The organism is Nocardia stercoris, from assembly GCF_003696265.1.
GTDB lineage: Bacteria > Actinomycetota > Actinomycetes > Mycobacteriales > Mycobacteriaceae > Nocardia > Nocardia stercoris.
In genome coordinates this window covers 517797-575162 of sequence record NZ_RFFH01000001.1, presented here as the reverse complement: position 1 = coordinate 575162, position 57366 = coordinate 517797, and the positions used below count along the sequence as shown (strand labels likewise).

Annotated in this window: 57 protein-coding genes (2 of these 57 running past the window's edge); 29 read left to right on the top strand and 28 right to left on the bottom strand. The window is 68.5% G+C overall.

Annotated features, from left to right (window positions below; translation table 11 throughout):
* The 7 genes from EBN03_RS02425 to narI form a co-directional block, all read left to right on the top strand.
* Positions 1-209: the end of a DUF72 domain-containing protein gene (locus EBN03_RS02425; RefSeq protein ID WP_122186152.1), read on the top strand. Its footprint begins 628 nt before the window's first position; 209 of the gene's 837 nt are visible here — the last part of the coding sequence; its start codon lies off the left edge, out of view; the stop codon is at positions 207-209.
* Between the two features lie 39 nt (positions 210-248).
* Entirely contained in the window at positions 249-1112 is an 864-nt protein-coding gene (locus tag EBN03_RS02420) for an alpha/beta fold hydrolase (RefSeq protein ID WP_122186151.1), read from the top strand.
* Between the two features lie 403 nt (positions 1113-1515).
* Entirely contained in the window at positions 1516-5190 is a 3675-nt protein-coding gene (locus tag EBN03_RS02415; RefSeq protein ID WP_233608062.1) for a nitrate reductase subunit alpha, read from the top strand.
* Positions 5191-5201: 11 nt separating this feature from the next.
* Positions 5202-6848, top strand: coding sequence for a nitrate reductase subunit beta (narH, locus tag EBN03_RS02410; RefSeq protein WP_122186150.1), 1647 nt, complete (start codon positions 5202-5204; stop codon positions 6846-6848).
* Positions 6845-7018, top strand: a complete 174-nt coding sequence (locus tag EBN03_RS33975; protein WP_158675510.1) for a hypothetical protein — start codon at positions 6845-6847, stop codon at positions 7016-7018. Before narH ends, EBN03_RS33975 begins: the two co-directional genes overlap by 4 nt.
* Positions 7015-7695 (top strand): nitrate reductase molybdenum cofactor assembly chaperone, encoded by a 681-nt coding sequence (gene narJ, locus EBN03_RS02405; protein WP_122186149.1) that lies wholly within the window; start codon positions 7015-7017, stop codon positions 7693-7695. The genes EBN03_RS33975 and narJ overlap by 4 nt, the downstream gene beginning before the upstream one ends.
* Positions 7692-8429 carry a respiratory nitrate reductase subunit gamma gene (narI, locus tag EBN03_RS02400; protein WP_122186148.1) on the top strand — a complete coding sequence of 246 codons (738 nt, stop codon included), beginning with the start codon at positions 7692-7694 and terminating at the stop codon, positions 8427-8429. Before narJ ends, narI begins: the two co-directional genes overlap by 4 nt.
* 58 nt (positions 8430-8487) lie before the next feature.
* On the opposite strand, the gene EBN03_RS02395 is transcribed toward narI, so the two are convergent.
* Positions 8488-8838, bottom strand: coding sequence for a TfoX/Sxy family protein (locus tag EBN03_RS02395; RefSeq protein WP_122186147.1), 351 nt, complete (start codon positions 8836-8838; stop codon positions 8488-8490).
* A 297-nt stretch (positions 8839-9135) separates the two neighbouring features.
* Here EBN03_RS02395 and EBN03_RS35435 point away from each other — a divergent pair, with 297 nt between their 5' ends.
* The 7 genes from EBN03_RS35435 (at position 9136) to EBN03_RS02360 (ending at position 16366) form a co-directional block, all read left to right on the top strand.
* Positions 9136-10581, top strand: a complete 1446-nt coding sequence (locus EBN03_RS35435; RefSeq protein WP_122186146.1) for a sensor histidine kinase — start codon at positions 9136-9138, stop codon at positions 10579-10581.
* Positions 10581-10994 carry a roadblock/LC7 domain-containing protein gene (locus tag EBN03_RS02385; protein WP_122186145.1) on the top strand — a complete coding sequence of 138 codons (414 nt, stop codon included), beginning with the start codon at positions 10581-10583 and terminating at the stop codon, positions 10992-10994. Before EBN03_RS35435 ends, EBN03_RS02385 begins: the two co-directional genes overlap by 1 nt.
* Positions 10991-11362 carry a DUF742 domain-containing protein gene (locus EBN03_RS02380; RefSeq protein WP_122186144.1) on the top strand — a complete coding sequence of 124 codons (372 nt, stop codon included), beginning with the start codon at positions 10991-10993 and terminating at the stop codon, positions 11360-11362. Before EBN03_RS02385 ends, EBN03_RS02380 begins: the two co-directional genes overlap by 4 nt.
* A gap of 31 nt (positions 11363-11393) precedes the next feature.
* Positions 11394-11960, top strand: coding sequence for a GTP-binding protein (locus tag EBN03_RS02375; protein ID WP_233608060.1), 567 nt, complete (start codon positions 11394-11396; stop codon positions 11958-11960).
* Positions 11960-13219: a cytochrome P450 family protein gene (locus tag EBN03_RS02370; RefSeq protein WP_122186143.1), complete on the top strand. Its 1260-nt coding sequence runs from the start codon at positions 11960-11962 to the stop codon at positions 13217-13219. The genes EBN03_RS02375 and EBN03_RS02370 overlap by 1 nt, the downstream gene beginning before the upstream one ends.
* Entirely contained in the window at positions 13216-14439 is a 1224-nt protein-coding gene (locus EBN03_RS02365; protein ID WP_233608059.1) for a cytochrome P450 family protein, read from the top strand. The genes EBN03_RS02370 and EBN03_RS02365 overlap by 4 nt, the downstream gene beginning before the upstream one ends.
* A gap of 508 nt (positions 14440-14947) precedes the next feature.
* Positions 14948-16366 carry a condensation domain-containing protein gene (locus EBN03_RS02360; RefSeq protein ID WP_158675509.1) on the top strand — a complete coding sequence of 473 codons (1419 nt, stop codon included), beginning with the start codon at positions 14948-14950 and terminating at the stop codon, positions 16364-16366.
* A gap of 32 nt (positions 16367-16398) precedes the next feature.
* On the opposite strand, the gene EBN03_RS02355 is transcribed toward EBN03_RS02360, so the two are convergent.
* The 10 genes from EBN03_RS02355 to EBN03_RS33965 form a co-directional block, all read right to left on the bottom strand.
* Positions 16399-17130, bottom strand: a complete 732-nt coding sequence (locus tag EBN03_RS02355; RefSeq protein WP_122186141.1) for a sensor domain-containing protein — start codon at positions 17128-17130, stop codon at positions 16399-16401.
* Between the two features lie 14 nt (positions 17131-17144).
* Positions 17145-18929 carry an NlpC/P60 family protein gene (locus tag EBN03_RS02350; RefSeq protein WP_122186140.1) on the bottom strand — a complete coding sequence of 595 codons (1785 nt, stop codon included), beginning with the start codon at positions 18927-18929 and terminating at the stop codon, positions 17145-17147.
* Between the two features lie 153 nt (positions 18930-19082).
* Positions 19083-20090: a hypothetical protein gene (locus EBN03_RS02345; RefSeq protein WP_122186139.1), complete on the bottom strand. Its 1008-nt coding sequence runs from the start codon at positions 20088-20090 to the stop codon at positions 19083-19085.
* A complete protein-coding gene (locus tag EBN03_RS02340) occupies positions 20087-21682 on the bottom strand; it encodes a hypothetical protein (protein WP_122186138.1) in 1596 nt (531 codons plus the stop codon). The genes EBN03_RS02345 and EBN03_RS02340 overlap by 4 nt, the downstream gene beginning before the upstream one ends.
* A 70-nt stretch (positions 21683-21752) precedes the next feature.
* Positions 21753-22052, bottom strand: a complete 300-nt coding sequence (locus tag EBN03_RS02335; protein ID WP_122186137.1) for a WXG100 family type VII secretion target — start codon at positions 22050-22052, stop codon at positions 21753-21755.
* Between the two features lie 2 nt (positions 22053-22054).
* Positions 22055-22387 carry a WXG100 family type VII secretion target gene (locus EBN03_RS02330; RefSeq protein WP_122186136.1) on the bottom strand — a complete coding sequence of 111 codons (333 nt, stop codon included), beginning with the start codon at positions 22385-22387 and terminating at the stop codon, positions 22055-22057.
* Positions 22388-22453: 66 nt separating this feature from the next.
* Positions 22454-22864, bottom strand: coding sequence for a GlcG/HbpS family heme-binding protein (locus EBN03_RS33970; protein WP_158675508.1), 411 nt, complete (start codon positions 22862-22864; stop codon positions 22454-22456).
* Between the two features lie 38 nt (positions 22865-22902).
* The gene (locus EBN03_RS02320; protein WP_122186134.1) at positions 22903-24804 is read right to left on the bottom strand and encodes a serine/threonine-protein kinase; all 1902 of its coding nucleotides are present in this window, start codon (positions 24802-24804) and stop codon (positions 22903-22905) included.
* A 58-nt stretch (positions 24805-24862) separates the two neighbouring features.
* Positions 24863-26752: a serine/threonine-protein kinase gene (locus tag EBN03_RS02315; protein WP_122186133.1), complete on the bottom strand. Its 1890-nt coding sequence runs from the start codon at positions 26750-26752 to the stop codon at positions 24863-24865.
* A 96-nt stretch (positions 26753-26848) separates the two neighbouring features.
* Entirely contained in the window at positions 26849-27019 is a 171-nt protein-coding gene (locus tag EBN03_RS33965) for a KOW domain-containing RNA-binding protein (RefSeq protein ID WP_158675507.1), read from the bottom strand.
* Between the two features lie 141 nt (positions 27020-27160).
* Here EBN03_RS33965 and EBN03_RS02310 point away from each other — a divergent pair, with 141 nt between their 5' ends.
* Positions 27161-28798 (top strand): MFS transporter, encoded by a 1638-nt coding sequence (locus tag EBN03_RS02310; protein ID WP_233608057.1) that lies wholly within the window; start codon positions 27161-27163, stop codon positions 28796-28798.
* Between the two features lie 69 nt (positions 28799-28867).
* Here the strand turns inward: EBN03_RS02310 and EBN03_RS02305 are convergent, their stop codons facing one another.
* A complete protein-coding gene (locus tag EBN03_RS02305; RefSeq protein ID WP_122186750.1) occupies positions 28868-29314 on the bottom strand; it encodes a VOC family protein in 447 nt (148 codons plus the stop codon).
* Positions 29315-29536: 222 nt separating this feature from the next.
* On the opposite strand from EBN03_RS02305, the gene EBN03_RS02300 reads away from it, so the two are divergent.
* Positions 29537-30382, top strand: coding sequence for a 3-hydroxybutyryl-CoA dehydrogenase (locus tag EBN03_RS02300; protein WP_122186132.1), 846 nt, complete (start codon positions 29537-29539; stop codon positions 30380-30382).
* 229 nt (positions 30383-30611) lie between these two features.
* Positions 30612-30773 carry a hypothetical protein gene (locus EBN03_RS34440; RefSeq protein ID WP_199742566.1) on the top strand — a complete coding sequence of 54 codons (162 nt, stop codon included), beginning with the start codon at positions 30612-30614 and terminating at the stop codon, positions 30771-30773.
* A 14-nt stretch (positions 30774-30787) separates the two neighbouring features.
* Here EBN03_RS34440 and EBN03_RS02290 read toward each other — a convergent pair whose 3' ends face one another.
* The 5 genes from EBN03_RS02290 to EBN03_RS02270 form a co-directional block, all read right to left on the bottom strand.
* Positions 30788-31492, bottom strand: coding sequence for a sirohydrochlorin chelatase (locus EBN03_RS02290; RefSeq protein WP_122186749.1), 705 nt, complete (start codon positions 31490-31492; stop codon positions 30788-30790).
* A gap of 5 nt (positions 31493-31497) precedes the next feature.
* On the bottom strand, positions 31498-32724 hold the full coding sequence (locus EBN03_RS02285; protein WP_122186130.1) for a uroporphyrinogen-III synthase: 1227 nt from the start codon (positions 32722-32724) through the stop codon (positions 31498-31500).
* Positions 32724-33119: a nitrite reductase small subunit NirD gene (nirD, locus tag EBN03_RS02280; protein WP_122186129.1), complete on the bottom strand. Its 396-nt coding sequence runs from the start codon at positions 33117-33119 to the stop codon at positions 32724-32726. The genes EBN03_RS02285 and nirD overlap by 1 nt, the downstream gene beginning before the upstream one ends.
* Before the next feature lie 152 nt (positions 33120-33271).
* Positions 33272-35791, bottom strand: a complete 2520-nt coding sequence (gene nirB / locus EBN03_RS02275) for a nitrite reductase large subunit NirB (RefSeq protein ID WP_233608056.1) — start codon at positions 35789-35791, stop codon at positions 33272-33274.
* 36 nt (positions 35792-35827) lie between these two features.
* Positions 35828-37351 (bottom strand): nitrate/nitrite transporter, encoded by a 1524-nt coding sequence (locus EBN03_RS02270; RefSeq protein WP_122186128.1) that lies wholly within the window; start codon positions 37349-37351, stop codon positions 35828-35830.
* A 296-nt stretch (positions 37352-37647) separates the two neighbouring features.
* Between EBN03_RS02270 and EBN03_RS02265 the strand changes: the two genes are divergently transcribed.
* Positions 37648-38316, top strand: coding sequence for a FadR/GntR family transcriptional regulator (locus tag EBN03_RS02265; protein ID WP_122186127.1), 669 nt, complete (start codon positions 37648-37650; stop codon positions 38314-38316).
* A 48-nt stretch (positions 38317-38364) separates the two neighbouring features.
* Here the strand turns inward: EBN03_RS02265 and EBN03_RS02260 are convergent, their stop codons facing one another.
* The 3 genes from EBN03_RS02260 to EBN03_RS02250 form a co-directional block, all read right to left on the bottom strand.
* Entirely contained in the window at positions 38365-39213 is an 849-nt protein-coding gene (locus EBN03_RS02260) for a TIGR02569 family protein (RefSeq protein ID WP_122186126.1), read from the bottom strand.
* A gap of 97 nt (positions 39214-39310) precedes the next feature.
* Positions 39311-40498, bottom strand: a complete 1188-nt coding sequence (gene moeZ / locus EBN03_RS02255; RefSeq protein ID WP_407671070.1) for an adenylyltransferase/sulfurtransferase MoeZ — start codon at positions 40496-40498, stop codon at positions 39311-39313.
* A 116-nt stretch (positions 40499-40614) separates the two neighbouring features.
* Positions 40615-41805, bottom strand: a complete 1191-nt coding sequence (locus tag EBN03_RS02250) for a DUF3152 domain-containing protein (RefSeq protein WP_233608055.1) — start codon at positions 41803-41805, stop codon at positions 40615-40617.
* 167 nt (positions 41806-41972) lie between these two features.
* On the opposite strand from EBN03_RS02250, the gene EBN03_RS02245 reads away from it, so the two are divergent.
* Entirely contained in the window at positions 41973-42650 is a 678-nt protein-coding gene (locus EBN03_RS02245) for a TetR/AcrR family transcriptional regulator (RefSeq protein ID WP_122186123.1), read from the top strand.
* 61 nt (positions 42651-42711) lie between these two features.
* On the opposite strand, the gene EBN03_RS02240 is transcribed toward EBN03_RS02245, so the two are convergent.
* The 3 genes from EBN03_RS02240 to EBN03_RS02230 all read right to left on the bottom strand — a co-directional run bounded on the left by EBN03_RS02240 (position 42712) and on the right by EBN03_RS02230 (position 44827).
* Entirely contained in the window at positions 42712-42939 is a 228-nt protein-coding gene (locus tag EBN03_RS02240) for a DUF3107 domain-containing protein (RefSeq protein WP_122186122.1), read from the bottom strand.
* Positions 42940-43033: 94 nt separating this feature from the next.
* A complete protein-coding gene (locus tag EBN03_RS02235) occupies positions 43034-43747 on the bottom strand; it encodes a ferritin-like fold-containing protein (RefSeq protein ID WP_122186121.1) in 714 nt (237 codons plus the stop codon).
* A gap of 24 nt (positions 43748-43771) precedes the next feature.
* Entirely contained in the window at positions 43772-44827 is a 1056-nt protein-coding gene (locus EBN03_RS02230) for an alpha/beta fold hydrolase (protein WP_122186120.1), read from the bottom strand.
* A gap of 459 nt (positions 44828-45286) precedes the next feature.
* On the opposite strand from EBN03_RS02230, the gene EBN03_RS02225 reads away from it, so the two are divergent.
* From EBN03_RS02225 to EBN03_RS02210, 4 genes are all read left to right on the top strand, one after another.
* On the top strand, positions 45287-46978 hold the full coding sequence (locus EBN03_RS02225) for a DEAD/DEAH box helicase (protein ID WP_122186119.1): 1692 nt from the start codon (positions 45287-45289) through the stop codon (positions 46976-46978).
* Between the two features lie 207 nt (positions 46979-47185).
* Positions 47186-48397: an Rv3212 family protein gene (locus EBN03_RS02220; RefSeq protein WP_122186118.1), complete on the top strand. Its 1212-nt coding sequence runs from the start codon at positions 47186-47188 to the stop codon at positions 48395-48397.
* A 69-nt stretch (positions 48398-48466) separates the two neighbouring features.
* Positions 48467-49072 (top strand): acid phosphatase, encoded by a 606-nt coding sequence (locus tag EBN03_RS02215; protein WP_122186117.1) that lies wholly within the window; start codon positions 48467-48469, stop codon positions 49070-49072.
* Entirely contained in the window at positions 49069-49539 is a 471-nt protein-coding gene (locus tag EBN03_RS02210) for a GNAT family N-acetyltransferase (RefSeq protein ID WP_122186116.1), read from the top strand. Before EBN03_RS02215 ends, EBN03_RS02210 begins: the two co-directional genes overlap by 4 nt.
* On the opposite strand, the gene EBN03_RS02205 is transcribed toward EBN03_RS02210, so the two are convergent.
* Positions 49536-49892, bottom strand: a complete 357-nt coding sequence (locus EBN03_RS02205; RefSeq protein ID WP_122186747.1) for a hypothetical protein — start codon at positions 49890-49892, stop codon at positions 49536-49538. The two genes, EBN03_RS02210 and EBN03_RS02205, sit on opposite strands and share 4 nt — an antisense overlap.
* A gap of 163 nt (positions 49893-50055) precedes the next feature.
* On the opposite strand from EBN03_RS02205, the gene EBN03_RS02200 reads away from it, so the two are divergent.
* Together EBN03_RS02200 and EBN03_RS02195 are read left to right on the top strand one after the other, a co-directional pair.
* A complete protein-coding gene (locus tag EBN03_RS02200; RefSeq protein ID WP_122186115.1) occupies positions 50056-51027 on the top strand; it encodes a diacylglycerol/lipid kinase family protein in 972 nt (323 codons plus the stop codon).
* Positions 51028-51260: 233 nt separating this feature from the next.
* Positions 51261-51515, top strand: coding sequence for a WhiB family transcriptional regulator (locus tag EBN03_RS02195; protein WP_122186114.1), 255 nt, complete (start codon positions 51261-51263; stop codon positions 51513-51515).
* A 286-nt stretch (positions 51516-51801) separates the two neighbouring features.
* On the opposite strand, the gene EBN03_RS02190 is transcribed toward EBN03_RS02195, so the two are convergent.
* Together EBN03_RS02190 and EBN03_RS02185 are read right to left on the bottom strand one after the other, a co-directional pair.
* Positions 51802-53313, bottom strand: a complete 1512-nt coding sequence (locus EBN03_RS02190) for a sensor histidine kinase (protein WP_122186113.1) — start codon at positions 53311-53313, stop codon at positions 51802-51804.
* Between the two features lie 54 nt (positions 53314-53367).
* The gene (locus tag EBN03_RS02185; RefSeq protein ID WP_122186112.1) at positions 53368-53583 is read right to left on the bottom strand and encodes a biotin/lipoyl-binding carrier protein; all 216 of its coding nucleotides are present in this window, start codon (positions 53581-53583) and stop codon (positions 53368-53370) included.
* Between the two features lie 138 nt (positions 53584-53721).
* Between EBN03_RS02185 and EBN03_RS35725 the strand changes: the two genes are divergently transcribed.
* Positions 53722-53796, top strand: coding sequence for a 50S ribosomal protein bL37 (locus tag EBN03_RS35725; protein WP_379200796.1), 75 nt, complete (start codon positions 53722-53724; stop codon positions 53794-53796).
* A 64-nt stretch (positions 53797-53860) separates the two neighbouring features.
* On the opposite strand, the gene rsrA is transcribed toward EBN03_RS35725, so the two are convergent.
* Complete coding sequence (rsrA, locus tag EBN03_RS02180; RefSeq protein ID WP_407671068.1) at positions 53861-54226, bottom strand: mycothiol system anti-sigma-R factor; 366 nt, start codon at positions 54224-54226, stop codon at positions 53861-53863.
* Complete coding sequence (locus EBN03_RS02175) at positions 54223-54915, bottom strand: sigma-70 family RNA polymerase sigma factor (RefSeq protein ID WP_233608053.1); 693 nt, start codon at positions 54913-54915, stop codon at positions 54223-54225. The genes rsrA and EBN03_RS02175 overlap by 4 nt, the downstream gene beginning before the upstream one ends.
* Before the next feature lie 214 nt (positions 54916-55129).
* On the opposite strand from EBN03_RS02175, the gene ybaK reads away from it, so the two are divergent.
* The 3 genes from ybaK to EBN03_RS02160 all read left to right on the top strand — a co-directional run.
* Complete coding sequence (gene ybaK / locus EBN03_RS02170) at positions 55130-55624, top strand: Cys-tRNA(Pro) deacylase (protein WP_122186744.1); 495 nt, start codon at positions 55130-55132, stop codon at positions 55622-55624.
* Between the two features lie 118 nt (positions 55625-55742).
* Complete coding sequence (locus tag EBN03_RS02165) at positions 55743-56285, top strand: MarR family winged helix-turn-helix transcriptional regulator (RefSeq protein WP_122186111.1); 543 nt, start codon at positions 55743-55745, stop codon at positions 56283-56285.
* 62 nt (positions 56286-56347) lie between these two features.
* Positions 56348-57366, top strand: the 5' portion of a protein-coding gene (locus tag EBN03_RS02160; protein WP_122186743.1) for an MDR family MFS transporter. 634 nt of this gene lie beyond the right edge of the window; 1019 of the gene's 1653 nt are visible here — the first part of the coding sequence; it begins with the start codon at positions 56348-56350; its stop codon lies beyond the right edge, outside the window.

Here is a 57366-nt window from a genome sequence, read left to right as displayed (position 1 = left end):
AGCCGACGATCGCCGGCTGGCAGCCGTGGATCGCGACGGTGGTGGAGTGGTTGCGGGAGGGCCGCAGCCCGACGGTGTTCCTGCACACCCCGGACAACGCGTCCTCGCTGGACCTGGCACGTCGCTTCCACGAGGCGGTCCGGGCCGAGGTTCCGGAGTTGGATCCGCTGCCGGAGCCGGCCGGGACCGAACCGTTCACCCTGTTCTGATCCTGCCCCATTTCTAGAACTTGTTCTAGTGTAGTGTGCATGGATCTCACGCAGGAGAACACACGCAGGCGCCTCGACACCGAGGACGGTGCGCTCTACTACTACGAGGCGGGGGCGGGCGAACCGCTGATCCTGTTGCACGGCTCGGGGATCGGCGTGAGCGGGTGGAAGAACTTTCGCGGCAACCTCGCCCGGTTCGCCGAGCATTACCACTGCTACATCCTCGAGTTCCCGGGCTTCGGCGTCAGTGACCCGGTGGCGGGTACGCATCCGGTGGTCTCGGCCGGCGCGTCGGTCCTGAAGTTCATGGACGCCTTGGGAATCGAGTCGGCGGCCCTGCTCGGGAACTCGATGGGTGGGGTCGTCGGCGCCAATCTCGCTGTGCGCGAACCACATCGGGTGCGGGCACTGATCGGGATCGGCGGGATCGGTCCGAACATCTTCGCCGCCGATCCGAGTGAGGGCACCCGGCTGCCGCAGGAGTTCGCCGACGACCCGGCCAAGGACAAGCTGGTCCGCTGGCTGAACTGCATGGTCTACGATCGCGCCCTGGTGACCGAGGAGCTGATCGAGGACCGCTGGGCGGCCGCGACCGATCCGGCGTCGCACGCCTCGCTGGCGGCCATGTACGGGTCGAAGGCGTTCGCCGCCCAGCAGAAGATGCAGGCGCAGGGCAAATTCCCGCCGTACTGGTCGATGCTGCACAAGATCGGCTGCCCGACCCTGCTCACCTGGGGGCTCGACGACCGCCAGAGCCCGCCGGACATGCTGCTGCTGCCGATGCGCACGATCCCGAACGCGGAGGTGCACATCTTTCCCAAGTGCGGGCACTGGGTCATGGTCGAGGCCAAGGAGGCGTTCGAGCGTGTCGCGTTGGAGTTCTTGCAGCGTGTCGTGAGCTGAACGGGCGGAGCGGCTATCCGTCGGCAAACCGGCCGGGAGCCGCTCCGGACACCGCCGGAACACTGCCGTTCCCGCGCGTTTCAGCCATGCGGCGGCGCGCGGTTTTCGACCAGGGGGACGTGTTAACAAATGTAAATCCGCCGAGAAGCAGCCGTTTCCAAAGGTTCACCGGATACCCGCAAATGCCCCGGTCTGCGGTACGCTCGCGCCATTCCGATCAGATCACCGCAGGTCGGCATCACATGGGGTAATGCCGGAACAGACCGGCCAGTGACCGTGAAGTTTCCGCCACCTCACAGCATATTTTGCCCCCGAGTGAGGTGAGCGCCGTCCGTTTTGCGGGGGCCTCGAGGCTCCTTACAGTCGAATTCGATATCCGGCTCGATCGACTCTTGGGGGCGTTGTGGCTAACACTTCGGCTGACGCGCTGTTGCGGCTGGGCCGGCACTTCAACCGCGGTGAGGTTTCCACCGACCTGCGCACCGTCCACCAGGTGGGCGGCCGCGACGCGGACGAGTTCTATCGCGACCGCTGGTCGCACGACAAGGTCGTGCGGTCCACCCACGGCGTGAACTGCACCGGCTCGTGTTCGTGGAAGATCTACGTCTCCGACGGCGTGATCACCTGGGAGTCGCAGCAGACCGACTACCCCTCCGTCGGCGCCGACAAGCCCGAGTACGAACCGCGCGGCTGCCCCCGCGGCGCGTCGTTCTCCTGGTACACGTATTCGCCTGCGCGCGTTCGGTATCCGTACGTACGCGGCGTGCTGCTGGAGATGTACCGCGCCGCCAAGGCCCAGCACAAGGACCCGGTCCTGGCCTGGGCGTCGATCGTCGAGGACACGGACCGGGCCGCCGCCTACAAGTCCGCCCGCGGCAAGGGCGGCTTCGTCCGCGCCGAGTGGTGGGAGGCCGCCGAAATGGCAGCCGCCGCACACGTTTACACGATCAAGCAGTACGGCCCGGATCGGGTCGCGGGCTTCTCCCCCATTCCCGCCATGTCGATGGTGTCGCACGCGACCGGCGCCCGGTTCATCTCGCTGATCGGCGGCGCGATGCTGTCGTTCTACGACTGGTACGCCGACCTGCCGGTCGCGTCCCCGCAGGTGTTCGGCGACCAGACCGACGTGCCGGAGTCGGCCGACTGGTTCGACGCGTCCTACCTGATCATGTGGGGTTCCAACGTCCCGGTGACCCGAACTCCGGACGCCCACTACATGACCGAGGCCCGCTATCGGGGCCAGAAGGTCGTCGTGGTCTCCCCCGACTACGCCGACAACACCAAGTTCGCCGACGAATGGGTGCCGGCCCGCCCGGGCACCGATGCCGCGCTGGCGATGGCCATGGGCCACGTGGTGTTGCGCGAGTTCTTCGTCGAGCGCACCACCCCGTACTTCGACGACTACATCAAGCGCTACACCGATCTGCCCTACCTGATCACTCTCGAGGAGTCCGAGCACGGCTGGCGGCCGGGCAAATTCGTGACCGCCGCGGACCTCGGCCACACCGGCGAGGGGGTCGAGTTCCAGACCGTGCTGCTCGACGGTGACGGTAATCCGGTGGTGCCCAATGGTTCCCTGGGTCATCGCTTCACCGAGGCCGGCAAGGGCAAGTGGAACCTGGATCTGGGCGACGTCGATCCCACCCTGACCCTGTACGGCCGCACCGACGATGCTGTGGCCGTACAGTTCCCGCGGTTCGACCGGGCCGACGGGCAGGGCACCCTCGAGCGCGGCGTACCCACCACCGTGATCGCCGGCAAACGGGTCACCACGGTCTTCGACCTGCTGCTGGCCCAGTACGGTGTGGGCCGCGACGGGCTGCCCGGCGCGTGGCCGGCCGGCTACGACGACACCGAGAACCCGTACACCCCCGCCTGGCAGGAGTCGATCACCGGCGTCCCGGCCGCCCAGGCGCTGCGGATCGCCCGCGAGTTCGCCGCGAATGCCGAACAGTCCCAGGGCCGTTCGATGATCCTGATGGGGGCCGGCACCAACCACTGGTTCCATTCCGACCAGATCTACCGCTCCTTCTTCACCCTCACCCTGCTCACCGGCTGCCAGGGCGTCAACGGCGGCGGCTGGGCCCACTACGTCGGCCAGGAGAAGTGCCGCCCGGTGACCGGCTGGGCCACACTGGCTTTCGGTTCCGACTGGCAGCGCCCGGCGCGCCAGATGCAGGGCACCGTGTTCTGGTATCTGACCAACGACCAGTGGCGCTACGACCCGTTCACCTCCGAATCCTTCGCCTCTCCACTGGCTTCCGGGAAGTTCGCGGGCCGCACCGCCGCCGACAACATCGCCCTCGCCACGCGGCTGGGCTGGATGCCGAGTTACCCGACCCTGAACCGCAATCCGCTCGACCTGGTCGACGAGGCCGAGGCGGCGGGCAAGGCGCCCGCCGACTACGTGGTCGACGGGCTGAAGTCCGGCGACCTGCGCTTCGCCTGCGAGGATCCCGACGCACCGGAGAACTTCCCGCGCGTGCTGACCGTGTGGCGGGCCAACATCCTGGGCTCGTCGGGCAAGGGCAACGAGTACTTCCACAGGCATCTGCTGGGCGCGGACTCCAACCTGCAGACCGGCGAGGCCACCGGGGTGCGCCCGCAGGAACTGGAGTGGCGGGACACCGCGGCCACCGGCAAGCTGGATCTGCTGCTGTCGCTGGACTTCCGGATGACCTCGACCACGTTGTTCTCCGACATCGTGCTGCCCGCGGCCACCTGGTACGAGAAGCACGACCTGTCCTCCACCGACATGCACCCGTTCGTGCACGCCTTCTCTCCCGCCATCTCCCCGCCGTGGGAGACCAAGACCGACTTCGAGGCGTTCCACCGGATCGCCCGCGGGTTCTCCTGGCTGGCCGAGAAGCATCTCGGCGTGCGCAAGGACCTGGTCGCCGTGCCGCTGCAACATGATTCGGCCGACGCGCTGGCCCAGGCCGGTGGCCGGGTACTGGACTGGAAGGCCGGGGAGTGCGAACCGGTCCCGGGCAAGACCATGCCGAAACTGGTTGTGGTGGAACGCGACTACCCAGCGGTCGCGGACAAGATGGCCGCGCTCGGCCCGCTGGTCGAGACCCTGGGTGTCACCACCAAGGGCGTGACCACGCTGCCCGACGAGGAGGTCGAGTACCTGCGCGGCGTCAACGGGACGGTGAGTTCGGGTGCGGCAGTGGGCCGTCCGTCGCTGGCCAAGGACACCCACGCCGCCGAGACCATCCTGGCGCTGTCCGGTACCACCAACGGCCGGCTCGCGGTGGAGGGCTTCCACGCCATGGAACGGCGTACCGGCACGCAGCTCGCGGACCTGGCCGCCGAACATGAGGGCAAGCGAATCACGTTCGCGGACACTCAAGCTCGGCCCGTCCCGGTGATCACCTCGCCGGAATGGTCGGGGTCGGAGACCGGCGGCCGCCGCTACTCCCCGTTCACCATCAATGTCGAACGGCTCAAGCCGTGGCACACGCTGACCGGCCGGCAGCACTTCTACCTCGACCACGACTGGATGATCGAACTCGGTGAGCAACTGCCGATCTACCGGCCACCACTGGACATGCAGGCGCTGTTCGCCGAACCGGGCATCGGCAGCGTCACCGAGCGCGGCGTCACCGTGCGCTATCTGACCCCGCACTCGAAGTGGTCGATCCACTCCGCCTACCAGGACAACCTGCACATGCTGACGCTCTCGCGCGGCGGGCAGGCGATCTGGATGTCGGATGTCGACGCGGCGAAAATCGGTGTGGCGGACAACGATTGGATCGAGGCGGTCAACCGCAACGGTGTGGTCGTGGCCCGCGCGATCGTCAGTCACCGCATGCCCGAGGGCACGGTGTTCATGTACCACGCCCAGGATCGCGCGGTCGCCGTGCCGCGCATCGAGGGCACGCCGGAGATGACCGCGGGCAAGGGCAAGCGCGGCGGTATCCACAACGCGCTGACCCGGATCATGATCAAGCCCTCGCACCTGATCGGTGGCTACGCCCAGCAGTCCTTCGCCATGAACTACCACGGCCCCACCGGAAACCAGCGCGACGAAGTCACGACGATCCGTAAGCGCTCACAGGAAGTCGAGTACTGACTATGCGCGTAATGGCTCAGCTTGCAATGGTGATGAACCTGGACAAGTGCATCGGCTGCCACACCTGCAGTGTCACCTGCAAGCAGGCGTGGACCAATCGTGGTGGCACCGAATACGTCTGGTTCAACAATGTGGAAACCCGTCCCGGACAGGGCTATCCGCGGCAGTATCAGGACCAGGAGAAGTGGAAGGGCGGCTGGGTCCGTGACCGCAAGGGCCGGCTGACCCTCAAGTCGGGTTCGCGAATCAAGCGGCTGCTCAACATCTTCGCGAATCCGGTGCTGCCCACGGTCTCGGACTACTACGACCCGTGGAGCTACGACTACGACAACCTGCTCAGTGCCCCGGCCATGGACACCACGCCGGTGGCGAAGCCGAAGTCGCTGATCACCGGCGAGGACACGAAGGTCACCTGGGGTGCCAACTGGGACGACGACCTCGGTTCGGGTCCCGAGCAGGTCGGCCGGGACCCGTTGCTGGCCAAGCTGTCCGAGCAGGTGAAGCTCGAATTCGAGCAGACCTTCATGTTCTACCTGCCGCGCATCTGCGAGCACTGCCTCAACCCGTCGTGCGCCGCCTCCTGTCCCTCGGGCGCGATCTACAAGCGCTCCGAGGACGGCATCGTGCTGGTGGATCAGGACAAGTGCCGCGGCTGGCGGCAGTGCATCACCAGCTGCCCGTACAAGAAGATCTACTTCAACCACAAGACGGGCAAAGCGGAGAAATGTACGTTCTGCTACCCGCGCGTGGAGGTCGGGATCCCGACCGTCTGCTCGGAGACCTGCGTCGGGCGGCTGCGCTACATCGGCGTCATGCTCTACGACGCCGACGCGGTGCTGGCGGCGGCCTCGGTCGAGAACGACGAGGACCTGTACGAAGCGCAGCTGAAGGTCTTCCTCAACCCGCACGACCCGCGCGTGATCGCGGCCGCCGAGCGGGCCGGGATCTCCCCGGATTGGATTACCGCGGCACAGGATTCGCCGGTCTACCAGCTGATCGTGGACTACAAGATCGCGTTGCCGCTGCACCCGGAATACCGGACCATGCCCATGGTCTGGTACGTGCCGCCGCTGTCGCCGGTGGTCGACACCCTCACCCGGACCGGGCACGACGGCGAGGACGCGTCGAACCTGTTCGGCGCCATCGACGCGCTGCGCATCCCGGTCGAGTACCTGGCCGAACTGTTCACCGCCGGTGAGGTCGCCCCGGTACGCGCGGTGCTGAACCGGCTGGCGGGCATGCGCTCGTTCATGCGCTCGGTGAACCTGGGCCAGGAGCCGGATCTGTCGATCCCGGGGTCGGTCGGCCTGGCGCCGGAGGAGATCGAGGCCATGTACCGGCTGCTCGCGATCGCCAAGTACGAGCACCGCTACGTTATCCCTACCAACGCGACTTCCCGTGCGCACGAACTGGATTCGCTCGCAACCGGGTGCAGCCTGGATAACGACGGCGGGCCCGGCATGACGGCGTTCGACATCGTGAACGAGAAGTTCGAGCTGTCCGACACCAACAGTGCCACACCGGAGAACAAGTCGACCCGGATCAATCTGCTGAACTGGGACGGCAAGTCGACCGCGGGCCTGATGCCCGCGGACACCGGCGAACAGGCGACCGCGAGCACCGGCTCGCAGCCCGAGCCGACGGGAGCGGGCCGATGAACCTGCCGCAGCTGCTCCGCCGCCGGCGCCCCGCCCCGCCGGTCACACCCCACGAACACCACCACACCTGGCGTCGGGCGGCGCTGTGGCTCGACTACCCGGGGATGCGAATCCACGGCCGGGACGCCGAAACAGATACCGGCAGCGTTGAATCCGGGGCGACCACATGAACCTGCTGAAGCTGCGGCGCCGCCCCGAGCCGGTCGTCATCATGAGCGAGCGTGACCGGCGCCTGGTGTGGCGGATCGCCGCCCTGCTGCTGGACTATCCCGGCACCGAGAACCTGGAACTGGCCGGGCAACTCGGGGCGGCAGCGTCGGAACTGCCGTCCGAGGTGCGAATTCCGTTGAAGCGCTTCCTCGCCCACCTCGTCGTCACTCCCGCACTGGAACTTACCCAGCACTACGTCGAGACCTTCGACATGCGCCGCCGGGCCAGCCTGCACCTGACCTATTACGCCTACGGCGACACCCGCAAGCGCGGCATGGCGCTACTGCGGTTCAAGCAGGCCTATCGGCAGGCCGGGGTCGAACTCGGCGACCACGAACTGCCCGACCATCTCGGTGTGGTGCTGGAATTCGCGGCCACCGTCGACCCGGTCGGCGGTGAACGGCTGCTCGGTGAGCATCTACCGGTCATCGAACTGCTGCGACTGTCGTTGTCCGACAGCGGTTCTCCCTACGCCGACATCCTGGCCGCGGTGGCCGGAACGCTGCCGCCGCTGACCACGCCGGACCGCCGCCGGATCGCCGAACTGGCCGCCCAGGGTCCGCCCGAGGAAGAGGTCGGCCTCGAGCCGTTCGCCATGGACCCCTTGTCGTCTACCGGAGCGGAGGCCCGCCGATGAGTTCCACCGTGTGGACCACCCTGCCCTATATCGCCTTCACCTCGTTCGTGCTCGGCCACCTGTGGCGGTATCGCACCGATCAATTCGGCTGGACCACAAGGTCTTCGCAGATCTACGAGTCCCGGCTGCTGCGGCTGGGCAGCCCGCTGTTCCACTTCGGCATGCTCGGGGTGATCGGCGGGCACGTGATGGGCATCCTGATCCCGCAGTCGTGGACCGACGCGGTCGGCATCTCCGAGCAGATGTACCACTGGGTCGCGATCTCCGCCGGTTCGGTGGCCGGGCTGGCGGTGATCGTGGGTGTGGCGATCCTGCTGTACCGGCGCACCACCGTGACCGCGGTGCGGCAGGCCACCACCACCGACGACAAGGTCATGTACGGCCTGCTGCTGGGCGCGCTGGTCACCGGCCTGCTCAACACGGTGGGCAGCAACCTGCTGTGGGGCACCTACAACTACCGCGAGACGGTGTCGCCGTGGTTCCGCAGCCTGTTCTCGGTGCATCCGCATCCGGAGCTGATGGTCGGCACACCGTGGACGTTCCAGCTGCACGGCCTGATCGTGTTGGCGCTCATCGGTATCTGGCCCTACACGCGGCTGGTGCACATGTTCAGCGCGCCCGTCGGCTACCTGGTCCGGCCCTACGTGGTGTATCGGAGCAAGGAGCCGAAGGCCGCGGACAAGCGGCGGTTCTCCCGCGCCTGGGACCTGCCGGTGCGGCCACCGGCGCGCTGAATAAGCGCGGAGTCGACACCATGCGGCGGGCCCGGGATCGGGTCCGCCGCTTCGGGTTTCAAGACCGCTTCTTCGGCTTCTTCGGCGGCAGCGACCGCGCGTAGGCCACACCCCGATCGATCCACTCCCGCAGCACCGCGTCGTCGGTGAGCCGCGCGGCGTCCACCCGCAGCCAGTTCTCCATCTGCCGCCCGCCCATCACCATCGGCGCGACGCCGGGGCCGATCAGTTCGGCCGCGTCCGCCGGGTCGACGCGGACCAGCAGGCCGCCCTGCCCGCTCGCCGCAACGGACATGTGCCCGCCCAGCAGGAAGGCCAGGCCGCCGAACATCTTCTGCTCGACCGTCTCGGCCAGCAACGGGCCGAGCAGATCCCGGATCCGGTCGGCGAGTTCCTCGTCGTATGCCATGCCGGAAATTGTGCCCCCGGTGGGCCTTGCGGCCACGGATTCTCGCCCGGGCGAATCGCCCGGGCGGACTACCTCTAGCGACGCTCCACTCCGGTGGACGCGGATTGGGCCCGTGGCTATGCTCGATTCGCCGTCGAAACCACTTCGAGATACAACTGTTCGGCAAGGCGGGGGACGGGCCCACACGAATTCCCGTGTGGTTCCACAAGTTCGGAAGTTGGGGACGTGGCTGATTCTTCGAATCCGTTACACAGCAACGCATCCAGACATGCGGCTGAGTCTCGGAACGCTTTTCCCATGCCGGTAACCGTCACGATCGTGGCGGCCGGCCTGCTGATCGGGTTGTGCGCCGTATGGACGGCACCGGATTCCTTCCGCGTCCCCGTCGCGATCGGAACCGCCGCCGCCACCGCGCTGCTCGCCGCCGCCTGCACCGCCGCCGTGTACTACCGGCAGCAGGCGGCCCGCGCCCGGGCCGAGGCGCGGGCGACCGTCGCCACCGTCACCGCCGACGCCGCGGCCCGGCTCAACGCGGCCCAGGACGCGCTCGCCGCCGCCCGCGAGGCCGCCGCGCACGCCGCCCGGGAAGCCGCCGGTAGCGAGGACCGTCGCTCGGCCGCCCTGGCCGCCTTCGCCGGTGCCGCCGGCCGGATCCAGGCCATGAGCACCAGCATGCTGGCTGAACTGCGCGCCATGGAACACCGCCACGGCGACCCCGACGTGCTGGCCGACCTGCTCGAACTCGACCACCGCACCGCGCAGACCGGGCGGCTCGCCGACAGCATCGTGGTGTTGTGTGGCGCGCGGTCCGGCCGTCGCTGGGCGAAACCCATTGCGATGGAATCGATCCTGCGCGGCGCGCTGGGCCGGGTGGCCGGTTATCAGCGGGTGCGGCTGCGTTCGGTCACCGGGATGGGCATCGCCGGGCACGCCGCCGAGGGCATCATGCACGCGCTGGCCGAGCTGATCGACAACGCCTGCAACTTCTCCCCGCCCACCACCGAGGTGCACGTCTACGCCGCCGAGGTTCCCGCCGGGCTGGTCGTCACCATCGAGGACAGCGGACTGGTGATGAGCGAGTCCGCGCTGCGCCGCGCCGAGCAGGCCGTGTCCGGGTCGAGCCGGGATCTGGCCTCGCTCACCGGAACTCGGCTCGGCCTGGCCGTGGTCGGGCATCTGTCCCGCAAGCACGGGCTCACCGTCTCGTTCCGCCCTTCCGCGATCGGCGGCACCGCGGTGGTCATGGTGGTACCGCGCGAACTGACCACCGCGGTGATCGCTCCCACGACCGCCACCGCCGCCCCGGTGCCCGCCGCACCCCGCGCTGCCGCCCACGCTGCGCTGCGCTCCGGCGCGAGCACCACCGCGCCGGTAGCGCCGCCGGCACCGGCCGAGCCGGTGACGGTCACCGAGCTCCTTTCCGTGACAACGGAACTCATCGCATCGGACGTGATCGCCGAACCCGTCCGGCCCGAAACTCTCGTCGATGCCGACCCGGCCTCGGCCGCCGACACGATCCTGACCGTCGCCACACCGTCCTGGGACCCGGAGGCCGCCGCGGCGGCCACCCTGCCCCGGCGGCGGCGCGGCAGCGCGTTCGCCAACGCGCACCCCGAAGGCCTCAACAGCGCCGCCGCCGCGAACCGGACACCGGTAGCGGACCGCCCGGCGACGATGCCTTCGGCGCTGGGTGCCTTCCAGCGCGCATTCACCCCGCAGACATCCACACCTCCGGAGGACTGATGACGACATCCGTTCCATCCCACCTGGATTGGCTGCTCGAGCAGTTGATCATGCGCACCCCGAACGCGCGCCACGCCTTATTGTTGTCCGGCGACGGACTCAAGATCTGCCACAGCTCGCAGCTCTCCGCCGATCAGGCCGACCAGCTCTCGGCGATCGCCGCGGGCATCCAGAGCCTGGCGCACGGCGCGTCGGTCGAATTCGGCAACGGCACCGGCGGTGTCCGCCAATCGATGACCGAGTTCTACGGCGGCATCCTGTTCGTGGTCGAGGCCGGGCTCGGCGCCCACATCGCGATGATCACCAGTGAGGACGCCGACGCCGGACTGGTGGGGCATCGGATGCGAGAACTGGTGGAGCAGTTGAGCGATCACCTGGCGACCGTGCCGCGCGGGGGAACGGGCATGCCGTGACTCCGCGGGGAGCACACCGCGACGAGACGCCCGATCGCCTGTACACCCTCACCGGTGGCCGCAGCCGGCCCGATTCCGGAACTTTCGATCTCGTGACCCTGGTTGTCGCGGAGAGCGATCCGGTGCCGGGGATGCAGTCCGAACACATCGCGATCCTGCGCCTGTGCCGGGCGCCGACCGCGGTCGCCGAGATCGCCGCCGAGCTCGGTGTCCCGGTCGGGATCGCGGTGATTCTGCTGGAGGACCTGCTGGCCACCGGCAAGATCACCGCGCGTCATCCCGGTCCGCCGGTGGTGGGTGCCCTGGGCGCTCCGCCGCTGCGGCCGGAAGTTCTCGAAAGGGTGCTCGTTGGCCTCCGCAAGCTCTGATCGGCCGGTCCGCGCCGACGCTCCGTTACCCGTGACCGCCCGGCACGGACTGAAACTGGTGATCGTCGGCGGCTTCGGGGTCGGCAAGACCACGATGGTGCGGGCGGTCAGCGAGATCCGGCCGCTCAATACCGAGGCGTTGATGACCGATGCCGGGGTCGGCGTCGACGATGTGCGCGGGGTACCCGGAAAGCGCGCCACCACAGTCGCATTCGATTTCGGCCGGATCACGCTGGATGCCGAGCATGTGCTCTACCTGTTCGGTGCGCCCGGGCAGCAACGGTTCTGGTTCGTGTGGGACCGGCTGTTCGCCGGCGCACTGGGCGCCATCGTCCTGCTGGACGCGCGCCGAATCGAGGAGTGCTGGTACTCGATCGACCGCCTGGAGCATCAGCGGATTCCGTTCGTGGTGGCGCACAACAACTTCGGTGAGACAACTCATTCGATCGCGGAGCTGCGCGCGGCGCTGGACCTGGATCCGCACGTGCCGCTGATCGAATGTGATGCCCGTTCCCGAGAATCCAGCAAAGCCGTACTGATATCGCTGGTCGAACTTCTGTATTCATCTGTGCCGCAAAACTTCCGGGAGTCCGTGTAATGACCACCCAGCCCGACGCGTCCGGCTGCCCGGTGCACGCCCTGCCACCGGTACCACTGACCGGTCCCCGATTCCTGGGCGACGCCAACGAGTTCCACGCCGAACTGCGCCGCGACTACGGCCCGGTCGTGCCGGTCGAGCTGCTCGGCGGTGTGCCCGCCTGGCTGGTGATCGGCTACCGCGAACTACACCAGGTCACCACCGATCACGTGCTGTTCCCGCGCGACTCCGGGCTGTGGAACCAGTGGCCCAATATCGCACCCGACTGGCCGCTGCTGCCCATGGTGCAGCCGCCCGTGCCCTCGATCTACCGGACCGTGGGCGCCGAGCACCGCCGGCACGTGGCCATGGTCGAGCCCGCCCTGGAGTCGGTCAGCCTGTACGAACTCCGTTCGGCCTGCGAGGAATTGGCCGACCGACTGATCGACTCGTTCTGCGGGCGCGGCTCCGCCGACCTGGTCGCCGAGTTCGCCGAACCGCTGCCGGCGCTGACCCTGGCCCGGGTGCTCGGTATCCCCGACGCCGAGGGCATCAAGATCGCGCGGCTGCTCAAGGCGTTCGCCGACGGCGGCGTCGAGGCCGTGGCGGCGCACACGCAGTTCACCGAGGCCATGCAGCGGCTGCTGTACAACACCCGCACCGGGCCCGGCCGCGGCCCGGTGGCCCGGATGCTCGAGCACCCCGACAAGTTCACCGACGAGGAATACGTCCTCGACCTGACCGCGGTCACCGCCGCCGGGCACCTGCCCACCGCCGACTGGATCGGAAACTCGGTGCGGCTCATGCTCACCGACGACAGGTTCGCGGTCGCCCTCGGCGGCGGCCGGCGCAGCGTCGACCAGGCCATGAACGAGGTGCTCTGGGAGGACTCCCCCAACCAGATCCTGGCCGGCCGCTGGGCCGCGCGCGACACCCGGCTCGCCGAGCAGATGATCCGCGCCGGCGACATGCTGCTGCTCGGCCTCGGCGCCGCCAACGGCGACCCGCACGTGCGCCAGCAGATCGGTTCCGCTACCCACCTGGGCAACAACGCGCACTTCGCGTTCAGCTACGGCGAATACCGCTGCCCGTTCCCGGCCCAGCAGATGGCGGAGGTGATCGCGCGCACCGCGATCGAAGTGCTGCTGGACCGGCTGCCCGACTTGGACCTGGCGGTTCCGCCCGCCGAACTGGTCCGCCGCCCCTCGGCCTTCCTGCGCGGAATGGTCGCTCTCCCTGTTGTATTCACACCTGTTCGTGCTCTAGGAGTTACCCCGTGACCCAGTCCTGCCCGCATGCGATCGCGATCGACCCGATGATCGGCGACCTGGACGGCGAGACCACCCGGATCCGCGCAGCCGGTCCGCTGGCCCGCCTCGAACTGCTCGGGGTACCCGCCTGGACCGTGACCCGCCACGACCTGGCCAAGCAGCTGCTCAACGACACCCGGCTGGTCAAGGACATCAACGAGTGGGAGCTGTTCCGCACCGGCGTGGTCACCCACGAGTGGCCGCTGATCGGCATGATCGACGCCGGCCGGTCGATGTTCACCGTCGACGGGGACGAACACCGCCGACTGCGGATCAAGACCACCCAGGCGCTGTCCCCGCGGCGGCTCACCGAGATCCGCCCCGCCATCGAGCGGCTGACCACCGAACTGCTCGACGAGATGAGCACGCTCGAATCGGGCACCGCGGTCGACCTCAAGTCCGTGTTCGCCTACCCGCTTCCGATCCGCGTCGTCGGTGAGCTGATGGGTGTGGACCGGTCCGACCACGCCTACCTGCTGGAGAGCTACAAGAAGTTCTTCTCCTTCCTCACCCCGCAGGACGAGCGGCTGGCCGTGATGGCCGACCTCGACCGCTACTACGAGAAGCTGGTGCGCGCCAAGACCGCCGAACGCACCGACGACCTCACCTCGGACCTGATCTTCGCCGACGAGGGCGGCGAACCGCTCACCGAGGAAGAAGTGGTGGGCAACCTGGAGGCGCTGGTCGCCGCCGGTCACGAGACCACCGTCAGCCTGATCCTCAACGCCGTGCGCGCACTGCTGACCCACCCGGACCAGCTGGCCGCCGCCAAAGCCGGCGACATCACCTGGGAGCAGGTGGTCGAGGAGACGCTGCGGCACCAGTCCCCCGCCACCCACCTGCTGATGCGCTTCGCCACCGAGGACATCACCGTCGGCGAGACCACCATCGGCAAGGGTGAGGGCGTGGTCATGTCCTACCGGGCGATCAACCGCGACACCGCCTTCCACGGCGAGGACGCCGACGAGTTCGTCTGCACCCGCGACTCCGCGCCCCGCCACCTGGCCTTCGGCTACGGCCCGCACGTGTGCCCCGGCGCCGCGCTGTCCCGGCTCGAGGCCCGCATCGCGCTGCCGGCGCTGTTCGAGCGCTTCCCGAACCTGGCGCTGGCCGTGCCGGTCGAGGAGATCCGTAACCTGCCGGTCCTGACCCAGAACGACCTCGGCGAATTCCCGGTCCTGCTGGGCTGATTCGCAGGATCGCGGGCCCGCGTCACTCCGGGCCGTTCGCATTGCCGTCGTAGGGCGGGGTGCGTTCGGCCGGGCGGATGCGGGCCCTTGCTGTAGGTGGGAGTCCGGGGCAGTTCGCACCGTGGCCGCCAGCCGGTGATCCGGCGCCCGTTCGGGTGCGGTAGCCGAGTTCGCACAAGAGCCCGGGACTTCCAGCGGGAACCGGCATATCGATCGCTGGGCGGACGCCGGGTCTATCCGGGTTGACAAGCTCGTCGTGCCGTACTTGTCCGGGAACCGGCTGCCGACGCGACGCGGTGCCACTGTCGTGCCTGGTCGGACGGTACCCGTGATACAGAACTCGGCACACGGGGCATTGTGCTCGGCGCCAACGGATCCGCGGAACGGTTGTGCGTGCTCCGAAGTAGCCCGATTCGAGTAGCGCGGTCGCCTGACCTGGCTTTCACTGGTGCACGAACTTCCCGTTCGACCCGACATGCTTCACCCGTACCGAGGAAATCGAGGCCACGTGCTGACTGTGGGCTTCATCGAGGACTGGCAGCCCGCTGTCGGCGCGGTCACCACGTGGACCGTCACCGACCAGGCTCGCCAGGCTGCCGCGCTGGCGCCGGCGCACCGCGTCGCGCCGTCGTTCCAGCAGCGCGCGTACCTGCGGACGGTGGCCGACCGCCCCGTCGCCGCACGGCTGCGCATCCTCGCCTTCGACCTACCCGGCGCGCCCGATCCGGCGGCGCTGCGGCGGGCCGTCCTCGGATTCCTGCGGCGCCACGACACGTTCGCCGGCCGGTTCGCGGTCACCGGGTACGGCACGGTGACCCGGCACCAGCTGCACGCGGAACAGATCGACATCGCCGCCACCGGCCACGGGCAGCTCGACGACCCGGCGGCCATCCGGGAACTCGTCATCTCCGGCACTCCGGCGGCGCCCGCGTGGGAGTGCTTCTCCTTCGGCGTGATCGAGCACGACGACTCGTTCACCGTCTACGCCGCGATCGATCATCTGCACACCGACGGGATCGGGCAGATCCTCGCCGCGAACGATCTGCTGACCCTGTACCAGGCCGAAATATCAGGCAGCACAGCACTATTGGCGCCCGCCGCGGGCCACGTGGCGCACTGCGATCGGGAGAACCGGTTCAACGAGCAGCTCATTCCGCGCGCCGCCCCGATCCTGCAGTGGGCTCAGCTGCTGCGCCCGTACGGCGATGAGCTGCCCGGCTTCCCACTGCCGCTGGGTGATTCGGCCCCGGTGCACGCCCACCGCACCGCGACACTGCTGCACGGCGAGCAAGCCGAGCGGTTCGAGCAGATCTGCTCGGCGCACGGCGGCCGCTTCGCCGGCGGGGTGGTCGCCGCGCTCGCCCTCACCGAGGCGCTGTGCACCGACCGCCGGCCGTATTTCGTGCTCGCCGCGGTCGACACCAGAACCACGGTGCGCGAGGCCGGTTCGGTCGGCTGGTACACCGCGCCGGTTCCGCTGGTACTGAACATCGGTGCCCGCCACAGCTTCTCGGCCCTGGTCGCCGAAGCCCAGGACGCGGCCGGGCGCGCCCGGGAACTGCGGGAGACCTCGGTACACCGGGTACTGGAACTGCTCGACCTCGACCGCGGCGATCGCGAGCCGACCCGGGTCGCGACCACACTGTCGATCTCCGACCTCCGAACCGTCATCGGCGCAGAGGAATTCGGCCGGGTCGAGGGCGGGCTGCACGGCTGCCCGATCGAGCCGGGCGCGGTCGGCATCTCGGTGGACCGGCTCGCGGACCGCACCACGATCAGCATCCGCTATCCCGACACAGCGGCCGCATACGAGTCGATCCAGTACTACCTGACCACCGCCTGCTCGGTGTTCGGTGCGATCGCCACCGACGGGGATGTGACGATCCGCCCGATGGAAACAGCGAATCAGGCTGTGCCGCTGCGTTAGTCGGTCCAGCGGCAGGTCGACGGGCGGGCCGGTCAGCCGTTGGCGCGCCGCACCGCCAGATCCGCGACGGCGCCGGCATCACCGGACGCCAGCTCGATCTCGAGCACGGAGTTGCCGGCGACGCGCAGTACACAGTCGTAATCCCGGTCCACCACTTGCGGATTCAGCACATGGAAGGTCCAGGCGGCCGAGTTCGCATCGGTGTGGACCTTGTCCACCAGATAGGAGGCACCCGCCGGGCCGGGCGCCGGGATCTTCTTGCCGTTGCACGCTTGGAGAGCGTCGACCACGGTCTTCAGCGCGGTCGTGTCCGGTGCGGCGTACCGGCCCAACGCCTCGTAGCTCGAGGTGTTCTGCCGGTCGCCCTTGTCGATCTGCCGGTAGCGGAAGGCCGTGGTGTTCGCGCCGAACACCTGCTTGTACCCGATACCCAGCACGGTGGCACAGGTCTGCGGCGCGATGCCGGCGCGACCGTCCAGCGCGTCGGCCGGAGTCGTCAGCTGGTCCTTGACGTAATCGGCCGCGGCCGCGGCATAGTCGGCGGGGTCGGTGGTCTTCGCCTTGGCCGGGGCGACGATGCCGTCGACCTCCGCGGGCGTCAGGATCGACGCGTCGATGCCGGCGGCCTGCGCCGGCGCCGACGAGGCCGGGGTCGATGTCGCAGTGGTGGCGGCCGGCTCGTCCGGTCCGCAGCCCGCCAGGGTCAGGACCGCGGCGATCGCGGCCGCGGTGCGGATCGGCGTGCGGTGCAGGAGTGTGGTCACGGTATCGGAGCTTCCTACTTATATGCGGGCCGGACAACGGTGACGGGCCAGTCCTTCGACGACGACGGATTGAGGTCGGCGGGCTGCGAATGCGCCGGCGTACCGGACTGATTGGTCTCCACCGTGACACCGTTGCCCATGTACATGGCCACGTGCTGACTTCCCTGCGGACCGTAGTAGATGATGTCGCCGGGTTGCATGGTGGAGGTGTTCAGCGGCGTGCCCTGCGTCTGCTGCTGCGCGACGATGGTGCCGCCGTTGTTCATCAGGTACTGGTACTGCTGGCCGGACCCCTTGGGGAAGTTCTGGTCACCGGTGCCCTGAGCGTAGGAGTACTCGGTCAGACCGCTGCAGTCGAAACCGTTGTACTTCACGTCGTGGTACTTGTCGGCGTCGCCGCCGTTGTCGGTCTGCCCCTGTGAGGTGCCCTTCGGCGAGCCGCCACCCCAGGTGTAGCGGGTGCCCTGCTGGGTCTGCGCGGTACCGATGACCTTGAGCCCGGGATCGTTGACCGCGTTCGGGTTCGGGTAGGACGTGGGCGTCTCGCCGGCGGGCCGGGTCGAACCGTCGGCGTTGGTGCCGTTGAGGTACTTCTTCCAGTTCTCGTCGCGCTCGGTACCCGGCGGCAGGTCCGGGTACCCGGGCGGGTTGTCGGCGGCCTGCGCGGTGACGTTCCAGCCCTTCTCGCTGTCGGTCTTGTCGACGTCCGGCGCGGTCGCCGCGGCGGGGTCCGTCTTGAGCGGAACCTGGTCGCCGGGCGCCTTTTTCGGAGGTTCGGAGGTCTGCTTGGTGAGGTCGGGTGGGCCGGCGAGTTCTATCGACGGACCGATATCCGACAGCGCCTTCGTCGTCTTGTCGATATCGGCCACCGCCGTCGGCGGATGCGCCAACACCTTCGCGACCAAGCTGCTACTGGTGATCGAGGTACCGATACTCTGCCCGGCCTTGGTGATCTCGGACTTCTGATCCGCCGCCGACTTCGTACTCGCGGTGGCAGGCGCGGGAAACGTGATCGAGGTGTCGTCGGTGGTCGGCGTGCCGATCAGGCCGGTCAACAGCGTCGGAGCTTGCTGCACAATGCTTTTCCGCAGCGCGTCCAAGGCGTCGTGATGGGCCGACGCGGCGGTCTGTACGACTTTGCCCGCCGCGACAACGGCGTCCGCGCCGGCCGCCAGCTTCTTCAACAGATCCTGCATGCCCGGCTGGTCGGGCGCGTCCTGAATACCGCTGAACGTCTTGGCGATCCGGCGGATCTCGTTCCCCGCACCGGACAGTGCGCCGCTGGTGATCAGGCCCTGCCACGCGTCGGCGAGCTCCTTCAGCTTCTTCAGATCACCGTTGGGGACCTTCTGCCCGATCGCATCGGTCAGACCCGCCAGCGTCGTGTGCAAGCCGTCGCCGGGTTTGCTGGTGCGGGTCACGTCCTCCAGGTCGCAGGCCTCGAGGTCGTACTTCTGCGGTTTCTGCGGCTCGGTCTTCTGGGTCGTTGTCTTCTGCGCCTGCGCGGTGGCCACGGCGGCCTTGTACTCGGCCTCGTCCCAGTTGTAGCCCGCGGTGGCGATTCCGTTGCACAGCGGCGTGAAACCGTCCAGGAACCAGACGAATACATTCCAGGTTTCCTGCAGTCGCGCCTGCAAGGCGGTCGCCCAGGTGTCGACCGCCGGATAGTCACCCACGAATCCGATCTCCCGGTGGGTGAGGGCGTTGTTCACATCCGGCAGGTTCCAGATGCTGTGGAACAGGTTCTGCAGGTCGTTCGCCGCAGTGGAATAGATCTTCGGATCGACAGTAGTGGTCATCGGCTGGAGTTCTCCCCCGTCTGGTGTGGAGGGTCCTCCCGACCGTCCCCACATCGAATTTCTGCAAAATAAGGCACCGGCGGCATCCCCGCAAGATCGGGTCGCGGACGCGCCGGGATGAACCGTTGTGCCGCACCGCATCCGGTGCGGCGGCTAATGCGGTGTGCCGAACAGCTGCGCCGCCACCGCGGCGACGTGCTTGTTGTCGGCGCAGGACTTGCCGGTGACGACCACCGCCGGATACTGCGGGAGCAGAGCGTCGGTTGCGCCGGGCCGCACCGGGACTCGCTGGACGGGCGGGCCGGTCCGCACGGTGACATCACAGTCGGCGGTGAAATCGACCGTGACCCCGTCGACGACCTCCGGCGAGCCGTTCGCGGGGTGTCCGCCGTCCCACAGCGGACCGTCGGTGCCGACCAACGAGACCCGGACATCCGGAGCGGTGATCCCGCACCCGTGCGGATCGGCGGCCGCCTCGGGTGCCGTCGGCAGCGAAAGCCGTGCGGTACCAGGAAGTTTCGCCAGGACGGCACACGGATCCCGATCCGCCAGCGGGTCGACGGCGGCACCCCGCCGGATCGGCAGGCCGCGGGACACGGTGAGCGCGGCCTGATCCGCGAGCTGCCCGGTTGTCGCACACGGTAGGCCACCCGAAGTGCTGACGCGCAGCTCGGTGCGATCGAGCAGGTGCGCCGCGGCGGGACCGGTCGGCGCGCCGGGCAGGGCGGCCAGGCCGAGGTCGATGGTGTACGCGCACTCGGTCCCGCGGGATCCGTCGCTGACGGTCACGCCGTGGGCCTGAAACGTTCGGGCCGCCGATGTGCCTGCCGCCGTGGTCAATTCGACTCCGAGCGAGGTCGAACCGTAGTAGACACAGCCCCCGGCGGTGAGATCCTCGCCGTAGCCGACGGTCGCCGGGATCGCGGCCGCGACCGTCTCGAGATCCACGAAGGCACACGGATCGATCCGGCGCAGCGCCCGCTGCACCAGCAGCTGATCCTCTTCGGCCGCGGACAGCGTGCGGCCGGGAATCGTCACGGCGCCCTCGAACAGCGCGGCGCTGGGTGCCGGGGCCGGACCGGACGACGAGCACGCGGCCAGCGCCGCGCCGGCGAGCGCCACCACGGACAGTCGCCGGACCGTGCGCAGTATCCCGCTCACTTGCCGACTCCCAACTGTTGGCCCAACTGAACCGCCGAGTTCCACCACGGCTTGTAGTTGGCCGTACCGCCGTTGTTCTGTCCGGGCCCGGAATCCTGGGTGTACTGCGCCAATTCCCACGGTTCCGCGTCGGGATGTTTGGCCACATTGCGATCCAGTCCGGCATTCAGGCCACCACCCTCGTTGGCGGGATGCTGATAGCCGGTGTAGAAGCGGTCGGCGGCGACGGCCGGGTCCATCATGTCGGTGATGTCGGTGCCCCACAGGTGCGCCCCGACCTGCTGCTGGAAGATGCCGACCGAATTGTGGTCGTGACCCATGATCGGATTGCCGTTCGCGTCCTTGTCGGCCAGCGAGGCCGTCTGCGGGAAGACGCTGCTGCCCTGGTTCTTCAGATCGCTCTCGGTCAGCGCCGTCATCAGGGCGATCTGGATCTCCTTGTCGCTCTGGCCGAGCCGATGTCCCTCGTCGACGATGGTCTGCGCGTTGCGGAGCTGATCGGCGCTGAGGGTCATCGGGTTGCCGTCCTTGTCCGTGATGGTGATCGGACCGGTCGGCTTCGTCGTTCCCGGAGACTGTTTCGTGAGGTCGGGTGGGCCGGCGAGTTCGATCGACGGACCGATATCCGACAGCGCCTTCGTCGTCTTGTCGATATCGGCCACCGCCGTCGGCGGATGCGCCAATACTTTTGCGACCAGGCTGCTGCTGGTGATCGAGGTACCGATACTCTGCCCGGCCTTGGTGATCTCGGTCTTCTGATCCGCCGCCGACTTCGTACTCGCAGTAGCAGGCGCCGGGAACGTGATCGAAGTGTCGTCGGTCGTCGGAGTACCGATCAATCCCGTCAACAGTGTCGGAGCCTGCTGCACAATGCTTTTCCGCAGCGCATCCAGTGCGTCGTGGTGAGCTGACGCGGCGGTCTGCACCACCTTGCCCGCCGCGACCACCGCGTCCGCGCCGGCCGCCAGCTTCTTCAGCAGATCCTGCATCCCCGGCTGATCCGGGGCGTCCTGGATGCCACTGAACGTCTTGGCGATCCGGCGGATCTCGGCGCCGGCGCCCGACAACGCGCCGCTGCTGGTCAGGCCCTGCCACGCGTCGGCGAGCTCCTTCAGCTTCTTCAGATCACCATTGGGGACCTTCTGCCCGATCGCATCGGTCAAGCCCGCCAACGTCGTATGCAGACCGTCACCGGGTTTGCTCGTTCTGGTCACATCCTCCAAGTCGCAGGCCTCGAGGTCGTACTTCTGCGGTTTCTGCGGCTCGGTCTTCTGCGTAGTCGTCTTCTGCGCCTGCGCGGTGGCCACGGCGGCCTTGTACTCGGCCTCGTCCCAGTTGTACCCGGCCGTCGCGATCCCGTTGCACAGCGGCGTGAAACCGTCCAGGAACCAGACGAATACATTCCAGGTTTCCTGCAACCGCGCCTGTAGCGCCGTCGCCCACGGATCCACCGCCGGATAATCACCGACGAATCCGATCTCCCGATGCGTGAGGGCGTTGTTCACATCCGGCAGGTTCCAGATGCTGTGGAACAGGTTCTGCAGATCGTTCGTCGCAGTGGAATAGATCTTCGGATCGACAGTCGTCGACATCGGCCCCTCCCCAGTTCGCGGGGACGGCATCGGCCACCGCCGCCCCCGCATCGATCACGTCCCGGACAGCTCAGCCGCTGGGGAAGATCTTGCCGTTCGCGGTCTTGGCGTCGGTGTAGGCCGTGTGCGCTTCGCGGCCGGCGGTGGACATGGCGGCGATCGCGTCGTTGAGCTCCTGCGCGCCCTTGGACCAGATGTCGTGGGCCTCCTGGTGCGCGGCGGCCGCCACACCGTCCCACTTACCACCGCTGTGCAGCTGGCCGATCCGCTGCTCGAGTTCGGTCAGATGCTCGGTGAAGAACGAGTTCAGGTTCTTCAGCTGGATGACGATATTGTCGAGTTTGTCCAGGTCGACGCTGAATTCACTCATCGCTACCCCACCGGCGGAAGGTCGAGGGTGGACAGCTCGGAGGCGAACTGATTGTCCTTCTCGTCGAACCCGGACGCCGCCGAACCGAGCTTGGACGCGATATCGGCCAGCGCCTCGAAGGTGTCCTTGCCACCGGTCTGGCAATCGGTCCAGCCCTTGCTGAAGTGGGTGGCGGCATCACCGCTCCACCCGCCCTTCAACAAGCTCTGCACCTCGGTGTCGACTCGGCTCAGCGCATTCTGCAGGACCTCGGCAAGATCGGCGGCGTACTTGCCCACCGTCTTCACTTCATCCGGAACCACCGAAAGCTCGGTATTCCCCCCAGGATTCGTCATGGCCGGATGCTAACAGCCACCGTGTAGGCCTGGATAGTGCCGGAACAACCACCGTGGAGTGGGCCGCTAGCCCAATTGCGCGACCGCCGCCACACCGATCTCGTGGTCGGTGTCGGAGCTCGCAGCACCCGAAACACCCAGCGCGCCAATGGTTTCGCCGTCCACCGTGATCAGCACGCCGCCACCGTACGGGACGAACGAGCGCGGGCCGGCCAGCGTCAGCCCGGTGCCGAACAGGGCCTGCCCCGGCTGGATGTGCGGCGTCACGTGCGTGGTGTCGAAGCCGAGCGTGACCGCCGTGAACGCCTTACCGATCGCGGTGTCGATCGTGATCAGCGCCGTACCGTCACCGCGCGCGAAGGCCACCGGATTCCCACCGGAGTCCACCACCGCCAGCGATACCTTCTCGTCCCGCTCCGCCGCGACCCGCTTCGCGGCCGCGATCACTGTTTCCGCCTGTGTCAGAGTCACATTCACGCCCGACACAACCTCCCCGCCGACTGCGGCATTCCCGCCTAGACCGGGGTGACGACACTCACTCCGGTATAGGCGTCGAGGACGTAGACGATGTGCGTGCCGGGGTCCACCACCACCTTCGCCGGCCAGCCGCGGATGGGCAGGGTCGCGACGACGGTCCGGGACTCGGTATTGATCACCGACACCGTGCCGACCGGGCTGAAATTGGCGTTGGCGACATAGACATTGTGGTAGGCCGGATCCACCGCGACAGATGTCGGCGAATGGCCGACCGGGACCGTGGCCAGCGATTTCTGCGACCGCGTATCGATCACCGAGACAGTGTTGTCCCCGGAATCGCCCACGTAGGCCAGATGCGCCGCGGCATCGAGGCCGAGGCTGCTCGCCGTCTTGCCCGCCGGAATCGTGGCGGTCACGGTCCGAGACTCGGTATCGATCACCGTCACCGCCGGTCCGAAGGTGTAGGACACGTAGACGCGATGATTCGCCGAGTCGACGACGATCCCGTTCGGATAGTTCCGGCCGTCCAGCGCAATCCGCTTCACCACGGCCCGCGTTTTCACATCGATGACCGACACCGCCTGATCACCGCCGTTGCTGACGTACAGCACGTGCGTGCCCGGATCGTAGGCCACCGCGTTCGGTGTGCTGCCGGCGGGGAAGGTGGCGGTGACCGCCCGGGTATCGGTGTCGATCACGGAGACCGTCTCGTCGTCGTAGTCGACGACGTATGCGGTGTGGTTCGCGGTATCCAACGCCACATCCAGCGGATTCTTCCCGACATCCACCGTTGCGGTGAAGGAGCGGGTGCCGGTGTCGTACAGCCGCAGCACATTCGCCTTGGTATCGACGGTGTACGCGGTATGGGCCGCCGGATCGAGCGCCAAACCGGCCAGCTTGGTGTCGAAGGGCTGCTGGGGATCGGCCACGGTGAACTGGGCATGGACCGTGGCCGGGTGCGACGACGTACGCGTCATCGCGTAGACCACCCCCGCCGTCACCGCCGCCACCACAACCGTTGCCAGAACGCCGATCCGGAGCAGCCGCCCACGCCCCGGAGTGGCGCCACCGGCGGCCGGTTCCCGCGGTCGCCCCGGCTCGGTCTGCGGCGACACCGCGACCTCCGCCAGGGCCGCGGTGGCCGCCGCGGCCAGTTCGTCGGCGGAGCCGAAGCGACGGGCGGGATCCTTCGCCATCCCCTGGGCGACAACGGCATCGAAGCCCGCACCCAGCTCCGGGCGAGAGTCGCTGGGCCGCGGCGGCGGCTGTGTGAGGTGCCCGGCGATCTGCTGCTCCAGGCCGGCACCCGGGAAAGGCGTACGCCCCGTGAGGAGTTCGAACAGCACGCCGGCGAGCGAATACACATCCGAGCGGGCGTCCGCCACACCACCGGTGAATCGTTCCGGGGCCATGTAGGCGAAGGTGCCGATCGCGCCACCGGTGCCGGTCAAGCCGGATTCGCCTGCGGCCTGGGCGATTCCGAAGTCCACTAGATAGACGAACCCGTTGGGGTCGACGAACAGGTTGGACGGCTTGACGTCACGGTGCACCAGGCCCGCCGCGTGGGCGGCCTGCAGCGCCTCCGCGGCCTGGGAGACCAGGTGCACCGCCTGTCCGGCCGGCATCGGACCGGTCTGTGCCAGAAGCGAATCCAGCCCCTGACCGACGAGCAGCTGCATGCAGATGAACAGCCGGCCGTCGATGTCGCCGTAGTCGAAGATCGGCACCACGTGCGGAGTCGACAGTCCGGCAGCGGCTTTGGCCTCCCGACGGAACCGTTCCTGCGACACCGGATCGGCCGCGAACCGCGGATGCAGCACCTTCAACGCGACGACGCGGTTGGTCAGCGTATCGACCGCCCGATACACCCGGCCCATGCCGCCTTCGCCGATCAGTTCCAGCAAGCGGTACCGGCCGAACTGTGCCCCCGCCATCGTCATTCGTCGATTCCGCCTTTCCGCGGCAGGCCGCGCGATCCGTTGCACATGGGTAGGCGGCCTACTGCGGCCGGATGATCGAGACACCGGACTTCACATCGGCGACGAAGGCCGAGTGCGTGCCGGGATCCACCGCGACGGCCATCGGCTCGACCCCGCTCAGCGACAGCGTCGCGGTCACCTTCCGGGTGACGGTGTCGAGGGTCGTCACGGACATGTCGTTGGCGTCGGCGACGTACACGGTGCGGAACTCCGGATCGACGGCCACACCGAACGGTGCGCTGCCCACCGGAACGGTCGCGGTGACCTTGCGCGACGACAGATCGACCACCGACACCAGGTTCTGGCTCATATTGGCGACATATGCCGTGTGCGTTGCACCATCGATCGCGAGACTGCGCGGCTGGTCCCCGACGGTCAGGGCGCCGACCACCACATTCGACACCGCGTCGATGATCGTCAGGTCCTTCCCCTCCTTGTTCGCGACGTACACCGTGTGGGCGGACGGGTCGATCGCGATCCCGAGCGGGGTCGCCTTGCTCTCGATCGGAATGGTCCGGACGAGAGCGTGAGTCTTCGAGTCGATCACGGTGACCGTCTGGGCATCGCTGTTCGCGACGTAGAGCGCGTGCCGATCGGCATCGAGCGCGATACCGATCGGGCTACCACCCGCAGGAATCGTGGCGGTGACCGTGCGCGAGATCGTGTCGATCACCGACACGGTGCCGTCGCCGCCGTTCGTGACATACGCGGTGTGACCGGGTGAGTCCACCACCACGCCGGAGGGCGACTTGCCGACGGTGAGGGTGTTCACCACCTTGTGATCGACGGAATCGATCACCGTCACGGTGCCGTCGCCCGCGTTCGCGAAATAGACTGCGCGCGTGGGCTGATCGACGGCCACCGCATCCGGCTGGGCGCCGATGGCGAACGGGAAGTCGACGGCGAAGTTCGTCTGCGCCGGGAGCGGCGGCGCGCTGTGTGCCGGACGCTGCGCGAGATAGCCGACCGTGGCCGCTGCCAGGGCGACGACGGCGGTCAGCGCACCGGCCACAATCGGCCACCGGCGGCGCCGTCGGGCCGGCGACGCTGCCGCGTCCTGCTGTACCGCGGGATTCGACGGACCGGACGGCAGCGGCGGCAAGCCGGCGGGCATGCCGTGACACGCGGCAGCCAGGTCCCGCGCGGTCCGGAAGCGGGCCTGCGGATCCTTGGCCATCCCGTAGGCGATCACCGCGTCGAAGCGCGTCCCCAGCTCGGGCCGAATCGTGCTGGGGTACGGCGGGTTCAGGCTGAGATGCCCGGCGATCTGCTGTTCCATCGGACCCTGGAACGGAGTGCGGCCGGTGAGCAGTTCGAACAGCACACACGCCAGCGCGTACACATCGGAACGGGCGTCCGCCGCACCGGAGGAGAACCGCTCCGGGGCCATGTAGGCGAGGGTGCCGATCGCGCCACCCACGCTGGTCAGTCCGGATTCCCCTGCCGCACGGGCGATTCCGAAGTCGATCAGATAGACGAAGCCGCGCGGGGTGACGAACAGGTTGGACGGCTTGACATCTCGATGGACCAGCCCGGCGGCGTGTGCCGCGTGCAAGGCCTCCGCCGCTTGAGCGATCACCCGTACCGCGTGCTCGGCCGGCAACGGACCCGTCCGGGCCAGCAGTGCGTCCAGCCCCTCGCCCTCGAGCAACTGCATGGCGATGAACAGCCGGCCGTCGATATCGCCGTAGTCGAAGATCGGCACCACATGCGGACTACCCAGTGCTGCAGCGGCTTTCGCCTCCCGCCGGAAACGTTCCTGCGTGACCTGGTCGGCGCTGCCCTGATGCAGGACCTTCACCGCGACGGTCCGTTCGGTCAGGGTGTCGCGCGCCCGGTACACCTGGCCCATCCCGCCCTGCCCGATCAGGTCCAGCAGCTCGTAACGGCCGAATCGCCCCCCAGCCATTGTTGTTCGCAACCCCCACCCGCTCGCGCACTACCTCTCGCACATGCTTGCACGCCGGTGACGGCTCGGCCAACCGGAGTAAGCCCGAGCGGGGGTCTAGTCGACCTCGTCGTAGTCGGCGTAGATGTCGTAGCTGCCTTGCTTGCTGGAGATCTCGAGCCGCAGTTGAGCCCGAGCCGAGTCCACTTCGGTCACCACACCATAGGAACCGATGAACGGTCCGCGCTCCACGGCGACCACGTCCCCCACCGAAAACCCCTCAGCCATGGGCCGATCCTACGCGCAGGCGTCCGGGCGTCCTCCTCCGAAAGGAGGAGCGACACGGGTCGAACGGCTCTGTGCCGGACACGACGGCGACCGGCAGAATTTCGTCATGCAGACCACCACCCCGCCCCGGGCCGGACGACCGTGACCGCCGACACCACCGAGCACCGGGCCGGACGCCGCGACTGGATCGGGCTCGGCGTGCTGGCCGCCGGGCTGTCCATGATCGTCGTAGACGGGACCATCGTCGGCGTCGCGCTGCCGGTCGTCATCAACGACCTCGGGCTGAACCTGACCGACGCGCAATGGGTCAACAGCGCGTACTCGGTGATCTTCGCGGCGCTGCTGCTGACCGCGGGGCGGCTGGGCGACCGGCTCGGGCGTCGGGCCGTGTTCATCGCCGGGGTGCTGGTGTTTCTCGCCGGCAGCGGACTCGCCGCGATCGCGGGCAGCGCGGCCGCGTTGATCACGGCCCGGGTAGTGCAGGGTGTCGGCGGGGCGTTCGTGCTGCCGGCCACGCTGTCAAGCGTGAACGCCACGTTCCGCGGGAAGGACCGCGTCGTCGCGTTCGCGGTGTGGGGCGCGGTCATCTCCGGTATGGCGGCGGTGGGGCCCCTGCTGGGCGGCGGCCTGACCACCTATGCGAACTGGCGGTGGATCTTCCTGGTCAACATCCCGATCGGGGTCGCGGTCCTGGCCGGTGCGCTGCTCGCCGTGCCCGAGACCAAGGCGACCATCACCGTGCCGGGGCTCGACGTCGACGGGTTACAGCTCAGCGCAATCGGATTCGGTGGCACGATCTTCGCTCTCATCGAAGGGCAACAGCTGGGCTGGTGGCGGCCGATCTCGGAGTTCAGTGTGTTCGGGCTGCACTGGCCACGCCATGCGCCGGTGTCGGCGGTTCCGGTGACCGGCCTGATCGGACTCGTCGCGCTGGTGCTGTTCGTGGTGTGGGAGCGGCATCGGGCCCGCGGCGGGCGGTCCGCGATTCTCGATCTCAGTTTGTTCGCGATCCCCACTTTCAGCTGGGGCAACCTGACCGCGCTCACCGTGGCGATCGGCGAATTCGGGCTGCTGCTGGTGCTGCCGTTGTTCCTGGTCAACGCGATCGGACTGTCCACGATGGGCGCCGGACTGGTGCTGGCGGCCATGGCCTTGGGCGCCTTCGCATCCGGTGCCGGCGCCCGGCACGTGGCGGCGGTACTCGGCCCGCCCGGCACGGTCGTGGCGGGGCTGGCGCTGGAGGTGATCGGGGTGCTCGCGGTGGCCGCGACCGTGTCGGCGATCGTGTCGCCGTGGCTGGTGGCCGCGCTGCTCGCGGTGTACGGCACCGGGCTGGGCCTCGCTTCGGCACAGCTCACCGGGACTGTGCTGGTGGATATTCCAGCCGAGAAGTCGGGGCAAGGCTCGGCCACGCAGAGCACGGTGCGCCAACTCGGAGCGGCACTGGGCGCCGCGATTCTGGGCGCGGTCCTGTCGATCGGGCTGGCACACAACCTGCCGCACCGGCTGGAGTCCGTCGGCTATCTTCCGCCGGCCGCGACGCAGGGTCTGGTGACTGCGACCCGCGACTCCGCCGGCGGGACCATCTCCGGTCTGCGCGCCCAGGGTGAGCGGAGCGGCTTCGGCGTGACCGGCCCGCGGATCACCACTGCCCTGTCCGAGGGCTTCGCCGACGCGACCCGGGCCGCGCTGTTCACGGCCGCCGGCTTTTTGGTCTTGGGCCTGATCGGCTCGACCGTGCTGCGGGCCCGCAGCGGCCGCAAGGACACCGGGGCATAGGTTCGCGCTTGCCGGTTCGCGTTCCGTGCTGTGGCAGGGAACGCGAACCGGCCTCGGGTGCAATCCGATTCAGCTGCGGGCGGCGGCGCGCAGGGCCTCGAGGTCCAGCTTGGACATGGTGCGGATGGCGGTGCCGACCGCAGCGGGGTTCTCGCCCATCAGGGCGGGCAGCTCGCTGGGGACGACCTGCCAGGACAGGCCCCAGCGGTCGGTGAGCCAGCCGCACGGGCCGGGCTTGCCGCCGTCGGCGGTGAGGGCGTCCCAGAGGCGGTCGACCTCGGCCTGGCCGTCGACGATCACCTGCAGCGAGAACGCGTCGGTGTGCGGGTGGGCCGGGCCGCCGTTGAGCAGCGTGACCGAGTGGCCGGCCAGCTCCAGTTCGACGATGAACGCCGAACCGTCGGGGTTGCGGGTGATGCCGGTGATCTTCGAGCCGGGGATCTGCTGGGTGTAGTACTCGGCGGCCTGCTCGGCGGCGGAGTCGAACCAGACGAACGAGGTGACGGTGGTGGTCATGACGGGCTCCTCGGTTGGGTTGAAGTTACTGTCACCCATGGGTCGGAGCCGCTACGTCAGGCTCGACACATCCGCACACATTTTTCGGAGAAACTTTTCGCCCACCCCCGATCCGCACCCGAGTTCGGTGCGAAACGGACGAACCTGACACACTTGTCGGGTCGAAAACGACCGGCTACCTGCGGTGACGCAGCTCACAGGCCGGAGAACGAAGGAGATGACGTGGAGCGTATCGGTGTGATCGGCGGCGGCACCATGGGTGCCGGAATCGCCGAGGTGGCGGCCAAGGCCGGCAGTTCGGTGCTGGTGCTCGAGCGCGACGCCGACGCCGCGGCGGCCGCTCAGGCCCGCATCGAGAAGTCGATCGCGCGCGGTGTGAAGGCCGGCAAGCTGTCGCAGGAGGACGCCGACGCGGCCGTCGCCCGCATCACCCTGACCACCGACATCGGTGAGTTCGCCGACCGCGAGCTGGTCATCGAGGCCGCACCAGAGATCGAGTCGCTCAAGACCGACTTCTTCGCCAAGCTGGACGCCATCGTCTCCCCCGAGACCATCCTGGCCACCAACACCTCCTCGATCCCGGTGATCAAGATGGCCAACGCCACCCAGAACCCGGGCCGCGTGGTGGGCGTGCACTTCTTCAACCCGGTGCCGGTGATGCCGCTGGTCGAGATCGTGGTGTCGCTGAAGACCGACCGCGAGGTCGCCGACCGGATGCACGCCTTCGCCCGCGACGTGCTCGGCAAGCGCACCATCGAGGCCAAGGACCAGGCCGGCTTCATCGTCAACGCCCTGCTCATCCCGTACATCGTGAGCGCGATCCGGATGTACGAGTCCGGCTTCGCCTCCGCCGAGGACATCGACGAGGGCATGGTCTCCGGCTGCGCCCACCCGATGGGCCCGCTGCGCCTCGCCGACACCGTCGGCCTCGACATCTGCCTGGCCGTCGCCGAATCCCTCTACGCCGAGTTCCGCCAGGAGCAGTACGCCCCGCCGGTGCTGCTGCGCCGCCTGGTCGACGCCGGATTCCTCGGCCGCAAGACCGGGCGCGGTTTCTACACCTACTGAGTGCGATCGGACGGTTCGGGAAGTACCGGAACACGGCCTTCCCGAACCGATCGATACCGCGGACCGATCACTCGATTCGCTTCACTCGAGCGGCAATTGGTCGGTTTCGTAAGGCCGGGTCGCCCCCGTGATCGTCATGCGGCTGAATAGGCTCGACGCCGGATACACCTGGTCGAACCGGACCTCGACCCTCACTGTATCCGCGGCGCCACGGGGCTACCGTGGACTCATGGGCATGATCGGTGAAATGTTCCCCAGCAAGAAGCTGCAGCACGAAGGCAGTGGGGACAGCGACGGGCAGGAACACGAACCCCGCGTGGAGCTCGACCTGGACGCCGGCGTGATCCGGTTGTCGGGATCACGCCCGGACCCGGCCTCGAACACCCCTTAGCGACGGGCTCGGTCTTACGCTGCCGCGCTGACCAATTCGCGGGCGGCGGTGTGGTAGCGCGAGGCGAGGAGGCGGACCACTGCCGGGTGGGCGCCGATGGGTTCCGCGACGCCGTCGGCGCCGGATTCGTGCAGGCGCTGGTGGAAGAGGCCGTGGGCCAGCAGGTACGAGGCGATGAAGACGCGGCCGGTGCTCGAATTGCGGTGCTCGGCAATCACATCGGCGACCCGCGGGGTGCCGGTGGCGATGTAGGCGACCGGGGCGGGGGTGTCGAGGAGGTCGCCGAGCATGGCGGCGGCGCGGCGGACGTCGTGGCGGGCGCGGGCATCCGAGGAGCCGGCGGCCGCGAAGACAACGGCGTCGCCGGGACGCCAGCCGGCGTCGCGCAGACGGGAGCGCATCACGCGGGCCAGGACCGGGTCGGGGCCGAGGGCGGGAGTGACGGCGACCGCGTCATGGCCGCTGTCGGCGATCTCACGCGGCACATCCTGGTAGACGTGGTAGCCGGAGGCCAGGAACGCCGGAATCAGCACGGCCGGAACATTGTTCAGCTCACGCAGCAGGTCCGACGGCGCGGGTCCGAGGACGTCGACGAACGCCGTGGGCACCCGCTCGACGCCGAGTTCGGCGGCCAGCGCCACCGCCAGCTCACCGATCATCTCGACACCGCGCACACTGCGAGTACCGTGCGCCACCAGAACCGGCGCCGCCCCGTGGATCATCGTCACCACACACCGGCCAGCGGGGTCGGGCGGTTGGGCCGCACGGTCGAACCGAAAGCCGGCGCCACCGGCTGCGATAACTCCGCGCTCTCGGTAGCCGCGGGGTCCAGGGCCAGCCGGTAGCCACGTTTGACCACGGTCTGGATCGCCTTCGGCGTGCCCAAACCCGCACGCAGCCGGGCGATTCCGGTCTCCACGGCATGGGTGTCGTCACCGCCGCCGGGCAGCGCGGACAGCAGATCCTCCCGCGACACCACCCGGCCGGGGCGGCGAGCCAGCGCCCGCATCAACGCCATCGGCGCCGGCGCGAGCTGACGCACCTGACCGTCCACCACGACACAGGCACCGCGAACGGACAATTCGTGGCCGGCGGCGTGAATCCGGTTGGCGCGCCGGGGAAGTTCCTCGGCCACATGCCGGGCCAGTGCGCCCAGACGGGCCCGCGCGGGCTGCGTGGTCGGGACCCCGAGCGCCTCCAGCGGGGCGGCCGTGATCGGCCCGACACAGGCCGGCAGCACCCGGGTACGCAGCGCGTGCACCACCGACTCCAGCACGCCGATGGACTTGGCGCGCATCAACATCGACGCCACCGCGGGAGCACTGGTGAAGGTGACACAGTCCAGGCCGCCGGTGATGATCGACTCGATCATCCGGTCGATCAGGGTCAGATCCGCCGGGGGCGTCCAGCGGTACACCGGCACCGGCACGACCTCCGCGCCCGCGCAGCGCAGCACCTCACAGAAGTCCGGCACCGGCTCCCACTCGGTGGTGGCGCCGTGCAACTGGACCGCGATCCGCACCCCCTCCACACCCGCGGCGAGCAGATGATCGAGCACCTCGGCGGAGGACTCGGAGGCCGGCGACCACTCCTCCCGCAGCTCCGCGGCCCGGATCGCGCCCTTGGCCTTGGGTCCGCGGGCCAGCAGCCGGGTCGAGGCCAGGGCCGTCCGCAGATCCTCGGCCATGCCCCAGCCCTCGGCCGCCTCCATCCAGCCCCGGAAACCGATCCCGGTGGTGGCGATGGTGAGTTGTGGTGGGTTGTCGATCAGCTCGGCGGTGACCCGCTCGAGTTCGTTGTCGTCGGCCAGCGGAATGATCCGGATGGCCGGTGCCGCGGTGACAGTCGCCCCGCGGCGGGCGAGGAGGGTGGCGAGTTCGTCCGCCCGGCGGGCGGCGGTCACGCCGATGGTGAAACCGCTGAGCGGTACACCGGTGTCGAGCTCGGTCATCAGGAATTACCACCGTAAGGGTCGACCGGCAGGTCGGAGACCTCGACGACGCCGTCGAGCACGCGCACCGCGTACACCGGTAGGCCGGCCTCCGGGTCGTCGAGGCAGCGGCCGTCCAGCAACGAGAACGCCTGCTTCAACAGCGGCGAGGCCACGACCGGCTCGCCGGCGCGGTCGCCGACGATCCCACGGGACATCACCGCGGCCCGTCCGAACGGGTCGATATTGCCCACGGCATACAGGGTACCGTCGGCCACCACGAACAGTGCGGCCTGCTGTCCGCTCCGCAGCAGAACCGCCGCGCCACGGCCCGGGATGAGGTGGTCGAGGCGGCAGGCCTGCGTCCACGAGCGGACGCCCACCTGGGTACGGCTGGGTGTGTCGATCACAGTCATCGGTTCATCTCCTCTGAGCGCCGGTACCTGTTGCTCATTGGTACCGGCGTGCTGTTTCCTGCGGATTACGCGGCCGTTTCCCCTGTGGAGAGAGGCTGTGACGGCAGCTGCCCGGCGGGAGTGAGAACGGCCGCCCCACCGGGTGATTCGCCTCAGTTGCCGGCCCGCACCGGCAGCTGGGGCACCCCCAACAGCACCGGCACCTTGCGCTCACCGGAGTTGTCGAAGGCAATGGTCGGGTCGGTCTCCTCGGGCGCGTTGACGAAGGACACGAAGCGCGACAGCTTCGCCGGATCCTCCAGCACCGCCGCCCACTCGTCCTTGTAGCCGTCGACGTGGCGGGCCATGGCTTCCTCGAGTTCGGCGGCGATACCGAGAGAGTCGTCACACACGACCGACTTCAGGTAATCGAGGCCACCGTCGAGCGCTTCCTGCCAGGGTGCGGTGCGCTGCAGCCGGTCGGCGGTGCGGATGTAGAACATCAGGTAGCGGTCGATGTAGCGGATCAGCGTCTCGTCGTCGAGTTCACCGGCGAGCAGCACCGCGTGCTTGGGGGTGAGGCCGCCGTTGCCGCCGACGTAGAGGTTCCAGCCGTTCTCGGTGGCGATCACGCCGACGTCCTTGCCGCGGGCCTCCGCGCACTCGCGGGCACAGCCCGAGACGGCTAGCTTCAGCTTGTGCGGGGACCGCAGGCCGCGGTAGCGCTTCTCCAGCAGCACGGCCATGCCGACCGAGTCCTGCTGGCCGTAGCGGCACCAGGTGGACCCGACGCAGCTCTTCACGGTGCGCAGCGACTTGCCGTAGGCGTGACCGGATTCCATGCCGGCGTCCACCAGCCGCTGCCAGATCGCGGGCAGCTGGTCGACGCGGGCGCCGAACAGGTCGATCCGCTGACCACCGGTGACCTTCACATAGAGATCGAAATCCTTTGCGATGCTGCCGATCTCGATCAGCTGGTCGGCGGTCACCTCACCACCGGGCATCCGCGGCACCACCGAGTAGGTGCCGTTCTTCTGCAGGTTGGCCAGGAAGTGGTCGTTGGTGTCCTGCAGCGCGGCCTGCTCACCGTCGAGGATGTGGTCGCTCGAGGTGGAGGCCAGGATCGAGGCGACGGTCGGCTTGCAGATGTCGCAGCCGGATCCCTTGCCGTGCTTGGCGACCAGCTCGGAGAACTTGCGGATACCGGTGCCCGCCACGATGTGGAACAGCTCCTGGCGCGACTGCTCGAAGTGCTCGCACAGCGCCTTGGACTGCGCCACACCCGACTGCTCGAGCAGCTTCTTGAGCATGGGAACGCAACCGCCGCAAGAGGTTCCGGCGTTGGTGCAGCTCTTGATGCCCACGATGTCGCAGGCGCCGTCGGCGATCGCACCGCAGATCGCGCCCTTGGAAACGTTGTTGCAGGAACAGATCTGGGCGTCGTCGGGCAGTGCGTCGGCCCCCAGTTCGGCGCCGGCCGGGGAGATCAGCGCCGCCGGTTCGGCCGGCAGCGGGCTGCCGACCAGCGGGCGCAGCGTGGAATACGCCGACGCGTCACCGACCAGGATGCCGCCCAGCAGGGTCTTCGCGTCGTCGGAGACGACGAGCTTGGCGTAGGTGCCCTTGGCGGCGTCGTGCAGCACCACCGACAGCGCGCCTTCGGTCTTGCCGAACGCGTCACCGAAGGAGGCCACGTCTACGCCGAGCAGCTTCAGCTTGGTGGACAGGTCCGCGCCCGGGAACTCGCCCTGGCCGCCGAGCAGGCGGTCGGCGACGATCTCGGCCGTCGTGTAACCCGGTGCGACCAGGCCGTAGCAGACACCTTCGACCGCGGCGACCTCACCGACGGCGTAGATGTTCGGGTCCGAGGTGACCATGCTCAGGTCGGTGACCACACCGCCGCGGGTACCGATCTCCAAGCCGGCGTCGCGGGCGATCCCGTCGCGCGGCCGGATACCGGCGGAGAAGACCACCAGCGCGGCGTCGATCACCGAGTCGTCCGAAAGCTTCACCGACACACCGGTTTCGGTGTCCTCGATGGCCGCGGTGCCGACCCCGGTGTGCACGTGCAGGCCCAGATCGGTGACCAGCTTCTCCAGGATCGCGCCACCGCCCTCGTCGACCTGCACCGGCATCAGCCGCGGCGCGAACTCGACCACGTGCGGGGTCATGCCCATCAGCCGCAGCGCGTTGGCGGCCTCCAGGCCGAGCAGACCACCGCCGACCACCACACCGACCGCGCCCGGGCCGGCCGCGTCGGCGGCGGCGCGGATCCCGTCCAGGTCCTCGATCGTGCGGTAGACGAAGCAGTTGTCGTGGTCGTGGCCGGGCACCGGCGGGACGAAGGCGTACGAGCCGGTGGCCAGGACCAGGGCGTCGTAGTCGAGTACCTCGCCGGTCGTGGTGGTGACCTTGCGGGCCTCGCGGTCGATGGCGGCACCACCGACGCCCAGGCGCAGGTCGACCAGGTCGTCGCCGGCGTACTCGTTGCCGGGCAGTGCGAGCGCGCTCGGCTCCCAGTTACCCACGTAGGAGGACAGCCCGACCCGGTCGTAGGCGGCCAGCGACTCCTCGCTGAGCACCACCACCCGCCACCGGCCGTCGGTGTCGCGCGCACGCAGGGCCTCGACGAACCGGTGACCGACCATGCCGTGACCGATGACCACTGCGGTCTTGCGAGCGATGTTGTTCATGACTGCTGTCCTCCGTCGTGATTCGTTCAGGTCAGGTCAGGCCGAAGCCGTCGAGGTCGTGGTTCCGTCGGCCTCCGCCTCGAGGACGACCGCCTCGGCCTCGGTGACCACGGCCGGTTCGGCAGCGGCGGGAGCGAGCGCGACACCGCGGGCGCTCGGCCGGCGCATGAAGACCGCCCAGCAGACCACCGCGCACACCACGTAGAAGGCCATGAAGATCCAGAAGGCCGTGGTGGCCGATTTGGTCGAGTTGTAGGAGCTGCGCAGCACCAGGTTGATCGCGACACCACCCAGGCCACCGAAGGCGCCGACGAAACCGATCAGGGCGCCGGCGGTGTTCTGCGACCAGACGGCCTGCTCCTTGGCGGTGCCGTCGATGCTCTTGGACTTGGCGTCGAACACCGACGGGATCAGCTTGGTGACCGCGCCGTTCCCGATACCGGTGAGGACGAACAGGATGAGGAAGGCGATCACCAGCATCGTCATGACGCCGCCCTTGGCCACACCGCCGTGGTGGTCGGCCTGCGTGCTGGCCATGGCGATCAGGATCGCGGCGGCGGTCATGCCGATGAAGGTGTAGAGGGTGACCTTGCTGCCGCCGATCTTGTCGGCCCACTTACCGCCGAGCGGACGGACCAGCGAGCCGAGCAGCGGGCCGATGAAGGCGATCTGGGCGGCGTGCAGCGACGCTTTGCCGGCGACGGCCTTCATGGCGGCGGCCTTGGCGGCCGGGACGGCGATCAGTGCCGCCTGCGCCTTCAGATCGGCGGTGAAGCTGATGTTGAGCACTTGGCCGAAAGCGAAACCGAAACCGATGAAGCTACCGAAGGTGCCGATGTACAAGAAGGCGATCGCCCACGACTGCGGAACCCGCAGCGCCTCGAGCATGTAGCCGAGGTTCGCCTGCTGGTTGCGCAGGTTGTCCATGTACAACGCGGCACCGATGGCGCCGGCCGCGATCAGAACCAGGTAGACGGCACAGACGTAGGAGGCGTTGTGGTACTTGCTGCCGAAGAGAGCGATGACGCCGAGACCGACCAACTGAATGGCCGGCACACCGATGTTGCCGCCGCCGGCGTTCATCCCGAGTGCCCAGCCCTTGAGCCGCTGGGGGTAGAAGGCGTTGATGTTCGTCATCGACGACGCGAAGTTGCCGCCACCGAAGCCCGCCAGCGCACCGATGATGATGAAGGTCGTGTACGAGGTGTGCGGCTGATTGATGAAGTACAGGGTCAGCAGGGTGGGGATCAGCAGCAGGCCTGCGCTGAAGATGGTCCAGTTGCGGCCGCCGAAGCGGGCCGTCGCCACGGTGTAGGGCACCCGCAGGATGGAGCCCACCAGGGTGGGCACCGCGCCCAGGAAGAACTTGCCCGCGGGATCGATGTGGAACACGTCCATCGGCATGAACAGCACCATGACCGACCAGATCGACCACACCGAGAATCCGACGTGCTCGGCGAACACCGACCAGATCAGGTTCCGGCGGGCGACGTCCTTACCGCCGGCCTCCCACGCGTCGACATCCTCGGCATCCCAATGCTCGATGTCGTGATTCCTCATCAACGTACTCACTGTGCCCTCCTGCGATCCGATTGGAATCAACGGTAGGGACCGGGTATTGCGCCCGTGCTGCTTTCGATGACACGCGAATCAACGGTTACTCACGCGTCAATTTCCGCGTCGGTGAGAATTGCGCTTTGTTTCCGGCAGATGACAAAGGCATTGTCGGAATGTCACCGGGAGGCGGAATTACCCACCGGTCGCGGGTGAGCCGCCCCACCCGGACGACGGCCCGAAGTCGTCCCATGACGGGACGATGCCTAGTTTCCCGGGATTGCGGGGGTAATCTGTCACGCGTGCAACCCGTCCGGCGAACCAGCCTCATCGCCCAGGTCACCGAGCAGTTGCGCACGGAGATCAGGTCCGGCCGCTGGGCGGTCGGCAGCCGGATCCCGACCGAACCGGAGCTCACCGAGCTCACCGGGACCGGCCGCAACACCGTGCGCGAAGCTGTCCAGGCACTTGTGCATGCCGGCATGCTCGAGCGCCGTCAAGGCTCGGGCACCTATGTCATCGGCCAATCCGATCTGGGTGGCGCGCTGTCGAAATATTTCGCCGCCGCCCGACAGCGCGACGTGTTCGAACTGCGCCGCGTACTCGACAATGCCGCCGCGCGACTGGCCGCCGAACGGCGTGACGAGACCGATATCGCGACATTATGGCAGTGCGTGAACGACCGTAACGTGGCGTGCGACACCGTTTCGCCGGAGCGATTCGAATTGGACACCGCATTACATCGCGCAGTGGTATCCGCGAGTCACAATGCCGTTTATCTGGAGTTCTATGAATCGCTGATTCCGGTGCTCGACCAGGCACTTCGGTCCCGGGTGTCCGACGGGCACTCCACCGAGCGCTACAACGCCGAGCACATCGAACTGGTGGCGGCGATCGAGGCCGGTGACCCCGACCGGGCCGCGACCGCGGCCGACGGACTGCACCGGGTCGTGCTCGCGGAATACGACTAGCCGCAACGGATCACGGTCCGCCGCAATAACGGCCGCCGGGAAATCGAACTACAGCCGCAACCGGATCATGTCGGCCGTGTGCGCGAGTCCGGCCAAGGCGTCGGGTGTCGAGCGCGGATGCAAGGTGTGCACGGCGAGCCGGAAAAGCACGGCCCGCAACAACATCTGCGGCCACTCCGGCAGATCCGACCAGCGATCCAGCAACCCCGCGTCCGCGCCGCCCCAGGACACCGCGTCCACCACGATCACCGCGGCCGCCCACACTACCGGCCGCCAATACGGCGTCAGATCGGTCAAGCCGGGTTCCGCCGGACCCGCGAACAGGACGGTGCCGAACAGGTCGCCGTGCACCAGCTGCGGCGCGGCCTGCACCGGACGGCGCAATGTGGACAACTGCACCAGCAACTCGAGACTGCGACGGCAGTCCGGCGTGGTGCCGACCCCGCCGGCCGCCTGCACACTGCGCGCCGGCGCCGGATCCCAGGCCGCGTTGTCGGCGACCGCGAACACATCGATCTCACCCCACGGCGACAACGGTTGCGCGCCCAGGAACCGCGGGCGCTCCAAACTCGCGGTCGCCTGATGTAGTCGCAGCGACAGCGACACCACCTCGTCGTAGCGCGGCTCGGCCGTGCCCGCGATATGGGTATCGGCCCGCCAGCCCGAGACCACGTAACGGCCGTCGGTGCCGCGCACCGGACGCGCCAGCCGCACACCGTCGACCCGCAGCGACTCGCGGACCTTCGCCGACCAGGCCGCGCGGGCGTGGTCGGCGACCGGGGTCAGCAACAGATCGCCGCAGCGCCAGGCTCCGCCCCAGTCGTCGAGCGGAACCGGCTGCACCGACCGCAGCCCGAAGGTCGCCAGCACGTGCGCGGGAGGTTCCACTGCATTCACGGCCGTACCGTAACTCTGTCCCGGGGCACTGTCCGGCGCGCCGCGCCGAACAGGCCGCCGGCGGGGTCTCCCCCGGCCGGCGGGTGCCGCTGCGCGATCAGTAGACCGGCAGGCTGGGGTCGATCTGGCTGGCCCAGGCCACGATGCCGCCCTGCAGATGCGTGGCATCGGCGAAACCGGCCCGCTTCAGCGCGGCCAGCGCCTCGGCCGACCGGATACCGGTCTTGCAGTGCAGCACGATCGGGGTGTTCTGCGGCAGCTCGGCCAGCGCCTCACCGGACAGGATCCGGTCCTTCGGGATCAAGGTCGCGCCCTCGATCCGCACGATCTCCCACTCGACCGGTTCGCGGACGTCGATGATCGCCACGTCCTTGCCGGCGTCGAGCATCTCCTTGAGCTCGCGCGCGGTGATCGTGGAACCGAACGCGGCGGCCTGGCCCTCCTCGGACACCACACCGCAGAACGCCTCGTAGTCGATCAGACCGGTGATCGGCTGCCGTTCCGGGTCGCGGCGCAGCTTGATGGTCCGGTAGGTCATGTCCAGGGCGTCGTAGACCATGAGCCGGCCGAGCAGGGTCTCACCGATACCGCAGATCAGCTTGATCGCCTCGGTGACCATGATCGAGCCAATGGACGCGCACAGCACGCCCAGCACGCCGCCCTCGGCGCAGGACGGAACCATGCCCGGCGGCGGCGCCTCCGGGTACAGGTCGCGGTAGTTGATGCCACGGCCGTCGGGGGCGTCCTCCCAGAACACCGACGCCTGGCCCTCGAACCGGTAGATCGAGCCCCACACGTACGGCTTACCGGCCAGCACCGCGGCGTCGTTGACCAGGTAGCGGGTGGCGAAATTGTCGGTGCCGTCGACGATCAGGTCGTAGCGGGAGAACAGTTCGACCGCGTTCTCGGGCTCGAGGCGGATCTTGTGCAGTTCGACATTGATGCTGGAGTTGATCTCGAGGATCGACTCCTTGGCGCTGTCCGCCTTCGACTTGCCGATATCGGATTCGCCGTGGATCACCTGCCGTTGCAGGTTCGACATGTCGACCTCGTCGAACTCGACGATGCCCAGGGTGCCGACCCCGGCCGCGGCCAGGTACAGCAGCGCCGGCGAACCCAGACCACCCGCGCCGATCACCAGCACTCGGGCGTTCTTCAGCCGCTTCTGACCGGTCATCCCCACATCGGGGATGATGAGGTGCCGGCTGTACCGGGCGACCTCGTCCTTGGTCAGTTCCGCTGCCGGCTCGACCAGTGGCGGCAGGGACTTGGGTGATGCTGACACCGTTTGAACTCCTCGCATCGAATTCGCCGATCGGTTACGTGTAACGCCGCCGACCCGGCCATTCTTCCCGCAACATCCTGCCCGACCGGTGGCGGTGGCCGTGCGTCAGGGCCCGCTCAGACCGCCGGATAGGGCCACGGATTGAACCGGCACTGCTTGCCGTCCATCGGCACCACACCCTGCGGGTCGAGGACCGCGATGTCGTTGTTGCGGGTGCCGAAGGTCTGCTGCATCATCACCGGCGCCAGCACGCCGTCGGCCGGGCACGGCTGGTGCTGACGGTAGCCGATGGCGTGCCCCACCTCGTGATTGATCTGGTACTGCCGGTAGGAGCCGATATCGCCGTCGAAGGCGAGTGCGCCGCGCACCCAGCGCGCCTCCGACAGCACGACCCGGTCGATGCTCTCGTTGTAGCAGGAGGAGTCGATCGGGATCTCGAAGCCGCACTGCTCCTTGGTGGTCGCGCGGGAGGTCAGCGATACCCGGAAGTCGGGCGCACCGTGGTCGACGCGCTGAAAAGCGAAGTGGGGGTCGTGGATCCAGCTCTTGGGGTTGGCCAGGGTGGCTTCGACCATGCTCGCCACCGCGGCGTCGCCGCCGAGGCTCGTGGTGTCGATACCGTCCTCGATCTCGACGCTGTAGGTGAACAGGCGGCCGGTCGGCGCACCGATCGGGGCCGAACCGCCGGGCACCACGTGCCAGGTTCCGGTGCCGGTCTCGGCGACCGGGCCACCGGTCGGCAGCAGGCCGCTGGGAAGCCCGGCAGCGTACTTGCCGTCACCCTTCGGTGGTGCGCCCACGATCCCGGAGACGCCGGGACCGCCGGTGTGCGGGCCGCTGGGCGCCGCGTCGTGGCCGCCCGCGACCGCGCGCACCGCGTCCACACCCACCAGGACGGTGATCACGAGCAGGGCGGGCAGCAGGTACATCCGCCAGCCGTAGCGCGACAGCGACTGCCGCAGCCGGGCCGGAGCGGACGTCGGGGGTGCGGGTGGCAGGGCCGGCGTGGCTTCGGCGGTGGGATCCCACTGTGCCGCCAGTGGCTGCCGGGTGTAGTCGACCCGGGTCGTGTGCGGGAAGCTCGGCGTACGCGGTCCGGCGCCGACGGGAGATAGCTCGTGGGCCGCCGGGACCTCGACCTCGGCGGCGCCCGTCTTCCCGGGCGTGGGAACACCCGGCTGATCCTGGATCTCGGCGTCCGGTCCACCACGGGGTTTCGCCCCGGGGGCGCCGAGCCCGCGGAACAGTCGTCCCACGGGCAGGCCCCGGGTGCGGCCACCGGCTGGTTTGCTCCGTCGGTCGGTCACGTCCTCCAGCGTCTCACAATCCAGGATCGGCAGACCAGACTCGTCCCATTTGGGCGTCCTGAGAGCGCATGCGGACCGAGCGCCAGCGGGCGGGAGGGTGGGCGAGTATCGTTCGACGAATGCCCGGGGAATTCTTTCCACCGGAAAACGATCTGGGAGAGCAAAACATGACCGAGCTCGTGGACCGGATGACAGGACACCGACTGTCATCCGAGACCGTGGCACCGAACAAGCGAGGAACTCGCTTGCCCCGCGACGCGCGCCGAGCCCAGTTACTTGCCGCAGCCGGCGAAGTCTTCGTCCTGCGCGGCTATCACGCGGCCGGGATGGATGAGATCTCGCAGTGCGCTGGGGTCTCGAAACCGGTGCTGTATCAGCACTTCTCCAGCAAGCTGGAGCTGTATCTGGCGGTGCTGCAGAACTACATCGACGTGCTCGTCTCGTCGGTGCGGCAGGCGCTGCGGTCCACCACCGACAACCGCGCCCGCGTCCGGGCGGCCGTGCAGGCCTACTTCGACTTCGTGGACCACGAGACGCAGGGCTTCCGGTTGGTGTTCGAATCCGACCTGACCAGCGAGCCGCAGGTACAGCGGCGGGTCGAGCAGGCCACCGAGGCCTGTGTGGACGCCGTCTACGACCTGGTCTCCCACGACTCCGGTCTGGACCCGTACCGCGCCCGCATCCTGGCCGTCGGCCTGGTCGGCGCCAGCCAGATCACCGCACGTTACTGGCTCGAGGCGCACCGCCCGATCCCCAAGGAGGAGGCGGTCGACACCACCGTCGCGCTCTGCTGGGGTGGCCTGTCGCACGTGCCGGTGGTTCGTCCCGGCGAAGACGAGCGCTGAGTACCCGAACGACGAGGGGCCCGCACCGGATCGGTGCGGGCCCCTCGTCTGTGTGGCGCTGCTAGACCGCGGCGAAGCCGACCCGGCCGCTGGTGGAGGTGCCGATCTCGATGTAGGCGACCTTGGCGGTCTGGACCAGGAACCGGCGGCCCTTCTCGTCGGTGAGCGCCAGGATGCCCGCGGCACCCTGCAGTGCGTCCGATACCAGGGCCTCGACCTCTTCCGGGGTCTGGGAGCTGGCGATCACCAGTTCGCGCGGGCTGTCGGCGATACCAATCTTGACCTCCACGGCCAAACCTCCTAAGTCCGAATGCTGTTGTGCTCAGGCTAGTCCAGGGCACGGCACCGCAGTGACGCAGATTCTGCGCCCGCAGCGAACAACGCTATCCGAGTCCCAGCACCCGCATGCGTTCACCGTGACTGTCCTGCATGTGATCGAACAGCTTGGCCACCCCGTTGAGGTCGCCGGTCGCCGTGAGGACCAGTTCGGTCAGGTTGTCGCGCTGCGCCATCACGTACTGCGCCTGGGTGATGGCCTCACCGAGCAGCCGGCGGCCCCACAGCGTGAGCCGGTCGCGCGCGGAACGGTTCACCGCGACGGTGCGCCGCACCTGCTCGATCACGAACTCGGAGTGGCTGGTCTCGGCCAGTACGTCGCGCACGACCGTACCGACCTCGGGCGCAAGCGAATCGGCGAGCACCGAGTAGAAGTCGGCGGCGATCCCGTCACCGACGTAGAACTTCACCATCGACTCCAGCCAGGTCGACGGGTTGGTGGAGGTGTGGTACTCGTCCAGCGGGCGCACGAAGGGGGCCATCGCCCCGTAGACGTCGGCGCCGCGGTCCTGCAGCGCCCGTTCCAGGGTCTCGAAGTGGGCCAGCTCGGCGGCCGCCATCTTGGCGACCGCGACCTTGCCGTGCAGATTCGGCGACAGCTGCGCCTCCTCGGCGAGGCGGTAGAAGGCGGAGATCTCACCGTAGGCCAGGACCGCGAACAGGTCCGTCACACCAGGATGGTCGGCGGGGATGCGATATCCCACTCCCGATTCGGTCGATTCGGTCGAAAAGCCCAGGTCGGTGGACGTAGTTGCTCCCATGTTGTTCACCCTAATCTTCGAAACCTACGACAGGTGCGACACGTCGGACAGAAATGTGTCGACGTGCTGCCAGGTGGTGTCGCGCGCTCCGGGGCCGGCCAGAATGCCGAGATGACTACCGGGGACGCGGACGTACCGCAGGTCCACGGATCCGGTCAGGGTCCGTAGACCACCCTCGACGGCAGCGGCGGGGCTGATGACATCATTGTGCCCGCCGACCAGCAGGACGGGTACCGAAATGTCGGCCAGGGCGATCTTGCGGTCCCCGAGTTCGATGACGCCGCGGCCGATGTCGTTGGCGATCATGAATCGCCGGAACAGCTGGTTGTAGAACCGGCCGGGGTATCCGGGCAGCTGATTCTGGAACCGGTCGACGGTCTCCATGCGGGCGAGGGTCGCGGTGTCGGCGAGGTTGGAGGCGACGAACCAGGGCCGGCGGACTTCGCGATCCCACGACATCACCCGGTAGGCGACCCGGGTCAGCGTCGAGGGCACACCACCGGCCGCACGGATGAATGTCGAGGTGCCCAGGCCGCCGGTCAGCTTGGTGGCGAGCCGCAGCTCGTTCATGAAGTAGATGTGGTCGTAGTCCAGCGGCGGCCCGACCGCGATGATCGAGCGGATCGGCAGTGTGGGGTCCGCGGCCGCGGTGAGCAGCGAGATCACCCCGCCCAGCGACCAGCCGACCAGGTCGACCGCCGCTCCCCCGCGATCGGCCGATACGCGGCGGATCGCCTCCGGCACGATGTCGTCGACGAAGTCCTCGAAGCCCATCCGCCGGTCGGCGTAGGTGATGTCGCCGTAGTCGACCAGGTAGGGGCTGCGGCCGGTATCGCACAGGAAGCGCGCCAGGCTCTGGTCGGGGCGCAGGTCGTAGCAGGTGGCGGGGGCGGCCAGCGGCGGCACGAGCAGCGTCGCGGGACCGGTCGCCGGGCCGTCGTGGTCGTACCGGCGCAGCACACGGTGCGGCTCGTCCCACACCACGGTCGAGGGGGCGGGTTCGGGGGCCTCGATCCCGTCGCCGAAGGTCAGTGACCAGGCATTGCGGACGGCGGCGGCTACGGTGTCGGTCAGCGTCACGGCACCAAACTAACCCGTGAGTAAGTTGCGGGGAACCACCCGCTGTCCCGAATGTGACGCATCCGACGCGGAGTACCGCCGTGCGTGAATTACGGTGCGCCACAGCCCGCGCACGCGCCCGAAAGTTCGGCGATCGCGAATATCGGCGGGTTTGCCCGGGCCGAAAATCGGTTTCCAGCAGCCATCACGCTACAATCTCCGTGGACAACGAGTATCTCGCCGCCGGCACCCGTCGGCGAACGGACCGGAATCATCCGGATCCACCGGGAAAGCACCAGTCGTCGTCCGCCGAAAATGTGCGCGCACCGGATCCGCGCCACGCACCGGATCCGCGCCACCACCGCGCCGTGCCAGGTCGATGCCCGAACGAGGGGTATCCCGCAGCGGCCGCAGTGGTTACGGGCCACGTCCCAATGCCTCGTGCGCGCGTGATCGCGAAACCACGAGGAAGGCACGAACCTGAGCAAGATCACTGTAGAACCCGAACCCGGTGTTGCCGACACCCTGCTGACCGCGGAACTCGACACCACCCACACCGCACCGACTTTCGCCGAATTGGGGGTGCACCCCGATATCGTGCGCGCCCTCGCCGAGATCGGCATCGAACGCACTTTCGCCATTCAGGAACTCACCCTGCCGCTGGCACTGGCCGGCGAGGACCTCATCGGTCAGGCCCGCACCGGTATGGGCAAGACCTTCGGATTCGGTGTCCCACTGCTGCACCGGGTGGCCTCCCCCGACTCGGGTACCGCCCCGCTGGACGGCACCCCGCGCGCGCTGATCATCGTCCCCACCCGCGAGCTGTGCCTGCAGGTCACCCAGGACCTGGTGAACGCCGGTAAGCACCTGAAGGGCGGCAACGGCCCGCTGAACGTCACCGCCATCTACGGCGGCCGGCCCTACGACACCCAGATCGCCGCGCTGCGCGACGGGGTCGACGTGGTGGTCGGCACCCCGGGCCGGCTGCAGGACCTGGCCGAGCAGGGTCACCTGATCCTGGGCAAGATCGGCGTGCTGGTGCTCGACGAGGCCGACGAGATGCTCGACCTGGGCTTCCTGCCCGACATCGAGCGCATCCTGACCATGGTCCCCGACCGCCGCCAGACGCTGCTGTTCTCGGCCACCATGCCGGGTCCGATCATCACGCTGGCCCGCCGGTTCCTGACCAAGCCGACGCACATCCGCGCCGAAGAGGCCGGCGACTCGGCGGTGCACGACCGCACCACCCAGTTCGTCTACCGCGCACACGCTTTGGACAAGAGCGAGGTCGTCGCCCGGATCCTGCAGGCCGAGGGCCGGGGCGCGACGATGATCTTCACCCGCACCAAGCGCACCGCGCAGAAGGTGGCCGACGATCTGGCCGAACGCGGTTTCGCGGTCGGCGCGGTGCACGGCGACCTGGGCCAGATCGCGCGGGAGAAGGCGCTCGACAAGTTCCGCAAGGGCAAGATCGACGTGCTGGTCGCCACCGACGTGGCCGCCCGCGGAATCGACATCGAGGACGTCACCCACGTCGTCAACTACCAGTGCCCGGAGGACGAGAAGACCTACGTGCACCGGATCGGCCGTACCGGCCGCGCCGGCCGCACCGGTGTCGCGGTCACCCTGGTCGACTGGGACGAGCTGAACCGGTGGGAGTCGATCGATTCCGCGCTGCAGCTCGGCAAGCCCGAGCCGGTGGAGACCTACTCGCGGTCCCCGCACCTGTACTCCGACCTCGTCATTCCCGAGGGCGCGACCGGGCAGCTGAAGACCAAGCCGACTCGCGACGACGACGCGGTCGTGGTCGAGCGGGAGCCGCGCGAGCCCCGCAGCCGTAACCGCAGCCGCCGCCGCACCCGTGGTGGTCAGCCGGTCGACGAGACCGCTACCGAGGCCACGACCGCCGAGTCCGGCACCGAGGCGGGCGCCGAGGCGTCGGCCGAGGACGCACCCAAGCCGGCCCGCCGCCGGCGGCGGCGCAAGCCCGCGTCGAGCGCCTCGGGTGGCGAATCCGCCGCTGCGGCAACCGAATCCGCAGCCGAGGCGGCCCCCGCCGCCGAGGCCGGGGACAGCGAAGCGGCCGACAAGCCGGCGCGTCGCCGGCGGCGCCGCAAGCCGGCCGCCGACTCGGGGACGTCTGCTCCGGAACTGGCGTCGACCACGGCCTGAGCCGCTCGGCGGACGCGCGGCGCGACCACGCAGGCGGCCCGGCGCAGGCCCGGGTAGCACGTCGTAGCCCGCCGCACCGGTTTCAGCGAACGCACCGCCCGCGAACTTTTTCGCGGGCGGTGCGCGCGTCTGGGGAGTTCGCCGCTGCCGGAGGCAATTCGGGAGCCGTGCCTGCCGGGAGCGGAATCACCCGGTACGCTCGCCTGCGTGCTCGCACCTGAGCGGCGGACGCGCGCCGATATCTCTGTCGCGGTCGCGATCACCGTTGCTGTGGTGGTCGCGCTGCTAGTCGTATGGTCGATCAGCGATGCGCGGGGTACCACCTCCTCGCCCGCGACCCGGCCCGTTCCCGCCGCCGCCGCGGCCGATCATGTCCCCACCGCGCTGCACGAGCTCTGGCACGCCCCCGACGAGGTAGCCGAGCGGCCGCTCGCGGTCGGTGGCGCGGTCGTGACCGCCACCGGCGGCACCGTCACCGGGCGCGACCCGCACACCGGCGAACCGCTGTGGACGTATCAGCGGGACATGCCGTTGTGCGCGATCGAGAGCCAGTGGAGCACCACGGTCGCCACCTATCGTGACCAGCGCGGATGCAGCCAGACCACCCAGCTGACCGGTGACACCGGCGCCCGCCGCGGCGCCCGGTCGAGCTACATGGACAAGCAGGTCGCCGAATCCGGCGACGGCACCTACATCGTGTCGCAGGGGCCCGACCGGCTCGAGGTGTGGCGGTCGGACCTGGTCCGGACCCTGGAATTCGGGTACGTCGACGCCAAGGTCAATCCGCACACCCAGCCGCGCAAGGACTGCACACTGCTGTCGGCGCAACTGGGCGGCGGCCGGCTCGCCGTGCTCGAACGCTGCCCCAATGAGCCCGCCGACCGGCTGACCATGCTCAATCCGGCGCCCAAGGACAGCACCGTCCCGGAAGAGTACGGCACGCACGTGCTCGCCGAGCCCGGCGCGAACGAGCCGGGCGCCCGGATCCTGGCCGCCGGCGACAACCGGGTCGCGGTGTACCTGCCCGGTCCGCAGCCGCTGATCGCGGTCTACGACGGCAACGGCAACCCGGTGACCCAGATCGGCCTGAGCCAGCCGCTGCCCGACTCGGCGAGCGTGGTCCGGGTCAACACCTCGCTGGCCCTGTACACCGGCAACAGCGTGATCGCGTTGCAGCCCACCACGTTCGAGCCGCAGTGGACGGCGGCGGGCGCGCTGGGCACGCCCGCGATCCTGGCCGGGCACCTGGTGCTGCCGGTGGCCGAGGGCCTCGCGGTGCTCGACCCGGCGACCGGCGCCCAGCAGTCAGTGATTCCGTTGGCCCGCAGCGACTATCACGGTGAGGCGATCTCCCTGCTCGCCATGGGCGCGACCGTGCTGGAACTGCGCGACGGGAACATCTACGCGATCGGCGAGTAGTCCCGCCCCTCGGCTCGGGCGAGCACAGTTCGTCCGAGAGGTAACCGGCCGGTCAGGCATGATCTGTGCATGGGCTCGAATCACGACTATCGGCTGGTATTGCTGCGACACGGTGAAACGGAGTGGTCGCGCGCGCGAAAACACACCGGGCGCACCGACGTTCCGCTCACCACGCTCGGCGAGGAGCAGGCGCGCGCCGCGGGACCGCTGCTGCGCAGGCTGAAACTGTCCGACCCGCTGGTGCTGACCAGCCCGATGCGCCGGGCGGTCGAGACCGCGAAACTCGCCGGCCTGCCCGCGGCCCGCGTCGATCCCGACCTGGCCGAATGGGACTACGGCGACTACGAGGGCCTGACCACCCCGCAGATCCGCGAGACCGCGCCGGGCTGGACGGTGTTCACCGCCCCGGTACCCGGCGGTGAGTCGGCGGCGCAGGTGCAGGTGCGAGCGGACCGGGTCCTGGACTCGGTGTCGGGCGCGCTGCGCGAACGGGACGTGGTGCTGGTCGGGCACGGACACTTCTCCCGAGCGCTGATCGCCCGCTGGGCGGCGTTCGATGTGCGGGAGGGCCGCCGGTTCTTCCTGTCGACCGGGGCGATCAGCGTGCTCGGCTACGATCATCAGGCACGAACGCTGCTGGCGCACAACCTCGTTCCCGCGGACGGCGCCGTATGATCCGCCGCGCGCAGCCCGGCGATGTGGCCGCGATGGTCGGGCTGGTCCACGATCTCGCCGAATACGAGCGGGCCGCCGACGAATGCCATCTGACCACCGGGCAGTTGCACGAGGCGCTGTTCGGCCCGGCACCGGCGCTCTACGCGCACGTGGCGACCGCGGACGACGTCGTGGTGGGCTGCGCGATCTGGTTCCTGAACTATTCGACCTGGCGCGGTACGCACGGGATCTATCTCGAGGACCTCTACGTGACGCCGTCGGCGCGCGGCCGGGGTCACGGCCGGGCGCTACTGGTGGAACTGGCGCGCGAGGCCGTCGCCTCCGGTTATCACCGGGTCGAGTGGTCGGTCCTGAACTGGAACCAGCCGGCGATCACGTTCTACGACTCGCTGGGCGCGCGCCCACAGGACGAGTGGACGACCTACCGGCTGACCGACGACGCCTTGACCGCGCTCGCGAAGAGCTAGGACTCCGCGGTGTCGTAGCCGGCGGCCATCCAGCGCGAGGACGGCGGCGCCAGCAGCAGGGCCAGCCCGGCCAGGGCGCTGAGGCCGAACGGGATGCCGTACTGCGGCTGGTGGCTGGTGATCATGTACCAGGAGACCGGCAGCAGCAGGACCTGCGCGATGAATACGATCGCGCGGCCCCAGCGCCGGCCGCGCAGCAGCGCGACGCCGGCGGCCAGCAGCGCGCCGGCGAGGATCGCGAACCAGGCCGCGGTGCCGAAGGCGCCGGCGGCGCTGTCGCGGCCCATGGCACCCCGCACCACGAGCACGATCGCCACGATCACGCCCAGGCCGCCCTGGACGGCGCCGACGATTCCCGCGCCGCGAACCGTCTGCGGCGGCTGCGCCGCCCGGCCGGAGCCGTCGCGCGCGTCTTGCTGCTGGGAGCTGTCCTCGACCACCCGATCAGCTTAGGCCGGTCGATCGGGCCGGAACCGGGCGGGCCGGGACCGGGAATGCAATAGCTAAACTTGCCGCGTGCGGACGTTGTTGATCGTCAATCCCAATGCGACCTCTACTACTCCGGCGACTCGCGATCTGCTCGCGCACGCGCTGGAGAGTCGCACCCAATTGACGGTCGCGCATACCCAGCACCGCGGCCATGCCGCCGAGCTCGCACAGTGGGCGAGCACCCAGGAGATGGACCTGATCGTGGTCCACGGCGGGGACGGCACGGTCAACGAGACGATCAACGGTTTTCTGCCGTTACCGCAGGTAGGCGACGATCAGATCTGGACACCGCGGCTCGGGGTCATTCCCGGCGGCTCGGCGAACGTGTTCGCCCGCTCACTGGGAATCGCCGCCGATCCGGTACTCGCGACCAATCAGTTGCTCGACCTATTGGACCCCGCCCGGCCGCCGGAGAAAGACCGGAGGATTGGATTGGGGATCACAGAGGACCGCTGGTTCACATTCAGCGCCGGTATCGGACTGGATGCCGAAGTTTGTGGCGCAATCGACACCAGTCGAGCGAAAGGTCACGCCGCAACTCCCGGCCGGTATGTGAGAACCACCATTCGCGAGTTCTTCCGCGCGCGCCGGAAGCCGCCGTCGGTTACCGTGCGCATTCCTGGTCACGATCCGGTGACGGGCGTCTACTACGCATTCGTGACCAACAGCGACCCGTGGACCTATCTGGGGGCAACCCCCGTTCACACCAATCCTGGTACTTCCTTCGATTCCGGCCTGGGAGTCTTCGCCATGCGCACCATGGGCGTGCTGGCGACCGCGCGCACCGTCCGCGAGATGCTGCGCCCCGACGCGGACCCCAAGTCGGACAACATTTTCCGGGTCGACGACGTGACCTCGGTGCGGATCGAGAGCGACGTCGAGGCGGCCCTGCAAATCGATGGCGACTTCATCGGCCGCCGCAACGTGGTGGATTTCACGATTGCGCCAAAGGTGCTAGATGTAGTCGCCCCACCGCCCGTTTCGCCCGGACACATCTGAGAAGAATCATCGTTGCGCTGCGAAAACTGCGCGCACCGAGTACAAAGGACCACGCGGGCCCCCTAGGTAGGGGTCTTACAGCGTGAGCTTCCCCACGGTGCACCGGAAACCTATTGACATCTACGGTGTTCGTGAAAGCATTCACAAGCAACCGTGCGGAAACATTCGAGTCGCACAAGTGAACGGTCGACAAACCCGAGGCGCCCTGCGGCGCCATGCAAAGGAGCAGAGGAATGGACTGGCGCCACAAGGCCATCTGTCGTGACGAGGACCCCGAGCTGTTCTTCCCGGTGGGAAACAGTGGTCCGGCGCTCGCGCAGATCGCCGATGCCAAGCTGGTCTGCGCCCGATGCCCCGTGACCGCCGACTGCCTGTCCTGGGCCCTGAAGTCCGGGCAGGATGCCGGTGTGTGGGGCGGTATGAGCGAAGACGAACGCCGCGCTCTCAAGCGCCGCAACGCGCGCACCCGCACGCGCAGCTCCGTCTAGGAGCAGACGCCGATACGGCGCCACCCGCGTTACGGGCCACCTGCGATTTCCGCACTATCCCAGGCCCGTAACGCACACTTGGCCCGGCACGAAGGTGCCGGGCTTTTCCATGCCGCCTCCCCGAGTTTTTTGGGACGGCTCAGAGCCGCTGCCTGTTGGGAACCCTTGGCGGCGGGTGGGGGCTGGACCGATTCTGGGCGTACCCGACGAGTTGCCCGGCCCGCACGAAATCAGTCGACCGGTTGGCATCAGCCAACCGGTCGATTTGCATGTCGAGCCGAGTTTCCTACCGGGAGCGGCGGCCCAGGGGCACGCGGAGCACGGCGTCGGTGCCGATATCGGCGCCCGGGTGCAGGCCGATCGACCCGCCCAGTTCGGCGGTGACGAGCGTGCGGACGATCTGCAGGCCCAGGCGGTCGGAGCCTTCCAGGCTGAAGCCCTCCGGGAGCCCGCGGCCGTCGTCGCTGATGATCACGTCCAGCCAACGCGCGGAACGCTCGGAGCGGATCGTCACGGTCCCGTTCTCGCCGGAGTCGAAGGCGTGCTCGATGGCGTTCTGCACCAGCTCGGTCAGGACCATGACCAGCGGTGTTGCCCGCTCGGCGGAGAAGACGCCCAGCGAACCCGCCCGGCGGACCTTGATCCGCGCGGTATGCACGGTGGCGACGTCGGCCATGATCGGCAGCAGCCGGTCGACCACCTCGTCGAGGTCGACCTCCTCGTCCACCGACATCGACAGCATCTCGTGCACCGAGGCGATCGAGGTGACCCGGCGCACCGACTCCGACAGCGCCAGCCGGGCCTCCTCGTTCTCGGTGCGGCGCGACTGCAGCCGCAGCAGCGCGGCCACCGTCTGCAGATTGTTCTTCACCCGGTGGTGGATCTCGCGGATGGTGGCGTCCTTGGACAGCAGCGCGCGGTCGCGGCGCTTCACCTCGGTCACGTCGCGCACCAGCACCGCCGCGCCGTCCAGCTCCCCGTGCGGGCGCAGCACCAGGGTGCGCAGCAACACCGTGGCACCGCGCGCCTCGACCTCCATCCGGCGGCCCGCTTTGCCCGCCAGCGCCGCCAGAATGTCGCTGACAACTTCTTGGGCATCGAACGGGTCGGTGATCAGCGAGCGGGTCGTCTGGGCCAGATCCTGGCCCACCAGTTCGTTCTGCAGGCCCATCCGGTGATAGGCCGACAGCGCGTTCGGGCTCGCGTAGGCGACGTTGCCGTCGGTGTCGAGCCGGATGAACCCGTCGCCGGCCCGCGGGCTGGAATGCGAGCCGGTTCGGTCCTCGAGCACCGGGAAGGTGCCGTCGGAGATCATCTGGCACAGGTCGTCGGCACAGCTCATGTAGGCGTGTTCGAGGCTGCCGAGCACATCCGACCGCGGCACGTCGGTATCCCGGCCTAGGACGGCGATGACATGTTCGCCGACCCGGACCGGAATCGCCTCCCGCACCACGCGCCGGGGCCGCGGGTGGTACACGCCCGCGGACTCGGTGTCGGTCTCGTAGCGCACGATCTCACCGCTCAGCAGGGCCTCGAACACCTGCGGGTGGTCGGTCCGCGAGGCCAGCGAACCGACGGCGTCCTGCGGGTGCACGGTGGCCGCGGTGGTGGGCCGGCACTGCGCCACGCACACCACGTCCGCGCCCTCGGGCACCGGTCCCGCGCCGACCCACAGCAGCAGGTCGGCGAAGGACAGGTCGGCCAGCAGCTGCCAGTCCCCGACCACCCGTTGCAGATGGTCGACCGCCGCACCCGGGAGATCGGTGTGCTCGGCGAGCAGATCGCTCAGTGTCGACATGGTGCCAATCCGCCTTTACGCGTGCCGAAAACAGTTGTCTCGCAAGGCATACCGCTAGTCGATGACAGCGATCAAATCGCCCTTCTGCAGCACGTCGCCCGGCTTGACGTTGATAGAGGAGACCTTACCGTCGCGCTCGGCGACCACCGGGATCTCCATCTTCATCGACTCGAGCAGCACCAGGGTGTCTCCCTCGTGCACCGCGGCGCCCTCCTCGGCGACGATCTCGAAGACCGTGGACACCATCTCCGCGTGCACTTCCTCAGCCATGACACCCTCTCGCTCGAAATCTCCTGCCGGTGGGCAGTCGCGTCACCGGGTACGGCCCGGTGAACCGGTGCCTGTATCCGCTGACGGTACAGCCAAACACACATGGAACAATGTCCGTCGACGAGAAGGGAGAACCCCATGGGTAAGCGTGGTCGTAAGAAGCGTGGCCGCAAGAAGAGCGCAGCCAACCACGGCAAGCGTCCCAACAGCTAGCCGAAACGCGAGAGCGGCACGTCATCGGATGGATGACGTGCCGCTCTGCTTATGCCCGAAAACCCTACGGCTCCTCGACCCGCATCTCGGTGACGCTGATCGAACGCCGGATGTCGATGGTCAGCCGCTCCCGCAGCGAGTCGGGCGCCCGGTCGCCACCGCACTTGCGGTTCAGCAGGGACTTCAGTTTCGCCTCCAGCCCGTAGGCCTCGATACACGGCGAACAGCGGTCCATATGCGCCTTCAGCCGCTCCTTGGTGGCCGCGTCGCATTCACCGTCGAGGATGAGCCAGACATCGGCGAGGACCGCCGTGCAGTCGAGCTCCATGTCGTCGGCGTGGTCGTGCCCGTGCGAGCCCTCGACCGGAGAGCCGCAGCCGTGCGCGGTGCCGGTGGACACGTCCTTCCCCCGTTCCTGCCCGCTGTTCACTGCGTAACCTCCTCACGCGTTCCGTTGCCCGTGGTGCCCGATCGGTCCCGGTCGAATCCGCGCTCGCGCGCGACGTCGGCGAGCAGGCCCTTGAGCTGCCTGCGGCCGCGGTGCAGCCGTGACATGACGGTACCGATCGGGGTACCCATGATGTCGGCGATCTCCTTGTACGGGAAGCCCTCGACGTCGGCGTAGTACACCGCCATCCGGAACTCCTCCGGCAGCTGCTGCAGCGCGGCCTTGATCTCGTCGTCCGGCAGCGCCTCGAGCGCTTCCATCTCGGCCGACCGCAGACCGGTCGACGTGTGCTCGGCGGTGGACGCCAGCTGCCAGTCGGTGATCTCGTCGGTGGGGTACTGCGCGGGCTGCCGCTGCTTCTTGCGGTAGGAGTTGATGTAGGTGTTGGTGAGGATCCGGTACAGCCAGGCCCGCAGGTTGGTGCCCTCGCGGAACGACCGGAAACCCTGGAACGCCTTGGCGAACGTCTCCTGCACCAGGTCTTCGGCATCGGCGGGGTTGCGGGTCATCCGCAGCGCCGCGCCGTACAGCTGGTCCAGCATCGGCAGCGCATCGCGCTGGAACCGGTCCGCGAGTTCCGCGTCGGTCTCCGTACCGGGCTCGCCGGCCCGCTCCTCCAGGTCGGCATCGTCGATACCGTCGTCGGGGCTGTCGTCGCGTGTCACGCCCATCCCTTCACTCGCCGTAAACGGTGAATCTACCGTGGGCGGGTAAAGCGACGGGAGTTCGGTGACCGCACCTGCCAAGTCGTGCAGATCGAGCGGCTTTTCGAGCAGAGCGGGCACCGACCTCTCCTTCGTGTCCTCGGGGGTGTTCGTCCGTACCGCATGCAACATGCGGGCTGCCGCCGCTGTTCCCGGCGGCCGGGATTCGTACGCTGTCGGCATGCCCGCCGCGTCCACTCCCGCCGTCCGCGCACTGACCGTGGCGCAGGTGCCGCATCGCGTGCACGCTTACCGGCATGATCCGAACAACGCCGATTTCGGGGCCGAGGCGGTTGCCGCGCTGGCCGCCGATCCGGCGGACGCGGACCGGATCTTCAAGACCTTGGTGATCGAATTGTCCACGGGCGCATTGGCTGTCGCTGTCGTCCCGGTGCCGCGCCTGCTGTCGTTGAAGGCCGCGGCCGCGGCGCTGGGTGCCCCGAAGGCGGTCATGGCCGACCGGGCGAAGGCCGAGCGGACCACCGGTTATGTGCTGGGCGGTATCTCGCCGCTGGGCCAGAAGCGGCGGCTGCCCACGGTGATCGACGAGTCCGCGCTGGAGTGGCCACGGGTGTTGTGCAGCGCGGGCCGGCGCGGTCTGGAGATCGAGCTGGCGCCACAGGATCTGGTGCGCCTCACCGGCGCGGTGACCGCGGCGGTCGCGCGCGAGGCGTGATCGAGCCGACAACCCGAGCGGAGGCCGCTCCTCCGGAAATATTTGCGATAGACAACTAGTTGGCGTATACAAATACTTGTAGTCCGCAAGTAATTGCGCCGCAGAGGGGGTCACCACCGTGCACGATGCCGACTCGATCGACCTGCTGGGCGAGCAACTGGCTCGCTTCAGCCGCGTCCGAGAGCGGACCACCGCCCAGATCATGGCGGCATCGAAAGGCGAGATCGAACTGGCCAGCTACTCGATCCTGTTCAAGCTGATCCACGACGGGCCCATGCGCTCGGGTGCGCTGGCGGATCTCATGCTCGCCGACGCCTCCACCATCAGCCGGCACGTCGCCGCACTGGTCAAGAAGGGCCTCATCGCCCGCCAGGCCGATCCCGACGACGGCCGCGCCATCGTTCTGGTCGTCACCGACGCCGGCCGCGAACTCACCGCCGAACTCCGGCGCAAACGCAACGCCATGCTCGGGCGAGTGGTCGGGGACTGGACCCCCGATGACCGATCCCAATTCGCCCGGCTCCTCACCCGCTTCGTCGACGGATACGAATCCGCCCGGATCGACATGGTCGCCGAAGCGGCGAAGGGCATGTCCCCCCACCTCTGTAGCCGCCCCGACGGCGAGCAGGAACAGCACCACGCAACGGAGAAACAGTCGTGACAACCACCACCACGTCGGAGCCGCAGCAGCGCGGTTTCACGCACCGGGAGATCCTGGTGATCATGAGCGGCCTCATGCTCGGCATGTTGATGGCCGCTCTCGACCAGACCATCGTGTCCACGTCGATCCGGACCATCGCCGACGATCTCAACGGTTACTCGTTGCAGGCGTGGGTCACCACCGCGTACCTCATCACCTCGACCCTGGCGACGCCCCTCTACGGCAAACTCTCGGACATGTACGGGCGCAAGCCCTTCTACATGGTCGCGATCACGGTCTTCGTCGCCGGCTCACTGCTGTGTTCGTTCGCGACCTCGATGTACGAGCTGGCCGTCTTCCGGGCCGTCCAGGGCATCGGCGCCGGTGGCCTGATGTCGCTGGCGCTCACCATCATGGGTGACATCGTCAGCCCGCGCGAACGCGCCCGCTACCAGGGCTACTTCCTGGCCGTGTTCGGCACCTCGAGTGTGGCCGGCCCGGTGCTGGGCGGCATGTTCGCCGGTCAGGCCGAGATCCTGGGCATCAGCGGCTGGCGCTGGGTCTTCCTGGTCAACGTGCCCGTCGGCATGCTGGCGATCGCCGTGGTGAGCAAGGTGCTGAAGCTGCCGAACACCCACCGCAGCGGCGTACGCATCGACTGGGGTGGGGTGCTGGCGCTGATCATCGGCCTGGTGCCGCTGCTGATCGTGGCCGAGCAGGGTCGCGAGTGGGGCTGGAGCAGCCCGAAGGCGTTGGCCTGCTTCGTGATCGGGGCTCTCGGTGTCGCCGCGTTCATCGGCGTCCAGGCGAAGATGGGCGACGCCGCGCTCATCCCGCTGCGTATCTTCCGCAACAGCACCTTCGCGCTCGGCACCGTGATCTCGTTCGTGGTCGGTACCGCCATGTTCGGCGGAATGAGCCTGCTGCCGCAGTACCTGCAGGTGGTGCGGGGTGCCAGCCCGACCGTCGCCGGCCTGCAGATGCTGCCGATGGTGGTGGGCCTGATGATCGGCTCGGTCTCCTCCGGTCAGATGATCTCGCGCACCGGCCGCTACCGGATCTTCCCGGTCGTGGGCTCGGCACTGATCACGGTCGGCATGTT

Bases quoted from the DNA above. Each gene is read 5' to 3' on its own strand.
- EBN03_RS02420 (WP_122186151.1), top strand. From the start codon at position 249: ATGGATCTCACGCAGGAGAACACACGCAGGCGCCTCGACACCGAGGAC.
- narH (WP_122186150.1), top strand. From the start codon at position 5,202: ATGGCTCAGCTTGCAATGGTGATGAACCTGGACAAGTGCATCGGCTGC.
- EBN03_RS33975 (WP_158675510.1), top strand. From the start codon at position 6,845: ATGAACCTGCCGCAGCTGCTCCGCCGCCGGCGCCCCGCCCCGCCGGTC.
- narJ (WP_122186149.1), top strand. From the start codon at position 7,015: ATGAACCTGCTGAAGCTGCGGCGCCGCCCCGAGCCGGTCGTCATCATG.
- narI (WP_122186148.1), top strand. From the start codon at position 7,692: ATGAGTTCCACCGTGTGGACCACCCTGCCCTATATCGCCTTCACCTCG.
- EBN03_RS02395 (WP_122186147.1), bottom strand. From the start codon at position 8,838: ATGGCATACGACGAGGAACTCGCCGACCGGATCCGGGATCTGCTCGGC.
- EBN03_RS35435 (WP_122186146.1), top strand. From the start codon at position 9,136: ATGCCGGTAACCGTCACGATCGTGGCGGCCGGCCTGCTGATCGGGTTG.
- EBN03_RS02385 (WP_122186145.1), top strand. From the start codon at position 10,581: ATGACGACATCCGTTCCATCCCACCTGGATTGGCTGCTCGAGCAGTTG.
- EBN03_RS02370 (WP_122186143.1), top strand. From the start codon at position 11,960: ATGACCACCCAGCCCGACGCGTCCGGCTGCCCGGTGCACGCCCTGCCA.
- EBN03_RS02350 (WP_122186140.1), bottom strand. From the start codon at position 18,929: ATGACCACTACTGTCGATCCGAAGATCTATTCCACTGCGGCGAACGAC.
- EBN03_RS02340 (WP_122186138.1), bottom strand. From the start codon at position 21,682: ATGTCGACGACTGTCGATCCGAAGATCTATTCCACTGCGACGAACGAT.
- EBN03_RS02335 (WP_122186137.1), bottom strand. From the start codon at position 22,052: ATGAGTGAATTCAGCGTCGACCTGGACAAACTCGACAATATCGTCATC.
- EBN03_RS02330 (WP_122186136.1), bottom strand. From the start codon at position 22,387: ATGACGAATCCTGGGGGGAATACCGAGCTTTCGGTGGTTCCGGATGAA.
- EBN03_RS02320 (WP_122186134.1), bottom strand. From the start codon at position 24,804: ATGACGATGGCGGGGGCACAGTTCGGCCGGTACCGCTTGCTGGAACTG.
- EBN03_RS02315 (WP_122186133.1), bottom strand. From the start codon at position 26,752: ATGGCTGGGGGGCGATTCGGCCGTTACGAGCTGCTGGACCTGATCGGG.
- EBN03_RS33965 (WP_158675507.1), bottom strand. From the start codon at position 27,019: ATGGCTGAGGGGTTTTCGGTGGGGGACGTGGTCGCCGTGGAGCGCGGA.
- EBN03_RS02305 (WP_122186750.1), bottom strand. From the start codon at position 29,314: ATGACCACCACCGTCACCTCGTTCGTCTGGTTCGACTCCGCCGCCGAG.
- EBN03_RS34440 (WP_199742566.1), top strand. From the start codon at position 30,612: ATGGGCATGATCGGTGAAATGTTCCCCAGCAAGAAGCTGCAGCACGAA.
- EBN03_RS02285 (WP_122186130.1), bottom strand. From the start codon at position 32,724: ATGACCGAGCTCGACACCGGTGTACCGCTCAGCGGTTTCACCATCGGC.
- nirD (WP_122186129.1), bottom strand. From the start codon at position 33,119: ATGACTGTGATCGACACACCCAGCCGTACCCAGGTGGGCGTCCGCTCG.
- nirB (WP_233608056.1), bottom strand. From the start codon at position 35,791: ATGAACAACATCGCTCGCAAGACCGCAGTGGTCATCGGTCACGGCATG.
- EBN03_RS02270 (WP_122186128.1), bottom strand. From the start codon at position 37,351: ATGAGGAATCACGACATCGAGCATTGGGATGCCGAGGATGTCGACGCG.
- EBN03_RS02245 (WP_122186123.1), top strand. From the start codon at position 41,973: ATGACCGAGCTCGTGGACCGGATGACAGGACACCGACTGTCATCCGAG.
- EBN03_RS02235 (WP_122186121.1), bottom strand. From the start codon at position 43,747: ATGGGAGCAACTACGTCCACCGACCTGGGCTTTTCGACCGAATCGACC.
- EBN03_RS02215 (WP_122186117.1), top strand. From the start codon at position 48,467: ATGGGCTCGAATCACGACTATCGGCTGGTATTGCTGCGACACGGTGAA.
- EBN03_RS02210 (WP_122186116.1), top strand. From the start codon at position 49,069: ATGATCCGCCGCGCGCAGCCCGGCGATGTGGCCGCGATGGTCGGGCTG.
- EBN03_RS02195 (WP_122186114.1), top strand. From the start codon at position 51,261: ATGGACTGGCGCCACAAGGCCATCTGTCGTGACGAGGACCCCGAGCTG.
- EBN03_RS02190 (WP_122186113.1), bottom strand. From the start codon at position 53,313: ATGTCGACACTGAGCGATCTGCTCGCCGAGCACACCGATCTCCCGGGT.
- EBN03_RS02185 (WP_122186112.1), bottom strand. From the start codon at position 53,583: ATGGCTGAGGAAGTGCACGCGGAGATGGTGTCCACGGTCTTCGAGATC.
- EBN03_RS02175 (WP_233608053.1), bottom strand. From the start codon at position 54,915: ATGGGCGTGACACGCGACGACAGCCCCGACGACGGTATCGACGATGCC.
- ybaK (WP_122186744.1), top strand. From the start codon at position 55,130: ATGCCCGCCGCGTCCACTCCCGCCGTCCGCGCACTGACCGTGGCGCAG.